Source organism: Pseudoalteromonas mucoides, from assembly GCF_049257175.1.
Lineage (GTDB): Bacteria > Pseudomonadota > Gammaproteobacteria > Enterobacterales > Alteromonadaceae > Pseudoalteromonas.
This window is the reverse complement of sequence record NZ_JBMMUC010000024.1, coordinates 1-57,671: the sequence shown is the minus strand read 5'-3', so window position 1 is coordinate 57,671 and position 57,671 is coordinate 1. Positions and strand designations below refer to the sequence as shown.

Sequence of the window (57,671 nt, the reverse complement as noted above, 5' to 3'; positions counted from 1 at the left end):
ATTTTACCGATGAATTTGCTGATGCAATCACACTCTATGAAAAGGCGTTAGTAAAAGCGACCGCTATTAATGCTAAAGATTACATGTCATCAATAAGCTATTCATTAGCCACAATGCACGTTGAATTAGGGCAGATAGATGAGGCAATTATCGCGTTGGAAAGTGCCAAGGTCAGTGCAAATAAAATTGCCGATAAAGAACTTAAAGCCGAAATTGATACTCTGTTAGCTGATTTACAAAACTAAGTTGGTAACGATGAAAAAAGTACTTGTAGTATGTTTGGGTAATATTTGTCGCTCCCCAACAGGAGAGGCCGTTTTACGCGCTAAGGCATTGCAAAAGAATGTTGAGCTTGAGGTCGACTCCGCAGGGACGGCTGCTTATCACTGTGGTAACCCTCCTGATGAACGCTCTCAAGCGGCGGCTTTAAAGCGAGGTTATTCATTCAAAGGGATCCGTGCACGACAAGTTGAGCTGAGGGATTTTGAATACTTTGATCTAATCCTGGCTGCAGATAAGCAGAATCTAGCAGATCTAAAAGCACTTTGTCCTGCGCATTTACACTATAAATTAACCCTGTTCTTGAGTTATAGCGCCAATGATGTTGATCAGATCCCAGACCCTTATTACGGTGGCGATAATGGCTTTGAGCAGGTGCTCGATTTGATCGAAGATGCAAGCGATGTGCTACTTGCGAGTTTACAAGCGTAGCCCAATAAAGGGCTACATTTGATAAGGTTAGGCTGGTTAGCTCCCTATTTTAAAATCAAGTTGCACTTTAGAAGTTGCAACCACAGCTTGGCCATTTTCAAACTTAGGCGCGTAGCGCCATTTTTCAATGGCCTTAACTGCTTCTCTTTCAAAGGCTGCTCCGCCTTTAGATTTAATTACTTCAATATTTTCAACAAAGCCTGTTTTACTCACGTCAAAGCGCATCTGAACGTAACCGTCTCGTCTTTGTTTTGCTTTGTTCATTGGGTACTCGGGAGGTTCGCGGTAAAGGGGAGTTTGTTCTTGGTCTTCTTTCCAAGGCACCATTTTAGCAATGGCGATACAGTGTTTAGTGGCTTCGTCACTTTGGCCTTGTTTCTCATAAAGGTAGACAAGTTTTGAGTGCGCAGAAAGCTCTGCTTGGTGATCAAAGCTGAGCTCTTTATCAAATACACTGACTACACGGTTTAGTCGTTCGATTGCTGTGCTGTAGCGCTTTTTCCCTTGTGCAAATGCCGCCACTAAGAAGTCTGCTTTTACGCGTTCAATTGAGTTTTCGGGTAAATTTTTACTATAGTATTCATCTGCTTGCTCTAAATATTTGCGTGCTGTTAGGTATTTACTATCTCGGTAGTTATAAGCCAAGTCTTTTGCGGCGCTAAGTTTTAAGTCCGCTGCAAGTTTAGGTAACGCTTGCTTATCTAGTAGCTCTATAACTTGCTCGTATAAATCAGCAGCTTTATTTGCTGAAGAAGCGCTATTGGCCATGCCTGATAAAGAGTCAACAAGTTCTAAACTTTCTATACTATGATTGTTTAGTAAAATTTCATAAGCGGTGTTGAAGAGTTGGTAACGCTTAGCTTTTAATTCTGTATTGGTATTGGCTATTTCGTTAGCGTAATTAACAGCTAGATTTGCAGTGTTGTCTGATTGCAGGCCGTAAACTTTTTGGCCCAAAATATAGGCTTGCTCTGCGAAAGGTAAGGCATCGTCCGCGGCTTGTTGTGCAGCTAAATAACCTTGGTAGGCTGATTTAAATTGCTCATTTAAATTTTCATCAGCTGATACGTAACCGCTATAAGCGAGGCTTAAGCACAGTATTAATGCAGGTGCTTTCATAATAATCCCTATTATTGTTAGGAAGCTAAGACTATCAAATGGGTACGATATTGTCATTGAGTAATATGTTATAAAAGCAAAATTGGAGGAAACGTCTTTTGAAACTCGTATCTTGAGGTGGTTCGGGTATAATACTTGAATTGCAGGTAACAGCCTCAATATAGTTACCACTTATTGCGATGAACTTCATTAATGCTATTTTGTGATGGTCTTAGATTTACATTATCACATTTGCAGTATCGCATTTACTTTATAAATTTGGATTTGTCGTGGCGCAAGTAAGAGCTAGAGTCCAACTAAACGTTGGCAAAAACAGTGATATACCCGCAGAAATTATTTCCTTTAGCGGCTTAAATGATGGTCAGGAGCATGTTGCTTTGGTATTTAACAGTGCCGATAGCAAACAACCTGTGCCGCTTATTCGCATGCACTCAGAGTGCTTAACAGGTGATGTATTTCATTCATCGCGCTGTGATTGTGGTGAGCAACTCAATGAGTGCATTGAAATGATGCATGAACAAGGCGGAATATTACTCTACCTTCGCCAAGAGGGACGTGGTATTGGTTTGTATAATAAAATCGATGCTTACGTGTTGCAGTCGCAAGGTATGAACACCTATGAAGCAAATAACCATTTAGGTTTTGCTGATGATTTACGTGATTTTTCTGATGCTGTTTTAATGCTAGAGGCAATGGATTTGACTCACGTTAAATTGATGACCAATAATCCTAAAAAGCTAAATGCTTTAAAAGATGCCGGTATTGAAGTTGAATCGGTGATTGGTACTCACGCCCACATTAAAGCGGGTGTTGCTGGTAATAAGTCTTACCTCGAAACCAAAATTAAACACGGCGCGCATATGTTAGATATAAAGAAGATTAAAAAACCATAGTTTTGCAGTGCCGCCTCTGTAATCCCATTAAGCGCCGAGTTATACTCGGCGTGTTTTGTTGTTAATTTAAGAGCATATATGTCAATCGAGTTACGAGTATTTAAAGCCGAAGCAGGGGTTAAGTGGTTTAAAGCCGGTTGGCTTATATTTAAAACCCAGCCACTGACGTTTATTTTTATGCATTTATTTATTGGTGTAGTGGGTTTGCTGTCGTTATTTTTGCCATTTCTACAAATTATTGCAGCCCTAGCAACCCCGTTTTTAACTGCTGGATTTTATCAAGCCGTGCTAACCAAGCAGCAAGGCGGAAAAATTATGTTGGCAGATATTCTCAAGCCTTTCTCAGCCAAAGGTAACCGTATTGGATTGCTACGCTTAGCGCTTTATCAAATGGCAGCGGGCGTTTTAATGGCGTTGTTAGCAAATGGCTTGTTTGGTGAGGCTGTGGCTATTATGAGCGACCCGAATGTTGATCCTAATATTGCATTACAACAGGTGATTGAGAGTATCTCGATGGCCAATTTAGTGTTGTTTTTATTAGCCGTTTCATTTTACCTAACGGCGTTTGCCTATGCGGTACCACTGGTTTATTTTAATCAACAAAAACGTATTTTTGAAGTACTGAAAAGCTCATTACTGGTGTTTTATCATAATATGGCGCCATTGAGCGTATATGGCGCTATTTGTGCGGTGTTTATGGTTATATCTGCGTTTTTAACCTTCTTACCGCTGTTGGTTTTAATGCCAATTTGCTACATTAGTTTTTTTGTTTCATATCAGGCTATTTTTATGCCTGTTGTTCCTCCGGCCGAGAGCGCGCCTGCTGAGCCGCAAAATAACGATACAGGGCGTTTTGACGCTTAATGACGCAAATGGATGAAGCACTTAAAAAAAAGCTAAAAAATTATGTATTGTGGTTACTTGGTCGCCAAGAATATTCGCGCCGCGAGTTAACTCAAAAACTACAGCAAAAAGAGGCAACACCCGAATTTATCGATGATTTACTGAATTGGTGTGAAGAGCACAATTTTATCAATGAACAGCGATATGTTGAAGGGTTTGTTCGCCGTCAAGTTGCTAAAAAACATGGCCTAAAGCGTATACAAAACGAAGCCATGGGAAAAGGAATTGATAGAGCCTTGCTCAGCACAATTGTTGAAACAATGGAAATAGACTGGTTTCAACTGGCGCAGGAAGCGTATTTAAAAAAGTATTCAAATGCACAGAACGATTTCGACTACAAAGAAAAAGCCAAACGTACGCGCTATTTAATGTATCGAGGGTTCAGTTACGAACAAATAGATTTTGCAATGCAAGCACAGTAAAAAAATGGGTGAGACTTTCAAATGCAGCACATGACTACCGCACAGATCAGGCAACAGTTTTTAGACTTTTTTGCCGCTAATCAACACCAAATTGTTCCATCAAGCTCGCTTATTCCGGGTAACGACGCGACGTTATTATTTAATAATGCCGGTATGGTGCAATTTAAAGATGTTTTCCTAGGCGCAGAAAGCCGCCCTTACAACCGTGCAACCAGCTCACAGCGTTGTGTGCGTGCCGGTGGTAAGCATAATGATTTAGAAAACGTCGGTTATACCGCACGTCACCACACATTTTTTGAAATGTTAGGTAACTTTAGTTTTGGTGATTACTTCAAACAAGACGCAATAAAGTTTGCGTGGCAGTTCTTAACTGAAGTTGTGAAACTTCCGCAAGAAAAGCTACTCGTGACTATTTATCACACTGATGAAGAAGCGTTTGATTATTGGTCAAAAGATATCGGCTTACCAAGCGAGCGTATCATCCGTATTGATACTGCAGATAACTTCTGGTCAATGGGTGATACGGGTCCGTGTGGCCCCTGCTCTGAAATATTCTACGATCATGGTGAAGAAATCTGGGGTGGTCCTCCTGGCTCACCTGAAGAAGATGGTGACCGTTTCATCGAGATTTGGAACTTGGTATTTATGCAATATAACCGTCAAAGCGACGGCACTATGGAGCCATTACCAAAGCAGTCTGTCGATACCGGTATGGGACTTGAACGTATTGCCGCTATTTTACAAGGCGTGCATTCAAATTACGAAATCGATTTATTCCAAGGCTTGATTAAAGCCGCTGCCGAAGTGACCAATGCGCAAGATATGGATGACAAGTCTCTACGTGTAGTGGCGGATCATATTCGTTCATGTGCGTTTTTGATTTCTGATGGTGTTATGCCATCAAATGAAGGTCGTGGTTATGTGCTACGCCGTATCATTCGTCGTGCAGTTCGCCATGGTAATAAGCTAGGCGCACAAGGCGCGTTTTTCTATAAATTAGTTGCCGCGTTAATTGAGCAAATGGGTCAAGCATACCCGGAGCTTGCTAAGCAGCAAGAAATTATTGAAAAAGTATTACGTATTGAAGAAGAGCAGTTTGGTAAAACGCTTGAGCGAGGCTTAGCTATTTTAGAAGATAGCTTAACTAACCTGAGCGGTGATGTAATTCCTGGTGAATTAGTATTTAAACTCTACGATACCTATGGTTTCCCAGCTGATTTAACCGCTGATGTTGCCCGCGAACGTTTTATGACGATTGACGAGAAAGGCTTCCAAGAGTGTATGGATGTGCAGCGTAAAACTGCGCAGCAAGCAGGCAAGTTTGGTGCTGATTACAACCAGCAATTAAAATCTGATAAACACACTGACTTTAAAGGCTACGATGCAACGCATTACAGTGGCACAGTGATTGAAATGTTTGCTCAAGGTGAATCTGTTTCTGTACTTGAAGATGGCCAACAAGGCATTGTCGTACTTGACCGTACGCCGTTTTATGCAGAATCAGGCGGCCAAATTGGTGACACAGGTACACTTGTTGTTGCCGGCGGCGAATTTAGCGTTACTAACACAACAAAGTTAGGTAATGCATTTGCTCACCACGGTACAGTCATGGGCCGTATTGGTGTGAATGATAAGGTTGAAGCAACAATTGATGATGCACGCCGTGAGCGCGTTAAGAAGAACCATACAGCCACGCACATCTTGCATGAAGCACTACGTCAATTACTGGGTGATCATGTATCGCAAAAAGGCTCTTTAGTTGACCCTGAGCGTTTACGTTTTGACTTCTCGCACTTTGAAGCGGTTACTAAAGATGAGCTTCGTGAAATAGAGCGCGTAGTGAATGACGAAATTCGTCGTAACTTTGCTCTTAACACTGAGCTTATGGCGATTGATGATGCTAAAGCAAAAGGTGCAATGGCCTTGTTTGGTGAAAAATACGATGACGAAGTACGCGTAGTAACAATTGGTGATTACTCAATTGAACTATGTGGTGGTACTCACGTTAAGCGTGCTGGCGATATCGGTTTATTTAAAATTGTATCAGAGAGTGGTATTGCAGCGGGTGTTCGTCGTATTGAAGCCGTCACCGGCGCCGATGCAGTCGCTTATGTGAGCGAGCAAGAGCAACACTTAAACGATGTTGCCGCACTCGTTAAAGGTGACAGTGCTTCAGTACTTGAAAAAGTAACGGCTTTACTTGAAAAGTCAAAAGGCCTTGAAAAGCAAATTGCACAGCTTAACGATAAACTAGCCAGTGCAGCTGGCGCATCATTACTAGACTCTGTGGTTGAGATTAACGGCGTTAAACTGCTTGTTGCTAATGTTGAAGGGACTGAATCAAAAGCCTTACGTGGCATGGTTGATGACCTGAAAAACAAGATCGGCTCAGGCGTCATTGCGTTAGGTGTTGCAGATGGTGCTAAAGTAAGCCTTATTGCAGGTGTTACTAAAGACTTAACGGGTAAAGTTAAAGCTGGTGAGCTGGTAAATCACATGGCTTCACAAGTCGGTGGTAAAGGCGGCGGTCGTCCTGATATGGCGCAAGCAGGTGGTTCACAACCTGAGAACTTAAGCACTGCACTTGATAGTGTAACGCCATGGTTAACTGAGCGCGTATAAGCTTAAGTGGCACTTATAGTTCAAAAGTTTGGTGGCACTTCGGTAGGCTCTATTGAGCGTATTGAAGCTGTCGCCGACCTTGTTGTTAAAAATAAGCAACAAGGACACCAAGTGGTAGTGGTACTCTCTGCAATGTCAGGGGAGACCAACCGCCTTATTAATCTTGCCAAACAAATCGATGCTCGCCCGAGCAGCCGTGAACTCGATGTATTATTAACCACCGGTGAGCAAGTCTCAGTTGCTTTGCTTGCGATGGCGATAATCAAGCGTGGCCATTCTGCTGTGAGTTTACTGGCCGACCAAGTAAATATTCAAACAGATAACATGTTTGGTAAAGCGCGAATTACAGATGTTGCTGCTACCCGTTTGAAACAAGAGCTTGAGCATAACCGTATTGCGATCATTGCAGGCTTTCAAGGACGTGATGTTGAGGGGAATATCACCACATTAGGGCGTGGCGGTACTGACACCTCAGCAGTTGAAATTGCCGGTGCTATTGGCGCAGACGAGTGTCAAATTTATACTGACGTTGATGGCGTATACACCACTGACCCGCGTATTGAACCTAAAGCTCGGCGAATGAGTCATGTAACCTTTGAAGAAATGCTAGAAATGGCAAGCTTAGGTGCGAAAGTACTGCATATTCGCTGTGTTGAAGCCGCGGGAAAATATAATCTACCTATTCGCGTATTATCTAGTTTTAACCCAGATCAAGGTACCTTGATAAGCTTTGAGCAAACCGATATGAAAAACAATGTAGTCTCCGGAATCGCCTTTAACCGTGATGAAAGTTTAATTCAGGTTAGAAGTGTGCCTACGGGAACACAATATTTAGCTACTATTTTGAAACTTTTTGCAGATAATGGCATCGAAATAGATATGATTAATCAAGTTAATCATAACTTTGAAAAAATAGACTATGCTTTTACTGTACACAGCAATGATTTTGAACAAGCGCTTGAAGTATTACAAAACAACCACCATATTATTAGTAGTACCGAAATTTCTGGTTGTGATACTGTTGCAAAGGTATCAGCTGTTGGTGCAGGTATGAAGTCACACTCAGGTGTGGCAAGTTTATTTTTTGATGCACTTGCTCAAGAAAATATTAAAGTGTTGTTAGTATCAACATCTGAGATAAAAATATCAGTTTTGATTGACGAAAAATATTTAGAGCTAGCTGTTCGTGCATTACACAGAGTTTTTTTAACAGAAAATGAATAGAAATAGAGTTTTTACTTACTTTTAAGATTTATTTTCTTTAAGATACGAACGCGGAATCTTTTAATTTATTGGAATATGGGAGCAAGAGAATGCTAATACTAACTCGTCGAGTAGGTGAAACCCTAATGATTGGTGACGAAGTAACTGTCACAGTACTAGGTGTTAAAGGAAATCAGGTACGTATCGGTGTAAATGCACCTAAAGACGTTTCGGTTCATCGTGAAGAGATTTACATGCGTATTCAAGCTGAAAAGTCTAACCCTAATCCGGGTAATGCTTAATCAACGAATCAATTGAATTGATATAAAAGAGCCGCTATTTAGCGGCTCTTTTTTGTATGTAGTTTATTGCTTCATCACTCAACACACTATTAGATATGTATTGCATCCCTTGTTTACTCTTAAGCAAAATACCACGAGGTGTAAAAATGACCTCATCGATTTGCTGCCATTTTATTTGATAGCTTTTATGTGGATTTTCACTGCTAAAGCCTTGCTCGTCGATTGTTAACTTTGCCTTTGAACCAGATGCACGACTGAACATTTGCCTTGTGACCCACCAAGGTCTACGGTAATAAAAAGCAACGCATTCAAGAACAGCAGCCATAATCATAAAGTTACCTAGGTAATGTTGCTCTAGCGCATAAATCGAAATTAACCCTAAGCTAATTAAAAGTACTAAAAAAGCATATTTAGGTTTGGCCTGCGCACTGTAAGGCAGTGACTCGTCGAAACATTCGTAGAAGTAGGGCTTATCAAGCGTGTAGCTGGTGGTAAATTGCATAATTTGGCTATTTCTTTTATCAGTTGCCGTATTTTAACAAGACTAAATATAAAAAGCCGTTTCTTTTAGCTGTCATTATAAGATGGTTTAATAGTATTGTTTATTTAAAGGAGTATGTATGTTCATAACTGTAAGTATGACCTTGGCTTTATCTATTGGGGCTTTATCGAATAATGAGTTAATGGTAACCCCTGCATCTAGCACTGACTTTTTAGTTATTGCCGATATGCCTTACACCCCAATAGACACCGATAATTTGCGTGAAGGCGGAGTATTAGGTCAAAAATTAAAAGATACACCTCATGGATTCTTAATGCACCTAGGTGATATCAAAGCCGGCTCGCAGCCGTGTACAGATGAGCTACTTAAACAAAATAAACAACTACTTCGAAACCTTACTGAGCAATCCTTCATTTATACCCCAGGAGATAATGAGTGGACAGATTGCGACCGCGCCAATTTAAGTCCGCGTTATGATGAGCTCGAAAGATTGGCATTTATTAAAACCATAATGTACACACAAGAGTATCAACAACAAGCAGAGCGATTAACTGAGTATAAAACACAAGTAAATATGAAGGAAAACGCACGTTGGCAGTTTGCAGGGGTTGAATTTAAAACCTTGCATATAGCTGGCACTCACAATGGTCGAAGGCAAATATTGATGACAGATAGGCTAAAGGCCAATGAGGCAGCAGTGCAACGGGATAAATTAAACCTTGAATGGTTATCCGCTGCCAACCCTGATGCTAAAGGGTACGTTATTGGTTTTCAGGCAGATATTTATACGCATGGCACTGAGCAACCCGCTTGCAGTGAGTCAGTAGTCGATAATTGTGATGGCTTTAAAGTATACCGTGAAGCAATAGCCGACTTTGCGGAGTCGGTTAAAAAGCCGGTGTTGGTTATTCATGGTGATACAGGGCCTTATTGCCAGCAATCGATCAGTGAGCACTTAACACGATTAAACGCACCCGGTGATTATATGGTAAGTGATATAACCCGAGTACGTATAACACCTAATGAAGGACAGCTTCGCTGGCAAATAAGCAGCTTAAAAACTGGCAAACCATTAACGCGGGAATGCCGTTAAACTAAGGTTGATTGGGTATACTTAATCATCCGCCATTCCTGCATCTTTTATCAAGTTTTCAAGTTCATCTTGTAGCTCAAATAACTCAGGTTCGATATGGCTTAGTTCGCAATCACTTTTCAAAGCTGTTTCTAAAGCTTCAGCTAAATTTTTCAGTTTAGGAACACCAGTGTAACAACATGCGCCATGAAACTTATGAATGATACTTAGCACATGTTCACAATCTTGACTTTGTATCGCCTCGTCTAGTAAACGTAAAGTCTCTGGTACGCTTAATAGCAACATATTGAGCATTTCAAGCGCAAGCTCATGTTTGCCGCCAGCACGTTGTAGCGCTAATGACCAGTCAAGCGAACTGCTGTTGAACGGTGGTTCATAGTGGGTTTGTTCTTGGCGGCTTTTATCGCGTTTAAGTGGTGACTTAGGGCTGTGATCACTAATGATCTGTTTTAGCATGTCTTCATCAATTGGCTTGGTTAAATAACCTTTAAAGCCGTCTTTTATTAACTGCTCTTTTTCACCTGCCAGAGCATGCGCGGTTACGGCTATAATAGGTGTATCTTCATTTAAAGATGATTCACGAATGAGTTTACATGCAGTAATACCATCCATAATCGGCATTTGAATGTCCATAAAAATAATATCGTATTTATGGCTTTTACTTAGGCTATATGCTTGAGAACCATTATGAGCGGTATCAATTATTTCGATTTGTTCTTCAAGTAAAGTACAAATGAGTTTTAAATTGGCGTCGTTGTCATCAACCACTAATACCTTTAGTGGTAGTAGCTTCTCGTCATTTTCTTCAATGTTGTGCACCGGGTGATCAAGGCGATAAGGCGCTGCCAGTACTTCACATAATTTACGGTGGTTTAACGGTTTACTTAAACAGGCATCAGCGCCGCTACCAATATATGCTTCACGCATACTATGAGAGACGGTGTTGAGCATTAAGTAAAGGTAATCAGTGGAATTGCGTGCTGCTTTTATGTAGCTTTTTAGTCGCTGCATTTCATCAACTGAAGCTACATGGCCAATAATACAAATATCGTAATTAAAGTCTTTATTAATTTCTTCTAAAAAGCACTCTTCATTAAAACACCCTGTAACCTGAGTATCCCATTCGTTTAATAATGATAATACGGCATGGTGGGTGTGCTCGTGTGGTTCAAGGTATAAGATACGCTTATTAGCAAGCGATTTACTTGGTAAGTCACTGTTATAACCATGGCTTGGTAAATTAAATACACCGTTAAAAGTAAAGCATGTACCATGGCCTGGTGCTGAATTTAACGTAATACGCCCACCCATCGCTTCAACGATGTGTTTGGTAATAATTAGGCCCAGTCCGGTGCCACCAAACTTACGGGTAATACTGGAGTCTGCTTGGCCAAATGGTGTAAATAAGGCATCTTGTTTATCCATAGGGATGCCCACACCGGTATCTGTTATAGATACTAAAATAGAGGTGCGCTCTTCATCTAATAAACGATGCCCTACGTCGATTTTAATAGCGCCTTTCTCAGTAAACTTAATCGCGTTACTAATGAGGTTAATAAGTACTTGTTTAAAACGAGTAGGATCGCCGGTAATGTTGTCGGGAACTTGTGAATTGATATAAATAGATAACTCAAGCTGCTTTTCATCAGCACTTGGCGCGAGAAGTGTTAGCACTTCATTGATGTTATCTCGCAGCTGAAACTGGATAGATTCAAGCTCCATAGCACCTGCTTCAAGTTTAGAAAAGTCTAAAATATCACTGATAATGGTCATCAAGCTATTGGCTGAAAGCTCAATGGTATCGAGGTAATCTTTTTGGTGCTTATTCAGTGGCGTTTTATGTAGTTGACGAGTAAAACCAATAACACCATTAAGCGGAGTACGTAATTCATGACTCATTTTGGCTAAAAAGTCAGATTTAACTCGGTTCGCATCTTGCGCGTCTGTTTTTGCAATATTGAGCTGGATATTTTGTGTTTCGTACATTTCTAGCGATTCACGCAAGTCGCTGGTGGCTTGGTCGATGTGCTTTTGCATTTCGTCTTTTTGCATCACCATGGTATCTGAAATGGTATTTAAACCTTGGCGTAGTAGTTCAAATTCTCCCATCATTGGAGTATTCAAGCCAGTATCTCTTTTACCTTCAGTAAGCTTATCGGTTGCAAGTACTAACTTATTGAGTGGAGTCATGAACATTCTACTCAAACGTATTGCCAAAATAACCGCTAACAATAATGCAAAAATAATCACTATGCCGCTGACTAATAGTGCTTGTTGCTGGCCAATAATCGCTTGGTCTTTATTTAATTGAACAATCACTGTGCCTATGGATGTTTGAAATGCAGTATCATTCCAGTGTGCTTCTGGTGTTGAGTGATTTATGATTGGCGTGTAAAAAGTGATAAAGTCACTACTTTGCACCACTTTAGTTGTTTTATTAGTGCTCAGATGTTCGCTAAGCATAAGGTCGTCAAAATCACGATGATAATTACTAGTCAGAACGAGCTGTGCATTTACATCAAAAATAGCGATAGTTTTTATAGCAGGAGAGTGTTTGTTATGAGTATGGCTGATCAGTCTATTGAGCAGTTGCTTATTTTTTACTAATAAAGGCTGCTCAATTGCGATAGATAAAGGCTCGGAAATAGTTGTCCCTTGCTGATATAATATTTCATCAAGCTCAAAGTAACGATTTATTGTAAAATAACCGCCGAGTAATAATCCGATCAATACGGTGGGGATCAATGTGAGTGTTAAAACTGAGTCACGCAAACCGAGTTTAGTCATAGAATAAACGTTGTTATCATTTTTAGTTATCTAAGAGTATATACTTATAAGCGAGTAATCAATCTTGCCCGCTAAATCAATATGTAAGGTGTTGCCTGATGGCGCAGTTTTTTCAAGCTAAAAAAAAGACCCTATCAGGGCAAACAGTGCCATTGACCATCACAGGCATGGATCACCAAGGACGAGGAATAGCCAAACACAAAAATAAAGTGTGTTTTGTCAGTGGTGCATTAAGTAACGAAGTCGTCAAAGCTCAGTTAACAGAGGATAAAGCGCGTTATAGCGTGGCAAAAACACTCAAAGTAGTACAAGCGAGTGATGCCAGAGTCGAGCCTTTTTGTGAGCATTATCATCAATGTGGTGGTTGTCAGTTACAGCATTTACGGTTGGATCAGCAGTTGGTTGAAAAACAAGTTGCTGTGAGTCAGTTGTTTGCTAAATTTGCAAAACTAGACGATATGGCGTGGCAATCACCTTTATTAAGTGAGTCAAAGCATTATCGGCGTAGTGCTCGATTGGCCGTAATGTATGACAAAAGCGCTAAAAAAATGCGTGTAGGTTATAGAGCACAAGGTTCAAAGCACATAATTAGCATTAATAAATGCCCGGTGTTAAGCAGCGTTTTTGATGATGTTTTTAACCAATTTGATACGCATTTAAATACCTATCATGAATTACGCAGTGTGAGCCATATTCAATTGTGCCAAGCAGATGAGCAAAACTTTGTTATTTTGCGCCATACTAAAGCTATTAGTGAATCTCTCAAGCACACAATTATTGAACTGGGTGCAACTTTACAGTGGCAAATAATTTTTCAAGACCAAAGTAATATCATTGCACATGAGCACCTAGCAACGCCGTTTTATCAGCTGCCTGAGCAGGACTTAAAATTTGAGTTTGGTTTAAGTAATTTTATTCAAGTTAATGCTAAGGTTAATCAAGCTATGTTAACTCAAGCTATTGACTGGCTTAGCTTAAATGGAGACGAACAGGTCCTTGACTTGTTTTGCGGGATTGGCAACTTCTCTTTGGTGGTGGCTAAATGTGCAAAAAATGTGATTGGTGTCGAAGGAGTGTCATCGGCGGTTGCAATGGCTAGCCAAAATGCGCAAACTAACCAAATAGCGAATGCGCAATTTCATTGCTTTGATTTAACTCAATCAATAGAGCAAGCACCGTGGTTTAGTAAAGCGTTAGATGTTTTGCTATTAGACCCTTCTCGTACTGGTGCTATGGCTATTTTGGAACAACTGCCGCTGAAGCAATTTAAAACGATTTTATATGTCTCTTGCGACCCTGTTACTTTAGCCCGTGACAGTGCAATTATATCGCAAGCAGGATTTTCACTTGAAAAAATAGGGCTAATGAATATGTTTCCGCACACTGGGCATATTGAAACAATGGCGTTATTTCAACGGAGGTAGAGCGCAACATGGTAGCGACTAGGCAATCACACCAACAAGCTAAGCCGGTAGACTTTAGTACGCGGCTAGAAGTACTTGCAGTAACGCAAGAAAAACGTGAGCTACTTGTTAAAGCAAACAGTTTATGTGCCGCTTTACCAGATCAGCAGCACCAAATAATGGCGATGGAAATGGTCGAAATTTTGGTGGAAATGAACCTTGATGCTGATACTTTGGCAACTGCTTATATAACCCCTTATTTTTTAGCTGATTTAGTTTCAATAGATACCGTAACTGAGGTCATGGGAGAACATGTTGCAACGTTACTAACAGGTGTGGCTCAAATGGCTACCATTAGCACATTAGCTCATCAAGGTAATGGTACTGTTCAAGTTGATAATATTCGTCGGATGTTATTAGCCATGGTTGAAGATGTCAGAGCCGTGGTTATTAAGCTCGCAGAGCAAGTATGTCACTTGCGTGAGCTAAAAAATGCCAGTGAAGAAGAACGTGTTATAGCCGCTAAAGAAACCGCCGATATCTTTGCCCCTCTGGCAAATCGATTAGGGATAGGCCAATTAAAGTGGGAGCTAGAAGATCTTTCGTTTCGCTACCTTCATCCTGATCTTTATAAAAATATTGCAAAACAATTAGACGATAAACGCTTAGGCCGTGAAGCGTACATGGCCGATATGGTTGAGCAAGTTAAAACCAAACTTGAACAAGTGGGTATTCAAGCAGAAGTATATGGTCGACCAAAACACATATACAGCATCTATAAAAAGATGGCGCAAAAGAATTATGAGTTTGACCAACTTTTCGATATTCGTGCCATGCGTATTGTGGTTGATGAATTGCAGGACTGCTACGGTGCCCTGGGTATTGTGCATACGAATTGGCGTCACCTAAATAAAGAATTTGATGACTACGTTGCAACGCCAAAACAAAATGGCTACCAATCTATTCACACCGTAGTGTTTGGCCCTGAGGGTAAAACAGTTGAAATACAAATTCGTACTCACGCGATGCATCAAGATGCAGAGCTAGGTGTAGCTGCACACTGGATGTATAAAGAAGGCGCATTACCAGGGCGTGGCTCTGGTTACGAGCAAAAGATCAGCTGGTTACGTAAATTACTACAATGGCAAGAAGAAGTGGTTGATGGCAGTGATTTAGCTGACGAACTTAAAAACCAAGTGGTTGAAGACCGTGTGTATGTATTTACTCCACGGGGCGATATTTTTGACTTACCACTTGGCGCAACACCGCTTGATTTTGCTTACTATATTCACTCAAATGTAGGGCATCGCTGTATAGGTGCAAAAGTATTTGGCAAAATAGTGCCGTTTACACATCAGTTAAATACGGGCGATCAAGTTGAAATTCTCACCCAAAAACAACCAAATCCAAGCCGTGACTGGCTAAATCCATCATTAGGTTATATTAAGTCATCACGGGCGCGGGCTAAAATACATCATTGGTTTAAACAACTCGATCGCGATAAAAACCTCAATGCAGGTAAAGAGATCATAGACACAGCATTACAAAAATTAGAGCTTACTTATAAAGAGTTAGAGCCTGCAATCTCCCGCTATAACTTTAAGGAGCTTGATGATCTATTAGTGGCAATTGGTGCTGGTGATGTGCGTTTGAATCAACTGCTCAATTCAATTACTGAGCGAACAGATGATGAGCCCGTTATTCGTTTTAAAAACCCAACTAAAATGAGTGGGGATAAAAACGGTATTGTGGTTGATGGCGTAGGCAGCTTAATGAGCCATGTAGCTAAATGTTGCCGCCCAGTTCCTGGTGAACAAATTATTGGCTATATCACTCAAGGCAGAGGTATTGCTGTTCATCGCAGTGACTGTGATTCATTTAGTAATTTAAAAAATAACCATCCTGAGCGGGTCATAGCGGTAAGTTGGTCAGACGAAATAAATGGCTCTTATGCATTAAGTATTAAAATAGAGGCGAGCGATAGAGCAGGCCTTATTCGCGATATCAGCTCTGTGCTTGCGAATGAAAAAGTAAATGTGTTGAACATGAATATGGAAACGCTTGAAGACAGGCAATTAGCTAAATTCACTATGCAAGTTGAAGTGCATGACTTGTCTGGCACCAACAGATTATTGTCAAAGCTTGATCAAATTGAAGGCGTTCATCAAGCAAAGCGAGGTCAATAGAAGCGGTATGAGTAAACCTAGCGCATTACCAGAGTTACTCGCGATTATGGCAAAGCTGCGTGAGCCACAAACGGGTTGCCCATGGGATATTAAGCAAGACTTTAAATCCATTGTGCCGCACACCATAGAGGAAGCATATGAAGTTGCAGATTGTATTGAACGTGGTGATTATAGAGAGCTCAAAACAGAGCTCGGTGATTTATTGTTTCAAGTGATTTTTTATGCACAATTGGCAACTGAGCAAAACTTATTTGATTTTGATGACGTGGTAAAAGGGTTAAATGATAAGTTAACAAGACGCCACCCTCATGTTTTTGCCAAGCAAGATAATTTAACTGATGAGCAAGTAGCCCAGCAATGGCAAGCCATTAAAGCAAAAGAACGCAGAGAAAAAAGCACTGCAACCGAAGCGTCACTTTGGCAAGATATCCCCGTTAATTTACCAGCTCTCAGTAAAGCAAAAAAGATTCAACAACGAGTAGCAGGGCTCGGTTTTGATTGGCCAAGTTATCATGGCGCACTTGATAAAGTGGCTGAAGAAGTTGATGAAGTCAAAGAGGCCTTAGCGGTTAACCCTTATTCTGAACATAGCGCAGAAGAGGTCGGCGATCTATTATTTGCCACTGTGAATGTCGCTCGTCATATAAAACGAGACCCAGAACAATTACTTCGTAGCGCAAATGATAAGTTTTCGGCGCGGTTTGAAAAAGTTCAGGTGTATTTGCAAGCCAAAGGACAATCGCTCGATACGGCAACACTCGATGAAATGGATGCTGCGTGGGAGGCAATTAAAAAGCAGGCTTAAATAAGGAAATTAACGCGGTTGTTTTTTGTGCGTTCAATCGCTAATTTCTGCTGGATTGATAGTAAGGCTTTTGCTATAATTTCGCCCCGTCTTGAACATATTCCAAAATCACTTGTTTGGGTATTATATTCCTTTTAATTCCTGATATTCTAGGGTTCGCATGAGTACAAAATTTATCTTCGTTACCGGCGGGGTTGTTTCTTCGTTGGGTAAAGGTATTGCAGCAGCATCGTTGGCAGCTATTTTAGAGGCCCGTGGTTTAAATGTAACCATTTTAAAGCTGGATCCTTACATCAACGTTGACCCAGGCACAATGAGCCCAATTCAACACGGTGAAGTATTTGTCACCGAAGACGGTGCAGAAACAGACCTTGATTTAGGTCACTATGAGCGTTTCATTCGCACCAAAATGACAAGCCGTAACAACTTCACACAAGGCCGTGTATATGAAGATGTACTACGTCGTGAGCGTCGTGGTGAGTACCTTGGTGCAACTATTCAGGTAATTCCACATATTACTAACGATATTAAGCAACGTGTTTATGACGGTGCTGAAGGTCATGATGTGGCAATCGTTGAAATTGGTGGGACGGTAGGTGATATCGAGTCACAACCGTTCTTAGAAGCAATTCGTCAGCTAGGCACAGAAATTGGCCGCGAGCGCGCATTGTTTATTCACTTAACGCTAGTGCCGTTCTTAGGCCCTGCAGGTGAAGTGAAAACTAAACCAACACAACACTCAGTTAAAGAGTTACGTTCAATTGGTATTCAACCAGACATCCTTATTTGTCGTTCTGATCGTAAACTACCAAATAACGAGCGCGCTAAAATAGCACTCTTCACTAACGTTGAAGAAAAAGCCGTTATTTCGTTACCAGATGTAGACAGCATTTATAAAATTCCAGCTCTATTAAAATCTCAAGAGCTTGATCATTTTGTATGTCGTCGTTTCCACTTAGAAGCGCCTGAGGCTGACTTAGTTGAATGGGAACAAGTGTTGTACCAAGAGTCTAACCCTACGGGTGAAGTGACTATTGGTATGGTAGGTAAATACATTGAATTACCAGATGCATACAAATCGGTTAACGAAGCGCTTAAACACGCAGGTCTTAAAAACCGTTTAACCGTTAATATTGAATATGTTGATTCACAAGATCTTGAAAGCAAAGGCACAGAGCTACTGTCTCACCTTGATGCTATTTTAGTACCAGGTGGTTTTGGTAGTCGTGGTGTTGAAGGTAAGATTTTAGCGGCGAAATATGCCCGTGAAAACAAAGTACCTTACCTTGGTATTTGCTTAGGTATGCAAGTAGCGCTTATTGAGTATGCACGTAACGTTGCAGGCCTTGAAGATGCTAACTCGACTGAGTTTAACCTAAAATCGGCGAATGCTGTTGTTGGTTTAATTACTGAGTGGCAAGATGCTGAAGGTAATATTGAAGTACGTGACGAAGGTTCTGACTTAGGTGGCACTATGCGTTTAGGCGCTCAAAAATGTCATTTAACACCAGGTTCTAAAGTACGTGAAGTATACGGCAGTGATGAAATTGTTGAACGCCATCGTCACCGTTACGAAGTGAACAATAACTTTGTTGAACAGCTTGAGAAAGCAGGTTTAAGCTTCACAGGTTTATCTGAAGATAAAAAACTAGTCGAAATTATTGAGAATAAAGATCACCCTTGGTTTATTGCCGCGCAGTTCCACCCGGAATTCACGTCAACACCACGTGATGGTCACCCGTTATTTGAAGGGTTTGTTGCAGCTGCATACACTCATCAAAAAACGTCATCGTAATGTGAATAAGCCGTGCTCTATGCACGGCTTATTTGTTTTTAAAGCGGCGGTATTAAGGAAAATTAATAAAGCCGACAAACTCACCATTTTGGGAAAAGAGGAATCGAGATGTCAAATATCGTAAAAGTGATTGGTCGCGAAATTATGGATTCGCGTGGTAACCCTACTGTTGAAGCTGATGTACATTTAGCTGATGGTTCTTGGGGTCGCGCTGCTGCACCATCTGGTGCATCAACAGGTACTCGTGAAGCACTAGAATTACGTGATGGTGATAAAGCACGTTACTTAGGTAAAGGTGTTTTAACTGCAGTTGGTTATATTAATAACGAAATTAATAGCGCATTAGAAGGCCAAAACGCTTTAGAGCAAAGCACTGTTGACCAAGTAATGCTAGATTTAGATGGTACTGAAAATAAAGAAAAATTAGGTGCCAATGCAATCTTAGCTGTTTCACTTGCAACTGCAAAAGCTGCTGCACAATCGAAAAAAGTAGAGTTATATGAGCACATTGCTGACCTAAACGGTACACCAGGTGTTTACTCTATGCCATTACCAATGATGAACATCATCAATGGTGGTGAGCATGCTGATAACTCAGTTGATATTCAAGAATTCATGATTCAACCTGTAGGCGCTGCTAACTTCCGTGAAGCACTACGCATGGGTGCTGAAGTATTCCACAGCCTTGCAAAAGTACTTAAAGCCGATGGTCATTCTACAGCAGTAGGTGATGAAGGTGGTTTTGCTCCAAACCTTGAGTCTAACGAAGCTGCACTTGCGGCAATTAAAGTTGCTGTTGCTAATGCGGGTTACGAGCTTGGTAAAGATATCACTTTAGCACTAGATTGTGCTGCCTCTGAGTTTTATGACAAAGAAGCAAATATCTACGACCTTAAAGGTGAAGGTAAAAAGTTCACATCTGAAGAGTTTAATTTATTCTTACAACAACTTACTGAACAATACCCAATCGTTTCTATCGAAGATGGTCTTGATGAGTCTGATTGGGATGGCTTCGCGCATCAAACTAAACTAATGGGCGATAAAGTTCAGTTAGTAGGTGATGACTTGTTCGTTACAAATACTAAGATCTTAAAACGCGGTATCGACAACGGTATTGCTAACTCTATCTTAATTAAATTTAACCAGATTGGTTCACTAACTGAAACGTTAGCAGCAATCAAAATGGCAAAAGATGCAGGCTTTACAGCTGTTATCTCTCACCGCTCAGGTGAAACAGAAGATGCAACAATTGCTGATCTTGCTGTGGGTACTGCTGCAGGCCAAATCAAAACAGGTTCATTAAGCCGTTCTGATCGTGTTGCTAAGTACAACCAACTTCTTCGTATTGAAGAAGCACTAGGTTCAAAAGCACCATTTAATGGTCTAAAAGAAGTTAAAGGTCAGTAATTCTTTAGCATCTGATAAAACGTTTAAAAATCCTCGCTCCGGCGGGGATTTTTGTTTTTAGGCGTAATTTTATATTGCGCTTTAGTTTATTTTTAAAGCTGAAATTGTCGCTTTAGGATTTCCCCAGTAAAGTTGGTCTTTAAATAAAACCCGCGGGGGAGGGTTTTGATGAGCTTACCATTTGGTCCGATAGCATCGGTGACGATTCTACTATTTGCTGCTTTTGGCCGTATTTGCATTACATCACCCAAATGACCTGAGATCTCATCAATGCGCCCAAGGGCAATTAATTCCATTTGCTCTTCCCAATCCCGTTGTAATTGCGCATCTTGTTCAGCGCTTGGCTGCCATAAAAAGCCACTGCCAATGGTTCGTTCAAAGGGAATGACGTCTCGTTCACCTAAAATAGGCAGCCATAACACATGGTTTAGTTTTTGTCGTACATGACTTTGTTGCCATGTCATGCCGGTCACATTCAGTAGAGGCGTAACTGATACAAACGTAGTTTCAAGTGGTTTGCCTTTATAGGAAATAGGTAGCGTTTTGAGCTCAACGCCTAGTTCTTCAAAATCAGGTGTGGGCTTTGAACCCGCTGTTGCACCAAGTACGTATTCAATAAGTTGGCCTGTCCAGCCTTTTTCGCGTAGTAAATCGTCAGGGGTTTTAAATTGATACTGTTGCGCCAATTGACCCAATGTCATTCCTGCAATGTTATTGACTCGTTGCATTAATTCATTGATTGACTGTGGTTTTATCGCTCGCATGGTGCTTAATTCTATTGTATAAATTCGCTTGCCATGATAGCAAAACAGTTTATTCGTGGATATCTTTGCCTTTGACTGTTTTTTGTTCGCTGTTTGTTTGGTGGGATTTTAACTATGTCGAAGCCCTTTAAAGCATAATTAAGGTTATGATCTTAAAGCATTTTGTTGTTTTTTAATCACATGAGCAATATTAAAATAAAATGTATACGGGGATAAATACAGATATATAAACAGCGTTATCCACAGAATCTGTGGAAAAGGCGTTTATTCAGATCACTTATTGTGGACTTGTTTGCAAAATAACCGTAGTAAGTCAAAGTTATGCACAAGCTGTGGGTAAGGTGCGTAAAACCGTTGCAGTATTATTTATATTGATATAAAACTGTTACTAAAATAAATTGATGATTAAATAACACACAAATTAGCTGTTAACTTTGTTGCTCATCTCTTGTTGATTACAATAGTGTTTGCCGTAGCGCGGCTAATGTGGAACAATCGTTAAAAATCGACTTACAAATGAGGCACTAAGGTGATTGATGCCGAAGGTTTTCGTGCCAATGTCGGAATTGTAATTTGCAATAATCAGGGACAAGTTTTTTGGGCTAGGCGTTATGGTCAACATTCTTGGCAGTTTCCGCAAGGAGGTGTCGACAATGGTGAAACGCCAGAGCAAACAATGTACCGTGAATTACACGAAGAAGTCGGCTTGCGTCCAGAAGATGTAGAGATAGTCGCAAGTTCAAAACATTGGTTACGTTATAAATTACCCAAACGATTAATCCGCCGCGACTCGAGTCCGGTGTGTATTGGGCAAAAACAAAAATGGTTTTTATTGAAACTTCGTTGTAAAGACGAAGATGTAGACTTACTAAAAACACACCATCCAGAGTTTGATGATTGGCGCTGGGTGAGTTATTGGTATCCTGTACGTCAGGTTGTATCATTTAAACGCGATGTATATCGGCGTGTCATGAAAGAGTTTGCACCGTTCGCAATGCCGTTTAATAAGCGTGAGCAGTCAAAAGATTCATGGCGACATAAAGGTAGATAAGGACAGCTATGCTAGCAACACTCAGAGCTATTGCAGAATCCGTATCGCAGCAGGCGAATTTGGACAGTGCTTTAGCGTGCTTTGTTAAAATGGTGAAAGAGGCCATGCAAACCGAGTGTTGCTCTATTTACTTTGCCGACTATAGCCAAGATGACTTTGTCTTGATGGCAACTCAAGGTTTAAACCCGGCGGCAGTTGGTAAATTTAGAATTGGCTTTACAGAAGGCCTAGTTGGTTTAGTAGCGCAACGTGAAGAGCCAATCAATATTGCATTTGCTAAATCTCACCCGCGATTTAAACTCTCCCCCGAAGTAAATGAAGAAGGCTATAACGCTTTTCTATCAGTGCCAGTAGTTCATCAAAAGAAAGTTTTAGGCGTTATTGTTGTACAACAAAAAATCGCCCGGGTATTTAGTCAAGACGAAGAGTCTTTTTTAATTACTCTCTCAGCTCAGTTGGCCTCACAACTGGCTCATGCTGAAATCAAAGAAGTTTTACGCCAAGATGAGTCGTCTCACCAAACTTCGGTCTTAAAAGGGGTTTCAAGCGCTCCGGGCATTGCAATCGGACACGCTTATGTGGTCATTCCTAAGCTTGATTTTAAGTCAATAGAGCTTAAAAAAGACGATAATACTGTGTTGCAACAGCGCTTATTTAGCCAAGCTGTTTCTGCTACGCGCAAAGAATTTAATACTCTATCAATGACCCTCAGTGATTCTATTCCTAAAGAAGCACTTGCTGTGTTTGATGTTTACCAGCAATTATTAGATGCAAAAAGTTTAGGGCAAAATGTAGAGGCGCAGCTACAACAAGGCTGGTGTGCGAAAAGTGCTTTAAAAATTGTCATTGAAAAACTAATAGCACAATTTAATGCCATGCAAGACCCGTACATTAAAGAGCGGGCTGTTGATGTTAAAGATATAGGCTTACGTGTACTGCACCACTTAGTAAATACTGAGCATGCAGCAAAGAGTTACCCGAAAGATACAATATTAATAGCCAATACTTTAACTCCTGCTATGTTGGCTGAGGTACCTAAAGGGCATTTAGCAGGTGTTGTCAGTGTAAATGGTGCAGCTAATAGTCACGCATCTATTTTAACGCGAGCCATGGGAATTCCGGCAATTTGGGGTATTGAAGATATACCTTTGTTACAGTTAGACGCTAAGTTGATGATTTTAGATGCCTATGCAGGGCGTTTATATATCTCTCCTTCGCAAATGCTGCAAGACGAATACCGCCAATTAAAATATCAAGAAACGCTACTCAACGATAAGTTCATTGCAGAAGAAGAGTGTGATGCAATTACCTTAGATGGCGAGCAAATTACCTTGCTGTTAAATGCAGGTTTAGATTTGAATACTGAAACAGCCAATACCAAAGTGTGCGATGGTGTTGGTTTGTATCGTACTGAAGCGTGGTTTATGCAAAAGGGTAAGTTCCCTTCACAAGCTGAGCAAGAAGATTGGTATCGTCAAGTACTTACAAGTTACCACCCTGAACCAGTTGTCATGCGTACATTAGATATTGGTGGCGATAAGGTGCTTGATTACTTTGATATAACTGAAGAAAACCCATTTTTAGGATGGCGAGGTATTCGTGTCACTCTTGATCACCCAGAGTTATTTTTAGATCAATTAAAAGCCATGGTTAAAGCTAATATTGGCTTAGGTAATTTAAAAATAATGCTCCCTATGATCAGTGGCACAGAAGAGGTTGATGAGTCTTTAGCATTGTTAGAGCAAGCTTATTTTGAGCTTGAAGAGCAATACCCTGAACAAGTCATAGATCGGCCTGAAGTGGGTGTGATGCTTGAAGTACCTTCAAGTGTATTTATGATGCCAGAATGGTCTAAAAAAGTTGATTTTTGTTCTGTGGGCAGTAACGATTTAACTCAGTATTTATTAGCAGTAGATCGCTCAAATGCCCGTGTTGCAGATTTATTTAACCCATATCATCCTGGCGTATTGCGAGTGTTACAAAAAGTAGCGCATGAGTGTGAACAATATGATTTATCTTTAAGCTTATGTGGCGAGCTTGGGGGCGACCCAGAAGGCGCTATACTATTGATTGCTATGGGTTATCGTCGTTTAAGTATGAATAACTCTTCATTGAGCAAGGTAAAATGGGTACTCAGGCGTTTAAAAGTCTCTGATATGGAAGCACTGTTAACTCAATGCTTAGCGCAATCAACTGCAAAGCAAGTACTGCGATTAACACGAAACTTTATGATTGAGCATGATCTTGGCGAATTATTTTATACACCAAACCATAGTTAGCCAGGGCTGCATTTTTAGCTGTGAACATACTTTATAATACATTAGTATATGCATATAACATTTTATTTATAAGAGTGTGCTATGCATGATTTAGTTATATTGATCGCAAGCTGTGCAGTACTAGGAAGCATTGTCGGCTTTTTAGCAGGGTTACTTGGTATTGGCGGTGGCTTGATCATAGTGCCTGTATTAAGTGTATTGCTAGTAAAATTTGAAGTCGCATCCGCAGAGCACGTACTGGTGATTGCTATTGCTACATCGCTAGCCTCTATATTATTTACTTCTACTTCTTCAGCACTTGCTCATCATAAAAATAATAATGTGCCTTGGGAAATTGCTCCATGGGTTATGGGCGGGGTCGGTTTAGGTGCGCTAATTAGTGGGTTTGCAGCCAGTTATATCCCAGAGCAATTGCTACGCGGTGTATTTGCAACGAGTGTTGTGTTTATTGCTACTCGTATGGTGCTTTCAACACGTAAAGTGGAACAAAGTAATCATGCAATGCCCAGTGGGCCTATTATCGGTGCGTTCAGCGCAATAATGGGTGGGTTGTCAGGTTTGATAGGCATAGGTGGAGGCGCGCTTATAGTACCACTGCTTAACCACTTTTCAGTGGATATTAAAAAAGCGATTGGCTGTGCTGCCGCATGCGGTATTGTTATCGCGTTATTCGGTTCGGTTGGTTATGTGTCGGCCGGCTGGCAAGTGACAGATTTAGCACATGGCTTTGCAGGGTTTGTTTATTTACCCGCGTTATTAGGTATAGTGATCACTTCGTGGTTTATGGCACCTATTGGCGCAAAAGCAACTCATTATTTACCCGTTGCGACGATTAAAAAAGCGTTCGCAGTATTATTGGTTATCATCGCACTTCAAATGGTGTTTAGTTAAGGTTTAATTTTTATGGCTCTTGAGTTTCCACAAATCGACCCGATTATTTTTACGGTTGGCCCATTGAGCGTACGCTGGTACGGCTTAATGTATTTAATTGGTTTTGCTTTTGCCATGTGGTGGGCAAATCGTCAGGCACAAAAGCCTAATTCAGGATGGACAAAAGAAGAAGTAAGCGACTTACTTTTTTACGGCATGCTCGGGGTTATATTAGGCGGCCGAATTGGTTATGTACTGTTTTATCAATTTAGCTACTTTTTAGAAAATCCATTGTATCTATTTAGAATCGATCAAGGCGGCATGTCATTTCATGGTGGCACGCTGGGTGTGATCACCGCTATTTGTGTATTTGCCTGGACACGTAAAAAGCAGCTGTTAGCGGTAGGCGACTTTGTTGCTCCATTGGTGCCAGTGGGTTTATTAGCAGGGCGAATTGGTAACTTTATTAATGGTGAGCTTTGGGGACGCACAACAGATGTGCCTTGGGCGATGGTATTTCCAACTGGAGGGCCGCTTGCACGCCACCCATCGCAGCTTTATGAAGCATTTTTTGAAGGCCTTGTTCTATTTATTATCCTTTACTTGTTTACTAAAAAGTCACGCCCGGCAGGCAGTGTAGGTGGACTATTCTTATTAGGGTATGGCGTGTTTCGCTTTGCCATTGAGTATTTCCGTGAACCTGATGCACATTTAGGTTTATTTGGCGGATTTATTTCTATGGGGCAAATTTTATCGTTACCGATGATCATTGGCGGCCTTGGTTTGATATTATGGGCTTATAACAAGCCACAACCAGTGACTGCAAAAAAGGCCTAAGAAGAAAACAATGAAACAATATCTAGAATTATGTCAGCGCATAGTTGATGAAGGCATTTGGGTTGAAAATAAACGTACCGGAACACGTTGCTTAACTGTTATTAACGCTGAGCTTGAATACGATGTAGCGAATAACAAGTTCCCAATGATCACCACACGTAAAAGCTATTATAAAGCTGCCATTGCAGAACTTTTAGGCTATTTACGAGGCTACAGTAGTGCAGAACAGTTTCGTGACATAGGCTGTATGACTTGGGATGCTAATGCCAATGAAAACCAAGCATGGCTTAATAATCCTAATCGTAAAGGTGAAGATGACATGGGCCGCGTTTATGGCGTTCAAGCGCGTGATTGGCAACGCCCAGATGGCACGCCTCTGGATCAGTTGAAAAAAGTAATTGATAACCTTAAAAACGGTGTTGATGACAGAGGCGAAATAGTCACCTTCTACAACCCCGGTGAGTTTGACTTAGGTTGCCTTCGCCCTTGTATGCACACGCATACATTCTCACTTTTGGGTGATACGCTTTATCTAACATCGTATCAACGTAGCTGTGATGTACCACTAGGTTTGAACTTTAATCAAATACAATGTTTTGTTTTGCTTGCTTTAGTAGCACAAATTACTGGGCATAAAGCAGGTAAGGCGTATCATAAAATTGTTAATGCGCATATTTATGAAAATCAGCTAGAATTAATGCGTGATGTGCAATTAAAGCGTGAGCCATTTGACTCACCGCAATTACATATCAATCCAAAAATAAAAACATTAGAAGACATAGAAACATGGGTAACCAGAGATGATTTTGAAGTGATTGGCTACCAATGCCATGATGCGATTAAATACCCATTTTCAGTATAATTAGGTAACTCTGATTGTGTTAAGCCAGTGGTCAAATTAGCCTGCTAAAATGACATTGGTTTTAACCAACCAGAATCATACCCACTTAAGGAGAGACGAATGAAAGCTGTTATCCCTGTTGCAGGCCTAGGAACCCGTATGTTGCCAGCAACAAAGGCTATACCAAAAGAAATGCTACCCGTTGTTGACCGACCGCTAATTCAATATGTAGTGAGCGAAGCAATTGCTGCTGGCGTTAAAGAAATTGTTTTGGTTACGCACTCAAGTAAAAACTCAATAGAAAACCATTTTGATACCAGCTTTGAGTTAGAAGCCACGCTTGAAAAACGAGTGAAGCGGCAATTGTTGGCCGAAGTTCAGGCTATTTGTCCTAAAGATGTAACTATAATTCATGTACGTCAAGGTGAAGCTAAAGGCTTAGGCCATGCAATTAATTGTGCGGCACCGATTATTGGTGATGAACCTTTTGTGGTGATATTACCCGACGTGATCATTGATGAGTATGATAGTAACCTAGAAAAAGATAACCTTGCTGAGATGATCACCCATTTTGAGCAAACCGGTGAAAGCCAAATAATGGTTGAGCCAGTGCCTATGCAAGATGTTGATAAATTTGGTGTGGTTGACTTAGGCGATGAAAAAATTACTCAAGGGCAAAGTGCTGCTATTTTAAATATGGTTGAAAAGCCTCCTGTAAATAAAGCTCCGTCAAACCTTGCTGTTGTGGGTCGCTATGTTTTAAGTAAAAATATTTGGCCATTACTTGCTAAAACCCCCGCAGGCGCAGGTGATGAAATTCAATTAACTGACGCTATCGCGATGCTAATGGAAAAAGAAGCTGTTGCTGCTTACGCTATTAAAGGGCGTAGCCATGATTGCGGTAGTAAATTGGGTTATTTAAAAGCGACAATTGAATACGCGCTTCGACGTGATGAATTTAAAGATGATTTAAGTAATTTTATTAAAGACTTAGTAAAATAAATATCATTTAAATAATGTATTAAAAAAGTGCCTTAATGGCACTTTTTTTGCTTAAAATAAACTATATTGTTCTCTAAAAGCTAATTGAAAATGCATATAAAACAGCGTGTTTTGCCAGCTCTAATCTTAGTAACAACCGCTTTAAGTGGCTGCGCTAATAACAATACTAACCAAGTTGACAATAAACCTTCGCTTATCTCTGATCAGCAAGTTAAAGAATATGTTGAACAATGGCAGCAGCAGCAAGATAGTATAAGCCGTTTGGCTGAAATGGAAGGCGACCTAAAGCTATTAATTATGGCGCTATCGTCAAACTCTCAATTAGCGCAAACCCCAGTAGAGCTTCGCTCAGAGAGCGTTGACGTGGTGCATCAAATAAATAATATGGCTGTACAACCTCAAGGCAATACAATCCCAAAAACGACTAATCAACCGTCTAATCTTTTAAACGACGCATTACCTGGCGCACAATTAGGGCTTTATTTAAAACCGCAACTGGTAAAATCGCAAATCGCTCGCCTTTATCGTGAATACCCTCAGGCATTTAGCCAATTAGGGTTTGTAATGACGGAGCGTAAAAATAAAGGCGTCACTTTGTATGGCCTACGGGTAGGCCCCTTCAAAGACTATACGCAAGCTAATGCTTTTTGCTTAATAGCACAAAAAATGGGGCAAAGATGTTTAAGCGCTCCTTTTGTTGGTCAGCCACTTTAAAATTTTAGTCATCTTATCTTATTTTTCAGTAATTAAGCTTAAAGTAATTGTTCTAAGTGTCGATAATAAATAAGATAGGGGCAACATAGGGTAATGTCCCATCTTTTATAAGGATTTAGTATGAAATTATCTTCTACTTTACTTGCAGTTGCTGTAGCTGTTAGTTCTTTTAGTGTTTATGCAGCAAGCGAGAGCTTTAGTGCAACGGTTAAAGTACAAAATACTGTAGTTCTAGAAAAAGGCAATGATTTAGATTTTGGTACTATTCGTGCTGTTGCGGACTCCACAGGTACTAATCAGGCAACCTTAACGATTAACCCAGAGCCAGATGCAACTATACCATCGTCAAGAATTGATAGTGAACCAGCCATTATTTCTATTATTGCACAAGGTTCCCCTGCTTCTTTTACTGTATCAGAAGTAGTACCTAATGCACGTTTGTCAATTACCGATCCAACAGCCAGTGAATTGAACTCTGATGGTCAAGGTTTAAATGAACCTAATTTCACTGTTGGTAGTTGGAAGTATTTTATTACGAGCGGACCAAACTCAGGTAATTATTATGATGGGTCGAGTATATATTTAACCGCTGATGGAGAGGGGAGTGTGGAGTTCAATATTGGTGCAACTCTTTCTACTGCGTCCACTCCTTCTTCAGAAGCGTACCGCGACACTGACTACACTGGTAACTTTCAACTTGAAGTTGCTTATTAATATAGATAGCTGACTGTATCATGCGCTTTTGCTCTTTATTGACCTTGTTTTTAGCTTTTGCTTCGCATTGGGCTAAAGCTGCCAGTATTGAGCAGCAAGCGCTGGATTTTGGCACTTTAGTTGTTTTAAACAGTGAACAGTTCGGCTCTGTAATTATAAAAGACGACGGTACTATAAATACCACTGGGGATATTTATGTCCTTAAAGATGGTCGTCCAGCCGAGCTTTTGTTAACGGGTATTCCTACGGGGACCCGAGTCACTATGAATTTAGTTGCACCAGCCATTTTACAGCATGACACTAAAGGTAGTACTAGCGCTGATTTTAAGGTGAGTTTAAATGGCTTTCCTAAATATGCAGTTGGTAATGAGTTTGGTGAAGCGAAGGTGTTTATTGGCGGCAAGCTTGAGATAAATACAAGCAGTAAACAATTTTTAGATGGTAATTACTCTTCAACGACAAACCTCGAAATCTCTGTGGACTATTAAGGATTTAAATGTTCAACAAGTTAACCCTAGTGCTGGTCTTCAGCTTTATATTATTAAGCCAGAACGCACTTGCTGATCTTCTCATTTCACCAACCCGCATAAGTTTTGATGAACGTCAGCGTACAGCTAAAGTGACGGTGATAAATACTAGTAAAGAATACAAAACATACCGTGTGATTTGGAGTGAAAAGCAATCTACAGCAACAGGTGGCTATATTACCTTGCCTGAACCTACTGATACCAGCTTAAGCTCTATGACACGTTTGTCACCAAAGCAAATGCGTTTAGCACCCGGTGAAAAACAAACGGTGAAGATTGCAATTAGAAAGCCCAAAGATCTTGCTGCTGGTGAGTACCGCTCACACTTATTATTTCAAGCTTTACCCAACGAAAATACGAAAAATAAAAGCTCGATAAAAATTAATATGATCATGAGTTATAGCATTCCAGTGGTAATGCGTGAAAATGCGGAGTTGCCAACGGTGGTTATTGAGCAGGCCAAAGTGATTAAAAAAACTGACACTCAACGTATGCAATTTAACTTAAAAATGAACCGTAGCACTAAATTTAGTAGTTATGGAAAGCTAAGTGCGTATTATAAAAGTGATGCTAATAGCCCTGAGGAAAAAGTTGCCGAAATTGGCAATTTAAGTATTTTTTCTGACGTAAAAAATGCAGATGTCACATTAAGCTTGTTTAGCGATAAAAATATTACTAAGCCTGGTAGCGTATCATTTAAATACACTGGTGCAGATGAGTATGCTGACGTCATATTTGCGCAGTACACCCTAGCTATTTCGGCTAGCATGCTAGATTAATAAGTGTGAATGAAAACTCATAATAGTGTTTTAAGATTAATACTAGGGCTAAGTTTAGCTTTTAGCATCAGTGTATCTAGTAAGTCTGAGCCTACAGTTAATGATGTGCTAGATACGCTGAAATCAATCCAAAATAAGCTTACAACGGCTAATATTGCGCTAATACCCTCGCCAAATTCTACTATTGATTCACAACAACGAATAGCTACAGGTGAGTTTTTACTCTTTTCATTGTATTTAAATGACTATTATTTGGGTGAAGCTTTTGCGCTCAAAAGTGAAAAAGGCGTCCAACTAGGATTATCTGGGCTTGCTGATATTCTACAGTTTGCAATAGATGTTGATATATCGACAGGCTCAGCGCAAGGTTGGTATCGTAATCAACAGTCATTTGAATTGGCAGATAATGCGTTGATTACGAAAAAAGGGGTTTTGCAACTAACTGACTCTGATATGAATATTGATGACGATATTTATATTGAGATTGATGTTTTAGAGCGCGCTTTTGGAATTGAATTTAATGTTGATTTTGCAGATCTTGAAGTCTATCTCAAAAGTGAAGAGTTACTCCCGCTGGAACTCCAACGTTTACGCAAAGACAGAAGTCTTAATAAAACAAACCGAAAATCACAACCAACATTACCTTGGAAGGCAAGTCCGTACCAAGCTATTTCTTCGCCAGTGGCTGATTTACAATTAAATTATAGTGCTGATAAAAACCAAAATAGGGCGAGTTACTCATTACTTGGCGCTCAAGATTTTGCTTACTTATCTACAGAGTATTTTCTATCCGGCCGCGAGAGCGATTTATTAACTGATTCACGAATAACCTTTTCTAAACAAAATGCACAAGGTAATTTACTTGGTGAGCTGGGCGTCACAGAGCTTGAATTTGGCGATGTGATCGCGACTCAAGTTGGAAGCCGTTATAATAGTCAATATGGACGGGGATTTAAATTCTCTAATCGCGAACTTAGTCAGCAATTTGATAGTAATCGTATTAATTTAAGTGGAGCTATTCAATTAGGTTGGGACGTTGAACTTTACCGTAATGGCGTATTGATTGCGCAGCAGCTTAGCCTATCTGATGGGCGATATGTTTTTGATGATGTGGATTTATATTACGGTGAAAATAATTTCGAGCTAATTTTTTATGGCCCACAAGGACAAGTTGAACGTAAAAACGAATACTACTTTATTGATAGTAACCAACTTGCAAAAGGTGAAGGTTTTTATGAGCTATCAGTATCAGAGCAAGGAAAAAAACTACTTGGCAGCTCTAACTTTAATAACAACACTGGTTGGCAAGTTGCGGGGCGATATGAGCAAGGTATTACTGATGATTTTTCTATATATACAGCTGCGCTTGGACAAAAACGAGAGACTGATGACTTACAGCATGTATCAATAGGAACTAATTTAAGTTTGTTCAGCAGACTTTTATTAAATTTAGATTACGAGCAAAACAATCAAAATGAGCAAGAGCTTGAATTTACAGCTAGAAGTCAAGTAGCTGAGCAATCACTGCTATTTAGTGCCATTAACCGAACCGACGAAACGAATACAAAATATGATAGTTACCAATTTGATATGGCTGGTGAGTTAATACAAAGTAGGTATGGTCGCTTAAATTATCAGAATAACTTTTTATATCAAGACTCTGATAGCCAAGGTACTTATAAGCAAGCACAAAACAGATTGAACTATGCTTATTCAGGTTTTTCTTTGAGTAACCAACTACAATGGCGAGAGCTCAATAATAATGAGTTAATCGATGGTACCTCCCGATTACAAGGCCGCTTAGGGCGTATTTATAGCCGTTTTGGAGTCGATTATACTTTATATCCTGTAAATGAAATAACCAGTTATGAGGCTGAATTTAATCGTAGTATTACAAGTCAATTACAAGCAGAGCTAACCTTGCGAGATTCACGTATTAATGATCTTAAATCTGCTGATTTGGGCTTAAGTTGGCAAAGTGATAAATTTAGTGTCACCAGTAACATTAATTACGATAGTCAGGATAACTGGCAACTTGGTGTTTATAGCCGTTTTAGCTTAGGCTTTGATACTCAAAATAATCACTATTTTGTTTCAAAGCAAAGCTTAACCACAACAGGCACTCTAATGCTCAGGGTATTTTTAGATCAAAATAACAATGGCACCATGGACGAAGGTGAGCAGGGCGTTGCTGGTGTTAAGGTTAAAGGTTTACAAAACTACCGCCAAGCAATTACCGATGAACAAGGTATTGCGTTACTTACTTCAATGCCGGCCAATCGCACTACAGATATCGTGCTAGATAAAGACAGCTTTCCAGATCCCTTTTTAGTACCAGCCCATGAAGGGTTTTCAATTACTCCACGCGCAGGGTTTATTGAATATATGGATTATCCAATTAATAATTCAAGTGAAGTGGAAGGTGTAGTGTATTTACATAAGGGAGAAGCAAATGAAGTTAAGCCCTATGCAAAAATTGCATTACTCGACATACAAGGTAACAAAGTGGCGCAAACACAGGCAGCATACGATGGTTACTACCTTTTCACTGATTTAAGACCTGGCGAATACCAAGCTGTTATTGAAGATAATTACAAAGATAATAAAGGCTTAAAAGAAACGCAGAATATAACTGTTAATTTATCCCCACAGGGCGACGTTGTGATGGGGGTTGATTTTGTTTTAACTGAAAAAGTAAAGGCGTCAGGCTACATTGCTAACGCGGGTAGCTTTTCTTCATTAGCGTTTTTGAAAGCGTATTTTCAGCTAATAAAACAGCATTTAAAGCCTGAATCATTAAATGAAGCGTTCTATTTGCAAGAGAATGAGCGTTATGTATTAGCTATTGGCTATGCCGTAGATGCTTCTACAAAACTTGAAAACACATGTAATAACCTAAAAAATAAAGGCTTAAATTGCACAGTTAAGGCCCAACAAATAACACATTAATAAAATAGGGAGCTTTTGATGGCGTTACGACATATTTTTAAAAGTATATTAACTTTATTGGTATGCACTACCTTTGTTGGCTGCAACAGTACAGATGCTGGAAATAAACAAAGCCAAATTACCAATGAAGAAGTGGTAAGTATTTCAGCAACCGAGCTTGCGCAATTAAAAGAATCAGCAGCTCAGTGGCAGCAAGCAAAACCAGGGATTGAACGTTTACTTGTTATTGAACAAGATCTCAAGTTATTAATTAATCAACTTAATGCCGTTGTAGCGCAGGAATCTACTGCTGCTAAACAACCAGAAGTTATTTCGCCAGAAGTAACTGCACCAGCAACAATAGTAAAGCCAGGGGTTACGACGCCACCTATTTATGCACTACAAGTTGCTTCAGTAACACAAAAGGTGCGGCTAACTAAAAGTGCTGCAGACATCCAAAATGCAGCGCCACAATTATTTGAAGGCAAGTTTGTAGCAAATGTAGAGTCTGTCGATGTTAACGGGGTTACTTACTACCGACTTAAACTTGGTGCTTATCAATATCAAAAAAATGCCCAAGCTGATTGTGATAAATTAAAGCAACAGCAAGTCAGCTGTATCGTTAGTCATTTCACAGACAATCCCATCAAACTATAAATAGGCATAATTATTGCTTTGTATCTGCCATGCATCAAGAGGATGGCAAATATGCGCCTTATAATACTTTTACTTTCAATCAGCCTTACAGCCTGTAGCTTGACTGGTGATGAGCCAGATACAAGACAAAGCCCTATTGAAAACCCAGCGATGGCTCCGTTTACTGTGCATCAGTATGTTAGTGACTTAAGCACTCAGTTGAGCCATATTAAAGGGCCTTTTAAAAGCTCGGCACGCATTGCTGTTACTAGCTTTTATCTAGCTGATTCTCTAGAAACAGGCCTAGCTCAAGGGCAAGGTGCTGGCCTTAGTCAGCAAATTCAAGAAAGCCTTATTACGCAGCTCACCCAGCTGGGGTATAACATTATTGAATACCGCCTAGAAAACACTATAAATTTATCAGCTTCTGCCGATAGTATGCTTAGCAGAGATATTTCAAAATTACGTCAACGCCAGAATATTGACTATGTGATCACCGGCACACTTACGCGGCAACAACATGCCTATATTGTTAACGCCCGCATGGTGAATACGCAAGATAACGTAATTACGTCTGCGGCAAATACTGAGATCCCTATCAATGTAATGTGGGGTGATGAAAAAATTCAGCAACGCGATGGTTATATCTATCGCAGTGAATACTAATTAGGAGCCCTTATGAAACGCTTATTACTTACTTTATGTTTGCCACTGGGCTTTGGTTGTTCGCAAATGATGGGTGACAACAGCACCGTTGTTGAAGATAATTCGCCTCAGTTAGCAAAACAGCGCACAGTTGCTGAACCTGGACAAACAACTTCGCTTTATCAAAATACTGCAGTAATGAACGACAGCAGCCAAATAACGACCCCAACACGTAAAAATATCAACCATTACGTGCGGGGTATAATGCAAGATATGGCCGAGAATCTGCAATACGTAAACACGAAAACGCCTTTAGCGGTATCGAGCTTTATTTATCTTGATGATGAATATAACGATGGCACTTTATTAGGTAATCAACTAGCTGAAAGCTTTATGCACGAATTACACAGCTTTGGTGTACCCGTGATTGATTTTAAAACCACAGACTATATGCGGGTAACACCAAGCGGTGACTTTGTATTTAGCCGTGACTATTTAGAGCTAAGCCAAGACCAAAACTTTAACTATGTGTTGGCCGGTACTATGGTAAACCACCAAGGTGGCGTATTAGTGAATGCCCGTATCGTAGGTTTAACCAGTAAAGCAGTGGTGGGCTCTGCGCAAGGTTTTATTCCACAGTCAGTGGTTGATGCGCTAGACAGCAGTTATCGCACCGATGGCGTAATGCTTAAACAAGCGAATGAGTGAGACGAGTATGGCATTTTTAACTAAACATGCTGCAATTGTTAGCTTAAGCCTAACGGCTTCGCTGTTAGTGGGCTGTAATGCAAATAACACGAGTCCAGAGCAGGCAAAGGTTGATAACGCACAAGTTACAGCTCCCAGCTATGATTTAAATCAGCTAATTCGCCAAGCACAACTAAATGACGAACAGCAATATCAAGATTCAACCCAGTTTACTCCGCTAAAGCACCATAAAACTTTGGTCAACTATGTTGAACAAATGGCGCTGGATTTGGTTGATACAATGCAGTCAGAGCAAGACATTGCGATTGCTGTTACCTCGTTTGTAGATTTAGATGCAAGCTTGAATAACAGTAGCCAATTAGGTAACCAATTATCAGAGTCGTTTATTCATCAACTCCAGCAGTTTGGTTACGGGGTGGTTGATTTTAAAACCACAGATCAAATTTTAGTTAACGAACGTGGCGACTTTGTGTTTTCTCGTGATATTGAAAACCTAGCCAACAAACGTATCGCCAGCCATGTATTATCAGGCACGTTAATTTATCGCAGCAGCGGGGTAGAGGTAAACACCCGAGTGATAGATGTACAAAGCAAGCGAGTGATCGCCAGCAGCCAAAAAGTATTGCCGTATTATGTGTTAAAAAACGATGATATAAACCTCAAACGCGCGAGTATTAACTAGCCTTGTATTAAGTTCATTTAACTGCTTGATTGTAAATAGGATAAACCGTTATACTTTTGCTATCAGCTATCAGCTATCAGCTATCAGCTATCAGCTATCAGCTATCAGCTATCAGCTATCAGCTCGAAGCTCGAAGCTCGAAGCTCGAAGCTCGAAGCTCGAAGCTCGAATGTGGCCTCTTAGTTAAATGGATATAACGGCCCCCTCCTAAGGGGCAGTTGCAAGTTCGATTCTTGCAGGGGCTACCAATAAAATCAATGAATTACGATTTTTCTCTCTGCTTTTATATTTTCTGTGTAGCACATACGTAGCATATTTATTTGAGTGAGAATATAAACTTTAGCAAGTTAAGGGATTAGCTTTTGTTTGAGCAGGTATTTAGTCATATACAGCATAATTATAATTTATTTCCAACAGTTGAGGTTGGTCAAAGAGATTCTTTATGTAGGTTCTGCAAATTAAATGATGTGAAGTTTAATAAAAAAAGGGCCCATTCCTTTCCTGAGTTTCTTGGCAATAAAAGCATATTTACAGTTAATGAATGTGATGAGTGCAATGCTAGATTTTCAAAAATAGAGAAAGACTTAAGCAATTTTATACCCCCAACGATTATTACTCGATTAAGAGGCAAGAAAGGCTATCGGCCGAATTATATAAAAGGTGGCAGTAAAATTTATGGTGACGATCAATTCATAACATTAATACAAGAAAAACCTTCAGAGAAAAGCTCATTAAATTTTTCTTCACAAACTTTTGATATGGTCAAAGTTTACAAAGCAATTTTAAAGAGTTTAATATCTATTCTTCCAGATGAAAAATTAAAAGAATTTAATACTGCTATTGGATGGTTGAGATCAAATCAGAATTTTGAAAGCTTTAATCATTTTCCTATTTTTTGGTGTGGGTACAGAATGCCTGATGCTAACTTTCCAATAAAAATGGAAATCGAATTAACTAGAGAAACGTCTGATAATCACATTATCTATATTTTATATTGCCAATTTAATAACTTTTTTATTTACTTCCCTTTTTCTCCAACTAGCAAATTATTTTTTAAAGCTGAGCAATTAGCATCAAAAGTAATAGCCGAGAACATACATTATGAAAAAGTTGACTGTAGTGATGGAATAACAAGCCATTCATATAAAATCAACCTTCCTCTTGGTGAACCTGATATAACTTCGAGAGAAGAGCTTACGATAGAGCTGTTAAATAATATATTGAAAAATAGGAAAGGGAATAGTAATCAATGATGATCACTAATATGAATCAACTAAAACTCGCAACGACTAAAGCTAAAGAGGGGTTATTTGATGAAGCGATAGAAATTTTATTGTTGGCTTTTCAAAGTGGAATATCATCAGAAGCCGATATCTTAAAAGTATTGCCATATTATCAGAAAGCTGGCAGATACAACGAACTTGAGGAAGTTTGTCAAGAAGACTTCATTCCACAATTAGAACAATTAAATCATTCGACGTTTTCTCATAAATGTGAAGAAATTCAAAAGTCTTTTCTATCTTTAAAATTGCACAAGCTATATGCAAAGTTAGCTTTGTGTGCAGAAAGAGAAAATCAAACTAAGGATGAAAAAAGATTTATTAGTTCTAGCCAGCATTACTATGGGGTTTATGAAGATCTTTTAGAGCAAGGTACTAAAGTAGAGAAACTTAAAGAGTTTAAAAATATTGTGAAACGATACGGAAAGAACAGTCATCTGTGGCCTGAGTTTTTGCAAAAAGAATTTTCTAAATATATAAAATAGTTAAACTCAGCTAGTACAGTTATTTACAGAGCTCCAAGTTAGATCTTTTTGCCATTCTGGCAAGTGGTTAGCTAAAGATGATTTTTAGCTTTGCCTTAGAGTTTGATATGAACTAAAGCTTAGTTTAGAGCTTTAGCTAATGCCTGGAGAGGCAAATCTTGACTTCAGACATCATACTTCAGTTAACCTGCAATCAATAATTAACCGAATCTAACTCTTTTAATTTTAGTTGTGATATCTATCTTCACATTCATTGTTTTACACTTTATTGCGCGAATAAAACCCGCAGCAGGGTTTGCATGTGTCCGCGGGAGTTGTTCATCAGTTGTGTAATTATGGTGACGTTGATCTTGAGTTTATTGTTACTTCAACACCGCCAAGTCACGGTGATAAAGTGATCATTTAACTCAAAGTACATGATAATAAAAAAGGAAGCCGAGGCTTCCTTTGTTGTGTGCGTATTTGTTTAAGCGCCTGGGCCACATTCCATACAGTGGTTTATGATATCTGGGCCAAATTTAAGTTTGGCGTTTAAATCACGAAGGGCGGTACGCAGGCCTTCTTCAATCACTGGGTGATAAAATGGCATATCAAGCATTTGTGGTACGGTCATTTTGTTTTGTACTGCCCATGCCAGTAAATGGGCTATATGCTCGGCTTGTGGACCGATAAACTCAGCGCCAATAAATAAGCCAGTCCCTTGCTCTGCGTATACTCGCATATGGCCTTTGTTTTTTAGCATTACACGGCTGCGGCCTTGGTTTTCAAAGCTGACTTCGCCGGCTTCAAAACAACCGCATTCACCTAAACGCTCTGTTATTTGTTTGTAGCTTTCGCCTACCATCGCGATTTGTGGGTCACTAAATACCGCTGCAATAGAAGCACGACGTAAGCCGTTTCGCACATCTGGGAAGCGTCCTGCGTTTTGCCCAGCAATGGTGCCTTGGTCACTTGCTTCGTGTAATAGAGGGATCATATTACTGGCATCCCCGGCGATAAATATGTTTGAATCGCCACATTGCATAGTGTGTTTATCGGCAATTGGTACGCCTCGTTCATCTAGCTCAATCCCTGTGTTTTCAAGTCCGAGTTTGTCGGTATTCGGTATGCGGCCGGTAGCGGCGAGTACAAAATCAAATTGTTCGGTTTGCTTGTCGCCGTTTTTGTCAACATAAGTAAGTTGCGCTTTATCGTCGACTTTTTGCATATCAGACACATTTGAGTCGGTATCCACAAAAAATTCTTCTGCAAATACAGTGTTGGCGTAATCTTTAATGACAGGGTCGGTAATAGGGCCTATAGCGCCACCCACACCAAATAGCTTTACCTTAACACCTAAACGGTGCAAAGCTTGGCCAATTTCAAGGCCAATAACGCCGGGGCCAAACACGGCAACAGATTCTGGCAAGTCTTGCCAATCGAACACGTCGTCATTAATTATTAATTTATCGCCAAAGTTATTAAATACGCCAGGGTAAGCAGGACGTGAGCCCGTTGCGATAACAAAGCGTTTTGCATTAATAATTGTGTGGTCGTCAATTTGAACGCGGTTGGCATCGAGAAACTTTGCATAGCCACGAATTTTATCTTCACTTGGAATTTCATCTACGGCCTCAACCACAAAGCCTACAAAGCGGTCGCGTTCATTGCGCACCCGTGCCATTACTTCAACACCATTAATGGTAGGTTTTGAACTATGTACACCAAATGCCGGTGCTGTTTCGATTGAATGAGCGGCTTCAGCGGCTGCAATCAATAATTTACTAGGCATACAGCCAACACGCGCACAGGTAGTGCCGTATGGGCCTGCTTCAATCATTAATACGTTTGGTGTGTGTTGTTTTGCGTTACGGTATGCACTTAGGCCGGCAGTGCCAGCACCAATTACAACAACATCTGTATTTAGTTCTTTCATGGTGATGTCCTCAATACCAATTTTATTAAAAAACTGGTTTTAAATAAGTTAATAAAATGGGTACGTAAAAAGGTAAAAGTAGGGGCATTAATGCCCCTAATCATGTGCTTAAAGGATTACTTAATTAAGCAAAGTATTTTTCTAAATCGTCAGAGCCACCAATGTGCGTTCCGCCAATAAATACTTGTGGTACGGTTTCACGGCCTGAGATGGCTTTAAGGCTTGTTAAAGATGCACCTGCACCCATGGTGATTTCCTCAAACACTAAGCCTTTTTCTTCTAGTAACGCTTTTGCTTTACTACAGAATGGGCAACCAGGTTTAGTAAATATGCTTACTGCTTGTGGCTTTACTTGCTCAGGATTGATGTAATCAAGCATAGTGTCTGCGTCTGATACTTCAAACGGGTCGCCTGGTAAATCTGGCTCGATGAACATTTTGTCAATCACGCCGTCTTTAACCAGCATTGAATAGCGCCAGCTGCGTTTGCCAAAGCCTAGGTCATTTTTATCTACTAGCATGCCCATGCCGTCTGTAAATTCACCGTTACCATCTGGTAGTAAGGTAATGTTTTGTGCTTCTTGGTTTTGAGCCCAAGCGTTCATTACAAAAGTATCGTTTACTGATAAACATACGATGTCATCAACACCATTTTGCTTAAGTACACCTGCTAACTCGTTGTAGCGTGGTAAATGAGTTGATGAACACGTTGGTGTAAATGCACCTGGTAGTGAAAATACAACAACAGTTTTGCCTTTAAAAATGTCGTCTGATGTTACTGATTTCCACTCATCATTTACGCGAGTTGCGAATGTAACTTGTGGAATTGTTTGACCTTCAATATTGTTTAACATGTTTTTTAGTTCCTCTTGATTTGTTGATAGCCATTATGTCGTGAAACTTGTAATAGCTCCAATCGTTTATTTGTATTACCATGATAGGTATTACCTATTATGTTTGAGCTTACTATGAATTTAAAAGATCTTGAATATGTAAAAGCAGTTGCCCACTTTAAACATTTTCGTAAAGCGGCAGACGCTTGTTATGTTAGTCAGCCAACGTTGAGTGGCCAAATTAAAAAGCTAGAACAAGAATTGGGCGTTACATTATTTGACCGTTCTACTAAGCAAGTTACTTTAACTATGCAAGGTGAACGTTTGTTGACACAGATAAAGTTAGTGTTAGAGCAAACCCAAATACTAAAAGAGCTAGCGGCAACATCGAGCGCCCCATTACAGGGTAGGGTAAAAATAGGTATTATCCCAACTATTGCGCCGTATTTATTACCTACTTTACTTACCTCAATGAAAGAAGCCTTTGCTGATAGTCAGTTTGCCTTTGTTGAAATGCAAACCAGCACTATTCTAGCGGCACTTGATAATGGTGAGCTAGACATTGCAATACTAGCAGATGTGTCTGAACTTAAGCTTTATCATACAGTTAATATATATAAAGAAGACTTTTTAGTGGCCTTGTCAACGCAAAATAAACTTGCTCAGCGTAGTAAGGTCGCGTTAGATGAGTTAAAAACGTGTAGCTTATTAATGCTCAGCGATGGGCATTGTTTTAAAGATCAGGCTCAGCGTTTTTGCTTTGCGGCAGGAGTAGATGTATCGAATGAGTATCAAGGTAATAGTTTAGAAACGTTATTAGCTTTGGTTGCCATGGACGATGGGGTCACTTTTGTGCCTAAGCTTGCAGCAGCTGAGCGCGACGGAATTAAGTATTTGCCTATATTTCCAACTCAGCAGCGCAGCGTGGTGTTAGCATCTCGTAAGCATTATCCGCACTTAGCGGGTGTTGAGTTGTTGGCAAAGTGGCTAAGTGAGCACCCAAGTTTACGCAAACAATTAACTAAAGCGATAGTGTAGCAAGCTCGACAACGTCGTTAATCTGAATATTTGGTAAAGGTTGTTTATCAACACTCACGGTTACGGCGCTTTGTTGATATACCTGTTCAACTTGTACTTGGTTTAGTGTGGTAATGAAATTAGGCATTTTATTACCTGCAGCATCAGTTAAATAGTTATGATGGGCAATATTTAATATTTGCCCTTTTTCAAGGCCATGAGCTTTACCAAGATTAATGACCAGTTTGTCGTTTTCAATATGTAATATCTTACCTTGGGTCTCAAGGCATGCCATGGCTGCTTGTAGGTCATAGCTGAGGGTTTGGTTTATATCGGCAATGGTTTGTCCGTAGTCTGAGCCCCAGAACTTTTCGCCATATACATCAATTAAATCAGTTTTTTCAAACGGCCAGATACCTTGACCACGATAGCTTTTTTGCCAAAGTCGTTCGTAGGTGGTGCCATCAAATAATACAAAATCAACATTGTATGCGCGCTTATAGGTTTCATCTTGCCAAAAGGCGTAGCTGTTATTTAGTTTATCACTATTTGATATATCAACAATTTGACTCAGTAATACATATTGTGAATTACTGCGAGAGGCAATTTCTTCAAGTAGAGCGTTGCTGTAATCGTATTGTTGAGTAAAAAACTCACTTACGCGTATAGGGAAATTAAAATAGGCAGTAGGGCGTGTGCTTATTGGTGATTCATTTAAAGTATTGTATAGGTTTTCGCTGGTGGCTTTATTTATGTCAAAAATTTGACCCATGCGGGCCTGCTCACGGTGTTTAAGTTGGGTTTGTGTAATTGCCACAAACTTATTAAAGCTGCTGGCAGGGCACTGCTCTTGTTCTGGAAAAATATCTAAACGTAGGGTGATTGCAAATTGATCGCCGTGTCTGTCTTCGCTGATCATTTCAATTTTTTGTATTTCACCATGGCTGTTTATTTTTAGCTGATCTTGGGTAAGTACGCCATCTACAAGGGTTTGCATTGAACTAACACGAGCTCCTGAAAACACCAATGCTTGGGTTATAGCATCTTTTATCGCGACAGATTTAGCTTTGGCTATATCATTATTTTTAATGCTGGCATGGCCGGTAGATTCAAACCATTGTGCATTCACACTGGTACTTACGCTCAATGCAAGCCAAGCCGAAGCTGTAACAACGCATGTTAATAGTTTTTTCATCGTAAGATCCCACGCCAAAATATTGGTTAATTACCTTTAATATGCATGTAATACGCAAGGACTATACCAATTGTTTTAAATATGAGAGTAAAGCAAGAACATGGCATTGATCATGCATTCATTGCGACTATTAAACCATTTACTTTAATGTGGGCTCCTATGCGTATAGTCTTTTTTATTTTTGCAATTTTAAGTTTATCAGGTTGCAGTAGCATTTTTGATAAACATGTTGAATATAAATATATAGAGCCTGATAGTTACCCAGTACTTAAGGCGATAGGCTACGCCCCAATCAGTGCCCAACCAGGCGATAACGAGTCACAGCGTTCGTTAATGGCGTTAAAAGCGTCAAAGCTTGAAGCGTATCGTGAGCTTGCAGAGCAAGTATATGGGCAAAAAATTACCGCTGGCACAACGGTGAAAGGCAGTATTGCGCAAAACGATCAATTACAAAGCCAAGTACAAGGCGTCATTAAAGGCGCGCAAGTAGTAAAAAGCTACCCTGTTGGCGACAGCTACGCAACGGAGCTTAGGCTTGATATGAAACGCGTACACGATTTATACATAGGTGAGATCAAACCAAGAGAAGTGAAAAAAGTTACTTACTACTAAGCAAAATATCTCATATTTACCTGTGGGTGCTATGCTTGATTTAACAATTCTTTTTGATCGAAAGCTGTGATACGACAAGGTAACAATTACTTTTTATTAATTATGCAATGGCCAAGCCTATGTACGCTTTTATAAAGCGAGCTCGTGTTTGGTCGACGGGCTACCAAGGCTATATATGGCGTGGGTTATTGTTAGTTTTACTCGCTAATAGCTTGGTTTTTGCTGCTCGCCTACCTATCCAGTTCAATGTTTTTTTTCAGCAAATGAATCAACAGTTTGGTCCTACAAGACTGCCAGTAGCACGAAGCTGGCAAACCATGTTAGTGCAAACTCAAAACAAATCAGAACAACAAAAAATTTTAATTGTGAACGATTTTTTTGCTCGCAACCTGCGTTACCGCACCGACATCCAACTGTGGCAACAAAAAGATTACTGGGCGACTCCACTTGAAACGCTAGGTAAAGGTTTAGGTGATTGTGAAGATTATGCCATTGCTAAATATATTAGCCTCAGAGCACTGGGTATTGATGATAATAAATTGCGACTTATTTATGTAAAAGCACAAATAGGTGGCCCACGTTCAAACAGATCGCAGGCTCACATGGTATTAGGTTACTTTGTGACGCCTAATGCTCAGCCGATGATTTTAGATAGTTTAATTACCAAGGTATTACCTGCGGCAAAACGCACAGATTTAAGCCCTGTATTTAGCTTTAATAGCCAAGGATTGTGGGCGAACAATTCAACTAAAAGTGTTGCAAATCCGACTGCGCGATTGTCGCGCTGGCGTCGGATATTAGAGCAAACACAAAGAGAAGGAGTTATGTGGTAATGGCATTATTTTCCTTATTTAAGCGTAATAAAAAAAGTAGTATCACGCTTCGTCAAGAGCTCTGGTTTGCCATTCTTATGGTGATATTAGTAGGGTTTATTAGCAGCTTGTTAATAAGTACTTACTCGGCAAAGGACTATTTTTCGTCTCAGTTGTATTTAAAAAACGTGGATAACGCGAACAGTTTAGCCTTAATGGTGAGTCAGTTAGATAAAGATCCTGTGAGCTTAGAATTGCTTATTTCGGCAACTTTTGATACGGGCCATTACCAACGCATTGAATTACAAAACCCTGCTGGGGAGGTGATTGTAAAACGCGAGTTTTCTGGTGATTTTGATACTTCAACACCAGATTGGTTTCATCATCTTTATCACTTAAATGTAGCGCCGGGGGTGTCTCAGATTAATGATGGTTGGAGCCAGTTTGGTACTGTGTATTTAGAAAGTCATAGTCAATATACTGAACAGGCACTATGGCAAAGTGCGGTAAGGTTGTTCTTTAGTTTTTTAATTGTCGCGATTGTCGCATGTATTGCAAGTAGCTATTTTCTGTCAAAAATACTACGTCCACTTGATGATGTAGTGTATCAAGCAAATGAACTGGGTAATAAGCGTTTTATAAAATCAAAAGTGCCAAATACTTATGAGTTTGCTCGTCTTGTTAGCTCAATGAACCTGCTATCTGCTCGTTTTAGTAAAATTATAAAAGAAGATAATAAGCGTCTTGAAGAGTTTAGATTTAAAAGCCAACATGATGAATTAACTGGCTTGGCCAATCGGGAGTATTTTTCTGCCACTTTAGAAGCTCATTTAAAACAGTCTGAAGATCATGCTCATGGCGCTTTATTTTTATTTCGAGTAATGAATCTTGATCAGATAAGTGAACAGCTTGGCCGTGTTGAAATGGTTAATTTTGTAAGGCGTTTTACTAAGACCTTGATCCTGTTTTTAGAAGAAAATGAAGATCGTTTCTCTGAAAACCATATTGCCCGTATGTCCCATACAGATTTTACTGTGTTATTTACCGATGTTGAAGATTTACAGTTGCTTAGTGATCGGGTTTTACGGCTGCACAAAACATTAGTATCTGAATATCAGAGTGTTGATTTAGCTCTGCCTCACAGTTGCACATTTATTGAGAGTAAAGATACTCGCTTTACTTTATTAAAGCGCGTTGATGACTTACTCAAAATCGCATCAAGTGATAAATCAACACAAGCTAAATTTACCGATAATAAAAACAAAAATGAGTTGTTTGATAGTGCTGATAGCTGGCGTTCAGCTATTGAAAAAGCATTAGATAACGATGATCTCGATGTTATGCTTTACCCTGTTACCAGTTTTAGCGGTAAGTTATTACACAACCAACTAACCTTGAACTTATTGTTAAACGGCGAACTTTATCGCTCGGGCTTTTATTACCAGTGGGCTAAGCGGTTAAAATTACTGGCGCGATTAGATTGGGGGATCATTAAATATTTAGTGAGGGTGTTTGATGAACGTGAAGATTTAAAGCTTATATCAGTGGAAATATCCGAAGAAACGCTATTAGATGATAGCGCGCTCGCCGCTATTCTGACCTACTTGTTAGCATTTCCTAATTTAGCTAAACATATTTGTTTTGATGTAAAAGAGAGTATTGCGGTTGCTGAACTGGCTGTATTTAGAGACTTTTGCGGGCAGGTGAACAGTATGGGGGCTAAAGTCTCACTAAAACGGGTTGGTTCTGCGTTCACTAAACTTGATAAATTACAAGAGCTTGGCCTTGAGATGATAAAAATAGACAGTATCTATGGTCACAATATTAGTTACAGCCAAGATAACCAAACTTTCTTAAGAGGAATGTGTGCAATGGCTCATTCGCTTGGTATTAAGGTGATTGCAGAAGGTGTGAGTAATCCTGATGATTTAGCTATGCTTCAGTCTCTTGGTTTTGACGGTGTGGTTTCGCAACCTGTTGATGCGGCGGGTATGGAACGTAAAAAGTAAACCTAATCATAGCTTGCCTGTCAACTCCCTTTAACCGCGAGCATAAGGTGCATTCTGTCGCGTACTTTTAGCTTATTAAACACAGAACTCATATGCTCTTTGACTGTGCGTTCAGTTATGTTTAGTTGATTGGCCACTTGTTTATTAGTGGCACCAGTTACCACAATGTCTACAACCTGACGCTCTCTTTTTGTTAGGCTGTCTAGGTCGCAATCATGTTTATAATTAACAGGCTGATTTGATAGTGCGCCAACTAAATTAGACAGTAACTGACCTGGAAGCCATATACCACCACTGAGAATGGTGTCGGCAACTTGCTCAATGATTATTTGACTGGCAAAGGCTTCAACATAGCCCCTAGCACCCATCTGCAAAGCAGCCCCGAGCTCATTAATATCTAACTCTCTGGCCATGACGATTACCGGAATACGGTTTTGGCTGTATTTTTTAACTAATTCTAACCATTGAGGTATACCAGCTAATATCCAGATCACACTATCAGCAGTGATATGCTTTGGCGCTATATGTTTTATCGCACAATCAGGGTAAGCATTTTTCCAATGAGGAGAAGTCAGTTCCTTCTCGCTAATAAATAGGTGTAATCGCATTTTTACTCCAGATTTAGAATGTCAGGCTGAATTAGCGTTCAGTCATAGCTAATGAAGTAGCCCGTAAAACAGGTTTGAGTAAGTATTCTAAAACGGTTTTTTTGCCCGTAATGATGTCAACCTGAGTAGTCATACCAGGAATAATGGTTAGGTCGTCGGCAAATTGGTTTTTATTGGTTTTTAATTGCACCAAGTAAAAGGTGTTGTCACGTTCATCTGTGATTGTATCAGCGCTGATCTGCATAACTTGGGCATTGAGACCACCGTAAATAGCAAAATCATATGCACTAAATTTTATCATTGCCGCTTGGCCAGGGCGCAAAAATGCGATGTCTTTAGGGGGGATTTTAGCTTCTACAATTAATTGGTCATCAAGGGGGACTATTTCTAGTACTTCACTGCCGGGTTGTAAAATTCCGCCAACAGTGTTGACCATTAAGCGTTGTACAGTGCCATTTACTGGGGATTTTATTTCAGTCTGAGTTACTTTATCTGCGAGTCCTGACTCGGTTTCTTTTATCGACTCAAGGCGCAGTAGTGCTTCTGATAATTCGTTATTCCAACGATTTATCATGACCAGCTCAACCTCAGTTACTTTATTTTTAGCTTCATTAATCGCAGATAAACTGCGATTTATTACTGCTTTCGTTCTACTTATTTCACCTTTTAGCTCAACGGCTTGTCGCTCTAAACGAATGATGTCTATATCAGACACAGCACCAGATTTTAATAGTGGGCGGGTCACTTGTAACTCACGATAGATTAACCTTAGAGCGTCAGTATGTTGCTTAAGTGCGGCTTGCGCTTCAATATGATCTTGACGACGTTGTTCTAACTGGCGTTTATGAATAGTGACTTGTTGGTCTAGCTCTTCTTTGTTACTGAGATATAGCGCTTCCTCATGGATCACAGCGTTGGGAGAGTCCGCTTTTAATTGCTCGTCGAAAGTTAATGGCTGCTTTTGGGTTAGCGCTTTTAATCTTGCTACTTTGGCACTGAGAGATTGTACTTTAGACTGGTTTTCACGAAAACTTGATATATATCGGGTTGGGTCTATTTTAATTAATACATCGCCAACGTTTACTATTTGCCCTTCGCGTACATTAATTTGTTCAACCATACCGCCATCATAAGATTGAATCAGCTGTAACTTATTCGAAGGGATAACTCGGCCCTCACCACGAGCTACTTCATCTAAACTTGCAAATGCAGACCAAACAATCAATAGCAGTATACTTAAACAAATTAAGTACAGCAGTAGCCGTGCCCGCGCGGGTTGTTGTTGCATTTTTTCCCATTGCGCATCGACCACCCAATCTTGGCTGTTAGGTGGTGATAACCAGTTTTTAAATAAACCATTAAATATGGAAGGTTTGCGACCTTTTGATGCTTCAATAGCACGACCCATCGATTCAAATGAACGTTGTTCTAGAGGTGGTTTTTTGTCACTCATGAAGCACGCTCCACAGGTTTGTTATTTAATGATGCGATAACTTTGTCTTTAGGGCCATCTGCAACTATTTTACCGTTGTCTAATACAATCACCCGATCAACAAGTTCCAGTAGGGAGGTTCTATGTGTAACAACTATAAGGGTTTTTTCCGCACTGTGTTGTTTCAGGTTTGCGATAATTCTTGCTTCGCTGGCATGATCCAACGCAGAGGTTGGTTCATCCAAAATAAGTATTGGTGGATCATTTATAAGCGCTCTTGCGATACCTACGGCTTGGCGTTGGCCACCAGATAATAACCGGCCTTGTTCACCGACCTGTAAATCAAAGCCGTCAGGGTGGGAGTTAATTAAATCAAATAGCTGGCTTTGTTCGCATGCAGAGATAATTTGCTCGTCTCTAGCATGCCAAGCACTTAAAGTTATATTGTCTTTTAAGGTGCCATAGAACAAAGAAACGGTTTGCGGTACGTAGCCAATATTGTGGCGTAATTCAGCTGGGTCTATTTGGTGGATATCCGTATTATCCACAGCTATCGATCCGGCGGTTGGTTCGTATAATCCTAAAATAAGTTTTTCTAAGGTACTTTTACCTGAGCCATTACGCCCTAAAATAGCTACTTTTTCACCTGCTTTTATACTTAAATTTATTCCTGAGAGTGCGTCATTACTTTCATCAGAATATTTAAAGCGTACATCTTTAAATTGAATATCGCCTCTTAAAACAGGGTGGCTCAACCAATGCTTTCCCGGTGGACGTTCTACTTCATGTTCCATAATTTCATTGAGTGAATGCATTGCGATTGCCGCATGATGAAATTGGGCCAAAACGGCGGCAGATTGCCCGATAGGGCCCATTGCCCTCGATGACAATAAGTAAGCTGCAATTAAGCCGCCTTGAGTGAGATCGCCGTTAATTACTAAATGAACACCGATGATCATAATGATCACTCCCACTGATTGCTGCACCCATGCTGCGGTTGTTGAAATAGATCCTGATATAAGCCTACTTTGTGCGTTTACACGGGCAATAAAAATGGTCGATTTTTCCCAGATAGACTGGGTTTTACATTCGCTATGAAAGCTTTTCACGTCTTCAATATTGGTGAGGCTTTCAACCAAGGTTGCATTTCGCATTGAGCTTGCTTTCATGGTTTGCTCAGAAAGAGCTTCTAATTTGCGGTGTGCTGCTAACGCGTAAAAGAGTAGTAGCAAAGCACCAACGATAATAGGAATGCTCAGGGGGACGCCGATTATCGCAATAACGGTGATGTATAAAAGTACAAACGGAAGGTCCACCAAGGCGATTAACGTAACTGAGCTAAAAAAGCTTCTTACAGATTCAAATGATTGAATATTACTTGCAAATGATCCTGCTGAGGCCGGCCTGTTTTTTAACTTCATGCCGAGTACACGCTCCATGATCACCGCCGATACTTTGACATCAATTCTGCTGGCAGCAAGTTCAACAAAATAGCTTCGTACTAGGCGCAGAGCAAAGTCAGCTGTGAGGGCGATTAAAACACCAATTGCTAATACCCATAATGTTTCAACTGCTTGATTTGGCACAACTCGGTCGTATACGTTCATTACAAATAATGGCATGGCAACAGACAATAACCCAAGGGCAACAGCTGATATAATCACGTCTTTATAAAGTGATCGACACTCTTTTATGACACCCCAAAACCAACCATCTTTAGAGAGTTTTTGTAAGACCGGCGAACGAGCGTCGAAGGCAAACTCGGGTTGTGCATAGATAATAATATCTGTGGTGTTTTGACTTAACTCTTCAATACTTATGTGTACTGCTGAGTCACTCAATTCAGGGTAAATTACCTCTACCATTGCAGTATTTGTGTCTACAGAAGTCACAACGCAAGCTTGATTATCGCTAAGTAATAATATAGCGGGTAATAACGCAGCGTTTATTTTAACAAGTGGTTTATTAACCACTTTTGTTTTAAAACCTATACGCTTTGCAGCCCTCGAAAAACCTGACGGAGTGAGGTTGCCTTGCTCAAGCGGTAAGCCGCTTAATAAAGTTTCACGGGAGAACTCGCGACCATGGCAATGGCATAAAATTGCAAGGCAATCTACCAACACGCCACCATGGCTTGTTACATCATCTATTTCCATGTAATGACCAACGTTGTAATTCAGTTTGCAGAACTAATTAACTTAATTAGAATCCATTGCTTGCAGCTAAACTGCCGCTAGTATCTGTTATGATGGCCTCTATGCGCCGGTTAGCAGCATTTGCACGTACAGATATTTCCTGTATTTTTGGCAGATCAGTTCCGTACCCCAAAGATTTAACTCTGCTTGGGCTAATACCGTATTGCTGAGTGAGTATTTGTGCAACCGAAAAGGCGCGTCTTTCAGAGAGTTTACGGTTGTATAATGCAGGACCCTCTAATGAGGCATGGCCTTGGATTTCAACTTTTTTGTTGGGGTGTTGAGTTAAAAAGTCAGCTAACCGTTGTATTTCTTGCATGTATTGTGGGCGTACCTCACTGGAGTCGGCTGAAAACGGGATGCCAATTTCTACATTGGCAGAATCAGCTTTATATTTTGTGCAGCCTGTTTCGTCAACGTCAGTAAAAGCAGGAGTTGCTGGGCAGCCATCATTTTCGTTAGCAACACCATCACCATCATCATCTTGAAAGTCACTCATACTGTTTAATGTCGTATTTAATGCTGGTGCCTCTAAGTACCTTGGCATGGCGGTCACTGACATATAAGCGTTATCTTGCATTTTCTTTTTTTGTAAAAAGGCTTGGCGGTTTATAGTTGCTCCAACGTCATATTTAGGGCAAATACTTTCAGGGTTGTGCGCAAGCGGATCGTCAGTTAAATCACTTATTTTAGGAAATTTATCTGATGTAACATTGAGTGTAGGTAAAAGTTTACCCATTTGTGCTAGCATAGTTAGAATCGCTTCTTGGCGTTCATAAAGTGCCGAGATATAAGAACGGGTAGATTGAAAAGATTCGTTCTCAGCATCAAGTACGTCAAGCAGTGTACGTTGGCCAATATCAAACTGATCTTTGTAGGCAAATTTCACTTTATTAGATGAACGCTTGTGTTGCTCTAATGCTGGTAGTTTGCTTTCAAGTACTTTCACATTATTATAAGCTATTTGTAGGCTTTGTCTTATCTCTATGCATGACTGATCACGTTGGTATTTTGCAACATTAACCTCTTGATATGCTTGTTCTAAATTAGCACTATCAAGGCCTCCTTTGTACAAGTTATAGCTAACATCTATACCGACTCGTGCTTCTGTGCGTGTTTCATTAAACCCCAGTTCATCACGGTCTTGTGTGCCATAACGGGCTGATAAATCAACATTTGGGTGAAAGGCCGCTTTTTGTGCTTGGGCATTTGCCTCTTGTGCGGCAATATTATATAACGATGCATAGAAATCGTGGCTGTTTTTATATGCGATATCAAGAGCTTGGTTTATTGATATCGGTATGCTGTCTTCGCTTAGCCTTGCCTCAACAGTGCCTTGTTGTGGTAGTTCACCAACAACTCTTAAATAGCGGGCACTCACGTCATGCAAGTTTGCATATTCGGTCATTACGTTTGATTGGGCCAATGACAGCCGGTCACTTATTTGTTCTAAATCTGCAGCACGTGCTACGCCTGCACCAACACTTTGTTCGATTTGTTGATACACAGATTCATGCTCTTTTAGGTTTTGTTGAGCTAGTTCAACTAGGCGAGTAAACTTTTGTACATCGATGTAAGCTGCGCTGGCCTCTAACGCGATTTGCTCTGCTTGCGACATCATTTCAAAATAACGAATTAGTTGAATGCGCTCAAAGCGCTCTACTGTATTTGATGTTCTAAAGCCATCGTATAGCATCTGCCCTAAAGTTAACTCTGCGGTATTCCGATTGTATTCGTCTTCGATGCCGTAGTTACGTTTTTCATAGCCAGCGCTAACAGTGGCATCGACAGTTGGCAAATAGCCCGAATAGGCGGCATTAACACCATACACTGATGCTCTAAATGCATGCTATGCTTGTTGTACCTCAGGGTTATTAGAAATTGCTTTGTCAGCAACATAGGTTAAAGGCATTAAGGAAGTTTCCTCCGCATGCACTTTAGGTATAACTCCATTTATGGCTAAAGTTAGGCCAATAGCCAAGATAGTTTTACTTTGCTTAATGCTATTTTTTCTAATCATTGCATCCTCTTAGATCAGTTAGAAGCACTTCTAATTAAGTTTTAGACAATGAAGTTAAATAGTGCAAATCTAATTATGAAGAAGCATAAAAAATAATTTACACCACCTATTTTAGTCGTATTTTTTTAATTTTTTTTGTAGTCCTGTACTTTAGTCCAGTAGCTCTTTAGTACGGCTTGTCTAAATTTTATCTATATAGCAAATTTTTTTGACTGAGTAGGTGAAATCATGGATGCAAATCAATTATTAGTTATTGACGTACAAGGCACAGTACAGGTTGCTTTAGACGATGGCTCTTTTCGCACGCTAACATTAGGCGACACAGTGACTGTTGGCGAGATTGTTATAACTGCAGCAAACTCTTCGTTAATAATCGATGTCAAAGGTTTGTCACTCGCGATACCTGCAAATCAAAGAGTTAAAATTACGCCTGATTTAATGGCAAAAGCCGCTCGAGATGACTCAGAAACTACCTTGTTTGATGAATCAATTGATGATGCTATTGCTAGTTTGAACTCACCCGAAGCACAAGACTCCACAGATACACAAAATCCAGATGTAACAGACTTTTTGCAAGCGTTAGAAGGGGATGGAGATATTCTTGACGCTTTAGATGCAACTGCTGCTGGTGGCAATACACCGGGTGCGTCTGGTGGTGGTACATCCTTTGTTACATTGACTCGAATTGCTGAAGCTTTGAGTAATAACGGTTTATCGTTTGATGATAGTTACGAAAGTTTTAATGATGGAATTTTTAGTTTAAGAGATACCACCGATGGCGTGTTACCAGAGACCAACCAATTGGCATCATTAACTATTAACGACCTGGGTTTGATAAACAATGCACAACCAGTGATCACCGGTACGAGTGAAAATCTGGCAGGCCAAGCTGTTACTATGATAATCACGGATTCTGCAGGGGAGACGCAAACTTTAGTTGTCGTAATTGAAGAGGATGGTACATTTTCAGCTGCTGTAGAAGAGCCACTAATAGATGGCCCTATTGTGATAGATGTGACAGTTACAGATTCAGATGGAAATCCGATTACCGAGACAATCACCGCAGAGATTGATACCACGGCACCTGTTGTGAGTATTAATGCATTAGCTGACTCATCTTCTGAAATAGTGACAATAAGTGGCTCTGTGGCAGGTGTGGCAGCGGGTAATAATGTGCTCGTGACGGTGACTGATAGCGCAGGGCAAGTTCAAAATTTTACTGCTGTTATAGACGAGCAAGGTAATTGGTCATTAACAACACAAGCCTTATCTGAAGGTGCTTATACCGTAAATGCTGTTGTAACTGATGATGCAGGCAATCAAGGAATTGACTCCACTTTAGCGATAGTAGATTTAACTGCCCCCATCATCACTATTGATGCTTTAGCCCCAACAAATAACACAACTCCTGTTATTAACGGTGGGGTGAGCGGGGTGTCTGTTGGCAGTCTAGTTACTGTTAGTGTATTAGATGCAGCAGGAAACGAACAGAACTTTACTAGTATAGTGGATGATAATGGTCGTTGGTCAATCGAAGTTTCCGAGTTATTAAGTGAAGGAGAGTACACAGTTACGGCTCAGGTAGCAGACTCTGCGGGTAACCAAGCTTCGGATACAGCGATAAATCAGATAGATTTGACGGCTCCTGCGATTAATATTTTACCGCTTGATGATTCTCAAAATACTACGCCAATAATTACAGGTTCAGTGCAGGGAGTTCCTCAGGGAACAGCAATTATAGTTATGGTTACTGATTTTAATGGCCAAGTGCAAACATTTACCGTTTTAAGTAATGCTGATGGTAGCTGGGCAGTCAATGTATTAAATGAGTTGTCTGAAGGTGAGTTTAGTATTTTAGCTACTGTTACGGATGCAGCTAATAACCAAGCGCAAGATATTGAAACAGCCTTAATTGATTTAACTGCTCCGGAAATCACTATTTCATCAATCGCTGACACGAATGACACAACGCCTACCTTTTTTGGTCAAGTTGAAGGTGTAGAACCTGGCACAATATTGACTATTGATGTTGTGGACAGTGCTGGTGTGTTACAGCAATTAACAGCGCAAGTTGATACTGACGGTCGTTGGAGTATTGAAGCTTCACTAGCCTTAGCTGAGGGATCATTTACAGCAACTGCTTCAGTGTCGGATACAGCAGGTAATAGCGCATCGGCACAAACTGTCGGTCAAATTTCATTTTCACCTATAACAATCGCCATAAATACAATTGCTGATTCTAATGATACGACTCCATTTTTGAGTGGTACAACTGAGGGGGTGGCACCAGGTAGTACAATTTCACTTGCCATTACAACTAGTGATGGTAATACATTTTCGTTGCTAGCTATTACTCAAGCTGACGGCTCTTGGTCTATTCAACTTAGAGAACCTTTACCTGAAGGAGACTTTACAGTCGTTGCAACGGTTACAGACCCTCAAGGTAATGAAGCGCAAGCTAGCGCCGTTGGTAATATAGATTTAACCGTGAGTATTAATTTTATTATTGATACAAATGATACTACGCCTGTCATTTCTGGTTCAACTCAAGATGTGGAGCCTGGTGCGCTGGTGACCGTTACTTTTGTTGGCAGTAATGGGCAAACTGAAATAATAGAGGTACTAACAGATGAAAATGGCAGTTGGTCTGTAGAAGCAAGTATTCCACTTGCTGAAGGTGAGTTTACGGTATCTGCTACTGTGACAGATGCTGCTGGTAATACTGCACAAGCAACTGAAGTTGGAGTAATCGATTTAACCGACCCAACGATTCAAATTAATCCTATTGCAGATACAAACGACACGACTCCTTTGATCTCAGGGACTGTTTTAGATGTAGACGCTGGTACAGTTGTTACATTACTAGTTACAGATAGTGATGGTGTTCAACAAACACTAACAACGGCAGTAGACTTAAATGGAAACTGGCAAGCAGATGTTTTAAACGAGCTTGGTGAAGGTGATTTTACTGTTACTGCAAGTGTTTCTGACGCTGCGGGTAATAGCAGTACTGCAACAGCAACAGGCACTATTGATTTAACGTCTCCTGAAATTATCATTGACTTCATTGGTGATATAAGTGATTTAACACCTACTTTAACTGGTACTACACTCGGTTTACCTGATGGTAGCACCGTAACTCTGACTATTACAGATAATGCAGGAGCAGTACAAGTGCTAACTACAGCTATTGCATCGAATGGACGTTGGTCTATCGAAGTTAGTAATGAGCTAGCAGAAGGTGAATTTGACGTTGTTGCTGATACTCAAGATGCTGCAGGCAATACTGCTCAAGATTTTAGTACAGGTAATATTGATACTACATCGCCGACGATTAACATAGCTGACTTTACAGATACTAATGATGTTACACCTATTATATCTGGAAGTGTTTCAGGTGTTGCGGTTGGTACGTCCGTTACAGTTATTGTTATTGATAGTAATGGGAATCAGCAATTATTAACGACAGTTGTTAATGCTGATAGCAGCTGGCAAGTAGGAGTGAATAAATTGCTTCCTGAGGGGGAGTTTACAATAACAGCAACAGTTTCTGATAGCGCTGGAAATGAAGCTATCGATTCAACTGTTGGTGTGGTTGATTTAACTGCCCCGATTATTAATTTAGATTCAATTAATGAGGGGGCAGACAGCACTCCTGTTATATCAGGGCAAGTTCAAGGAGCTACTACAGGTTCAATTGTTAGCTTGATCGTTACTGACTCTGACGGTGTTGAGCAGCAATTCATGACTCATGTTTTAAGCGATGGTAGCTTTTCAATTGAAGTTCCTAATAGCTTAGCTCAGGGAGAGTTTTTGGTTATTGCTACTGTGGCTGATGCGGCAGGTAATGAAGCTTCAGATTCACAAACTGGCTTGATTGATTCAAGTTTACTTTCTATTTCAATCAATGTTATTGGCGAAACAAATGATACTACTCCAACAGTTTCAGGTAGTACCCAAAATACGATACAGGGCGATCAAGTTGCCATAATCATCACCGCACAAAATGGTCAAACAGAAACGTTATTTACTGTAGTTGATGCCCAAGGCAATTGGACTGTTACACCAACACAAGAGTTAGTTGAAGGAGAGTTTTCAATTACGGCCACTGTAACTGATAGCTTTGATAATGCAGCAAGTAATAGTTTAACGGGTGTTATTGATGTGACTGCGCCCAGTATTACTCTTAATTTTGACTCTTTAACGAATGATAACACTCCACTATTTAATGGAACAACAGATGCGCCAATAGGTAGTGAAGTGACACTGGTTATTACAGACAACGCTGGAAGTATATATACATTAGTGGCGCTGGTGGACTCCAATGGTAATTGGGCAATAAGCCCTGAACTCCCATTAGACGAAGGGGAGTTCACAGTTACAGCCACAATTTCTGATGAGGCTGGAAACCTAGCATCAACTTCAGGCAGTGGTGTAATTGATATTTCAGCACCAACTATTTCTATTGATAGTATTGGCGCGGTAAATGATCCAACCCCCACTATTACTGGGCAAACAGATGAGCCTGTAGGTAGTACGGTAAATATCACTGTTTCAGATGGCTTGAATACATATATCTTTACAGCAATTGTTAGTGTTGATGGGAGTTGGAGTGCAGATGTACCAGAGCCACTATTGGATGGCGAAATTACTGTTTCAGCAAGTATTACTGACTCCGCCGGAAATCAGGCTCAAGCAACATCGTCGTTTGATCTAACTAGTGAAGCTCCTAGTTTGAATATTGATGAATTATCTGCCACCAATGATACAACGCCAACGATAACGGGTTCTAGTGATGAAATAGGCGCGACAGTGACGTTAACCGTGACAGATGCAGCAGGCAATGAACAAAACCTAACTGCCACAGTACAAGCCGATGGTACATGGTCAGTGGATGTGCCCACTGATTTAGCCGAAGGTGCGTTTACCGTTGATGCCAGCGTGACGGATGCTGCCGGTAACACGGCCAGTGACAGTGAAACAGGTGGTGTGATTGATACTCAAGCGCCTACGTTTGATATTGATCCAATTAATGCCACCAACGATACAACGCCAACGATAACGGGTTCTAGCGATGAAATAGGCGCGACAGTGATGTTAACCGTGACAGATGCAGCAGGTAATGAACA

The 57,671-nt window shown here is 40.2% G+C and carries 48 protein-coding genes and 1 tRNA gene (1 of these 49 running past the window's edge); 37 read left to right on the top strand and 12 right to left on the bottom strand.

The genetic code is table 11. From position 1 onward, the window contains the following. Together AAEU30_RS20360 and AAEU30_RS20355 are read left to right on the top strand one after the other, a co-directional pair. Positions 1 to 245, top strand: the 3' portion of a protein-coding gene (locus AAEU30_RS20360; protein ID WP_421962122.1) for a tetratricopeptide repeat protein. 175 nt of this gene lie to the left of the window's left edge; only the last 245 of its 420 coding nucleotides appear in the window; the start codon falls outside the window, past its left edge; the stop codon is at positions 243 to 245. 10 nt (positions 246 to 255) lie between these two features. Next, positions 256 to 711: a low molecular weight protein-tyrosine-phosphatase gene (locus tag AAEU30_RS20355; protein ID WP_421962121.1), complete on the top strand. Its 456-nt coding sequence runs from the start codon at positions 256 to 258 to the stop codon at positions 709 to 711. 36 nt (positions 712 to 747) lie between these two features. Here AAEU30_RS20355 and AAEU30_RS20350 read toward each other — a convergent pair whose 3' ends face one another. Then, positions 748 to 1,830, bottom strand: a complete 1,083-nt coding sequence (locus tag AAEU30_RS20350; protein WP_421962120.1) for an energy transducer TonB — start codon at positions 1,828 to 1,830, stop codon at positions 748 to 750. Between the two features lie 269 nt (positions 1,831 to 2,099). On the opposite strand from AAEU30_RS20350, the gene AAEU30_RS20345 reads away from it, so the two are divergent. The 6 genes from AAEU30_RS20345 to csrA all read left to right on the top strand — a co-directional run bounded on the left by AAEU30_RS20345 (position 2,100) and on the right by csrA (position 8,175). Next, positions 2,100 to 2,723: a GTP cyclohydrolase II gene (locus AAEU30_RS20345; RefSeq protein WP_421962119.1), complete on the top strand. Its 624-nt coding sequence runs from the start codon at positions 2,100 to 2,102 to the stop codon at positions 2,721 to 2,723. Positions 2,724 to 2,801: 78 nt separating this feature from the next. After that, positions 2,802 to 3,587: a BPSS1780 family membrane protein gene (locus AAEU30_RS20340; RefSeq protein ID WP_421962118.1), complete on the top strand. Its 786-nt coding sequence runs from the start codon at positions 2,802 to 2,804 to the stop codon at positions 3,585 to 3,587. A gap of 8 nt (positions 3,588 to 3,595) precedes the next feature. After that, the gene (locus AAEU30_RS20335) at positions 3,596 to 4,048 is read left to right on the top strand and encodes a regulatory protein RecX (RefSeq protein ID WP_421962131.1); all 453 of its coding nucleotides are present in this window, start codon (positions 3,596 to 3,598) and stop codon (positions 4,046 to 4,048) included. A gap of 21 nt (positions 4,049 to 4,069) precedes the next feature. Then, on the top strand, positions 4,070 to 6,670 hold the full coding sequence (gene alaS, locus AAEU30_RS20330; protein ID WP_421962117.1) for an alanine--tRNA ligase: 2,601 nt from the start codon (positions 4,070 to 4,072) through the stop codon (positions 6,668 to 6,670). A gap of 6 nt (positions 6,671 to 6,676) precedes the next feature. Beyond that, positions 6,677 to 7,894 (top strand): aspartate kinase, encoded by a 1,218-nt coding sequence (locus AAEU30_RS20325; RefSeq protein WP_421962116.1) that lies wholly within the window; start codon positions 6,677 to 6,679, stop codon positions 7,892 to 7,894. 89 nt (positions 7,895 to 7,983) lie between these two features. Continuing rightward, on the top strand, positions 7,984 to 8,175 hold the full coding sequence (csrA, locus tag AAEU30_RS20320) for a carbon storage regulator CsrA (RefSeq protein ID WP_004587515.1): 192 nt from the start codon (positions 7,984 to 7,986) through the stop codon (positions 8,173 to 8,175). Between the two features lie 34 nt (positions 8,176 to 8,209). Here the strand turns inward: csrA and AAEU30_RS20315 are convergent, their stop codons facing one another. Next, positions 8,210 to 8,677, bottom strand: a complete 468-nt coding sequence (locus AAEU30_RS20315; protein ID WP_290209336.1) for a YcxB family protein — start codon at positions 8,675 to 8,677, stop codon at positions 8,210 to 8,212. 118 nt (positions 8,678 to 8,795) lie between these two features. Between AAEU30_RS20315 and AAEU30_RS20310 the strand changes: the two genes are divergently transcribed. After that, positions 8,796 to 9,770 carry a hypothetical protein gene (locus AAEU30_RS20310; RefSeq protein ID WP_421962115.1) on the top strand — a complete coding sequence of 325 codons (975 nt, stop codon included), beginning with the start codon at positions 8,796 to 8,798 and terminating at the stop codon, positions 9,768 to 9,770. A 21-nt stretch (positions 9,771 to 9,791) separates the two neighbouring features. Here the strand turns inward: AAEU30_RS20310 and barA are convergent, their stop codons facing one another. Then, the gene (barA, locus tag AAEU30_RS20305) at positions 9,792 to 12,557 is read right to left on the bottom strand and encodes a two-component sensor histidine kinase BarA (RefSeq protein ID WP_421962114.1); all 2,766 of its coding nucleotides are present in this window, start codon (positions 12,555 to 12,557) and stop codon (positions 9,792 to 9,794) included. Between the two features lie 98 nt (positions 12,558 to 12,655). On the opposite strand from barA, the gene rlmD reads away from it, so the two are divergent. The 5 genes from rlmD (at position 12,656) to eno (ending at position 20,153) form a co-directional block, all read left to right on the top strand. Continuing rightward, complete coding sequence (rlmD, locus tag AAEU30_RS20300) at positions 12,656 to 13,981, top strand: 23S rRNA (uracil(1939)-C(5))-methyltransferase RlmD (protein ID WP_421962113.1); 1,326 nt, start codon at positions 12,656 to 12,658, stop codon at positions 13,979 to 13,981. A gap of 8 nt (positions 13,982 to 13,989) precedes the next feature. Continuing rightward, the gene (gene relA, locus AAEU30_RS20295; protein WP_421962112.1) at positions 13,990 to 16,146 is read left to right on the top strand and encodes a GTP diphosphokinase; all 2,157 of its coding nucleotides are present in this window, start codon (positions 13,990 to 13,992) and stop codon (positions 16,144 to 16,146) included. A gap of 7 nt (positions 16,147 to 16,153) precedes the next feature. Then, positions 16,154 to 16,951 carry a nucleoside triphosphate pyrophosphohydrolase gene (mazG, locus tag AAEU30_RS20290; protein ID WP_421962111.1) on the top strand — a complete coding sequence of 266 codons (798 nt, stop codon included), beginning with the start codon at positions 16,154 to 16,156 and terminating at the stop codon, positions 16,949 to 16,951. Between the two features lie 160 nt (positions 16,952 to 17,111). Next, a complete protein-coding gene (gene pyrG / locus AAEU30_RS20285) occupies positions 17,112 to 18,746 on the top strand; it encodes a CTP synthase (RefSeq protein ID WP_087533782.1) in 1,635 nt (544 codons plus the stop codon). 108 nt (positions 18,747 to 18,854) lie between these two features. Next, positions 18,855 to 20,153 carry a phosphopyruvate hydratase gene (eno, locus tag AAEU30_RS20280; protein WP_421962110.1) on the top strand — a complete coding sequence of 433 codons (1,299 nt, stop codon included), beginning with the start codon at positions 18,855 to 18,857 and terminating at the stop codon, positions 20,151 to 20,153. A 92-nt stretch (positions 20,154 to 20,245) separates the two neighbouring features. On the opposite strand, the gene mutH is transcribed toward eno, so the two are convergent. Beyond that, the gene (mutH, locus tag AAEU30_RS20275; protein WP_421962109.1) at positions 20,246 to 20,917 is read right to left on the bottom strand and encodes a DNA mismatch repair endonuclease MutH; all 672 of its coding nucleotides are present in this window, start codon (positions 20,915 to 20,917) and stop codon (positions 20,246 to 20,248) included. A 529-nt stretch (positions 20,918 to 21,446) separates the two neighbouring features. Between mutH and rppH the strand changes: the two genes are divergently transcribed. The 18 genes from rppH to AAEU30_RS20185 all read left to right on the top strand — a co-directional run bounded on the left by rppH (position 21,447) and on the right by AAEU30_RS20185 (position 37,895). Beyond that, positions 21,447 to 21,968, top strand: coding sequence for an RNA pyrophosphohydrolase (rppH, locus tag AAEU30_RS20270; protein WP_087533779.1), 522 nt, complete (start codon positions 21,447 to 21,449; stop codon positions 21,966 to 21,968). An 8-nt stretch (positions 21,969 to 21,976) separates the two neighbouring features. Beyond that, positions 21,977 to 24,247, top strand: a complete 2,271-nt coding sequence (gene ptsP / locus AAEU30_RS20265) for a phosphoenolpyruvate--protein phosphotransferase (protein WP_421962108.1) — start codon at positions 21,977 to 21,979, stop codon at positions 24,245 to 24,247. A gap of 81 nt (positions 24,248 to 24,328) precedes the next feature. Further along, positions 24,329 to 25,138, top strand: a complete 810-nt coding sequence (locus AAEU30_RS20260) for a sulfite exporter TauE/SafE family protein (protein ID WP_421962107.1) — start codon at positions 24,329 to 24,331, stop codon at positions 25,136 to 25,138. Between the two features lie 12 nt (positions 25,139 to 25,150). Further along, positions 25,151 to 25,954, top strand: coding sequence for a prolipoprotein diacylglyceryl transferase (lgt, locus tag AAEU30_RS20255; protein WP_421962106.1), 804 nt, complete (start codon positions 25,151 to 25,153; stop codon positions 25,952 to 25,954). 10 nt (positions 25,955 to 25,964) lie between these two features. After that, positions 25,965 to 26,816, top strand: a complete 852-nt coding sequence (locus AAEU30_RS20250; protein WP_290209345.1) for a thymidylate synthase — start codon at positions 25,965 to 25,967, stop codon at positions 26,814 to 26,816. Between the two features lie 99 nt (positions 26,817 to 26,915). Continuing rightward, positions 26,916 to 27,797 carry a UTP--glucose-1-phosphate uridylyltransferase GalU gene (gene galU / locus AAEU30_RS20245; protein ID WP_421962105.1) on the top strand — a complete coding sequence of 294 codons (882 nt, stop codon included), beginning with the start codon at positions 26,916 to 26,918 and terminating at the stop codon, positions 27,795 to 27,797. Positions 27,798 to 27,887: 90 nt separating this feature from the next. Continuing rightward, on the top strand, positions 27,888 to 28,511 hold the full coding sequence (locus AAEU30_RS20240) for an SPOR domain-containing protein (protein ID WP_421962104.1): 624 nt from the start codon (positions 27,888 to 27,890) through the stop codon (positions 28,509 to 28,511). 120 nt (positions 28,512 to 28,631) lie between these two features. Next, the gene (locus tag AAEU30_RS20235; RefSeq protein ID WP_421962103.1) at positions 28,632 to 29,225 is read left to right on the top strand and encodes a DUF4402 domain-containing protein; all 594 of its coding nucleotides are present in this window, start codon (positions 28,632 to 28,634) and stop codon (positions 29,223 to 29,225) included. Positions 29,226 to 29,245: 20 nt separating this feature from the next. Beyond that, positions 29,246 to 29,713, top strand: a complete 468-nt coding sequence (locus tag AAEU30_RS20230; RefSeq protein ID WP_421962102.1) for a DUF4402 domain-containing protein — start codon at positions 29,246 to 29,248, stop codon at positions 29,711 to 29,713. An 8-nt stretch (positions 29,714 to 29,721) separates the two neighbouring features. Beyond that, the gene (locus AAEU30_RS20225; protein WP_421962101.1) at positions 29,722 to 30,531 is read left to right on the top strand and encodes a fimbrial biogenesis chaperone; all 810 of its coding nucleotides are present in this window, start codon (positions 29,722 to 29,724) and stop codon (positions 30,529 to 30,531) included. 9 nt (positions 30,532 to 30,540) lie between these two features. Next, positions 30,541 to 33,480 carry a hypothetical protein gene (locus tag AAEU30_RS20220; protein ID WP_421962100.1) on the top strand — a complete coding sequence of 980 codons (2,940 nt, stop codon included), beginning with the start codon at positions 30,541 to 30,543 and terminating at the stop codon, positions 33,478 to 33,480. 18 nt (positions 33,481 to 33,498) lie between these two features. Next, positions 33,499 to 34,116, top strand: coding sequence for an SPOR domain-containing protein (locus tag AAEU30_RS20215; protein ID WP_421962099.1), 618 nt, complete (start codon positions 33,499 to 33,501; stop codon positions 34,114 to 34,116). A 51-nt stretch (positions 34,117 to 34,167) separates the two neighbouring features. Further along, positions 34,168 to 34,761 carry a FlgO family outer membrane protein gene (locus tag AAEU30_RS20210; RefSeq protein WP_421962098.1) on the top strand — a complete coding sequence of 198 codons (594 nt, stop codon included), beginning with the start codon at positions 34,168 to 34,170 and terminating at the stop codon, positions 34,759 to 34,761. Between the two features lie 12 nt (positions 34,762 to 34,773). Next, positions 34,774 to 35,448: a FlgO family outer membrane protein gene (locus AAEU30_RS20205; RefSeq protein WP_421962097.1), complete on the top strand. Its 675-nt coding sequence runs from the start codon at positions 34,774 to 34,776 to the stop codon at positions 35,446 to 35,448. Positions 35,449 to 35,455: 7 nt separating this feature from the next. Continuing rightward, positions 35,456 to 36,130, top strand: coding sequence for a FlgO family outer membrane protein (locus tag AAEU30_RS20200; protein WP_421962096.1), 675 nt, complete (start codon positions 35,456 to 35,458; stop codon positions 36,128 to 36,130). A gap of 173 nt (positions 36,131 to 36,303) precedes the next feature. Then, positions 36,304 to 36,378 (top strand) — tRNA-Arg (locus AAEU30_RS20195). 114 nt (positions 36,379 to 36,492) lie between these two features. Beyond that, a complete protein-coding gene (locus tag AAEU30_RS20190; protein WP_421962095.1) occupies positions 36,493 to 37,383 on the top strand; it encodes a hypothetical protein in 891 nt (296 codons plus the stop codon). Further along, entirely contained in the window at positions 37,380 to 37,895 is a 516-nt protein-coding gene (locus tag AAEU30_RS20185) for a hypothetical protein (RefSeq protein WP_421962094.1), read from the top strand. Before AAEU30_RS20190 ends, AAEU30_RS20185 begins: the two co-directional genes overlap by 4 nt. Positions 37,896 to 38,361: 466 nt before the next feature. Here AAEU30_RS20185 and AAEU30_RS20180 read toward each other — a convergent pair whose 3' ends face one another. Both AAEU30_RS20180 and AAEU30_RS20175 read right to left on the bottom strand, forming a co-directional pair. After that, positions 38,362 to 39,810, bottom strand: a complete 1,449-nt coding sequence (locus tag AAEU30_RS20180; protein WP_087533753.1) for a dihydrolipoyl dehydrogenase — start codon at positions 39,808 to 39,810, stop codon at positions 38,362 to 38,364. Positions 39,811 to 39,934: 124 nt separating this feature from the next. Continuing rightward, positions 39,935 to 40,663: a glutathione peroxidase gene (locus AAEU30_RS20175; protein ID WP_087533752.1), complete on the bottom strand. Its 729-nt coding sequence runs from the start codon at positions 40,661 to 40,663 to the stop codon at positions 39,935 to 39,937. A 114-nt stretch (positions 40,664 to 40,777) separates the two neighbouring features. Here AAEU30_RS20175 and AAEU30_RS20170 point away from each other — a divergent pair, with 114 nt between their 5' ends. Further along, entirely contained in the window at positions 40,778 to 41,680 is a 903-nt protein-coding gene (locus tag AAEU30_RS20170; protein WP_087533804.1) for a LysR substrate-binding domain-containing protein, read from the top strand. Here AAEU30_RS20170 and AAEU30_RS20165 read toward each other — a convergent pair. Further along, a complete protein-coding gene (locus tag AAEU30_RS20165; protein WP_421962093.1) occupies positions 41,664 to 42,854 on the bottom strand; it encodes a flagellar assembly protein T N-terminal domain-containing protein in 1,191 nt (396 codons plus the stop codon). The genes AAEU30_RS20170 and AAEU30_RS20165 overlap by 17 nt on opposite strands. Positions 42,855 to 43,013: 159 nt before the next feature. On the opposite strand from AAEU30_RS20165, the gene AAEU30_RS20160 reads away from it, so the two are divergent. The 3 genes from AAEU30_RS20160 to AAEU30_RS20150 all read left to right on the top strand — a co-directional run bounded on the left by AAEU30_RS20160 (position 43,014) and on the right by AAEU30_RS20150 (position 46,287). Continuing rightward, positions 43,014 to 43,466 carry an LPP20 family lipoprotein gene (locus AAEU30_RS20160; RefSeq protein WP_421962130.1) on the top strand — a complete coding sequence of 151 codons (453 nt, stop codon included), beginning with the start codon at positions 43,014 to 43,016 and terminating at the stop codon, positions 43,464 to 43,466. Between the two features lie 119 nt (positions 43,467 to 43,585). After that, on the top strand, positions 43,586 to 44,299 hold the full coding sequence (locus AAEU30_RS20155) for a transglutaminase-like cysteine peptidase (protein WP_087533803.1): 714 nt from the start codon (positions 43,586 to 43,588) through the stop codon (positions 44,297 to 44,299). Next, complete coding sequence (locus AAEU30_RS20150) at positions 44,299 to 46,287, top strand: bifunctional diguanylate cyclase/phosphodiesterase (protein WP_087533749.1); 1,989 nt, start codon at positions 44,299 to 44,301, stop codon at positions 46,285 to 46,287. Before AAEU30_RS20155 ends, AAEU30_RS20150 begins: the two co-directional genes overlap by 1 nt. Before the next feature lie 20 nt (positions 46,288 to 46,307). Here AAEU30_RS20150 and AAEU30_RS20145 read toward each other — a convergent pair whose 3' ends face one another. From AAEU30_RS20145 to AAEU30_RS20125, 5 genes are read right to left on the bottom strand one after another with little or no spacing between them, the layout of a single operon-like run. Further along, on the bottom strand, positions 46,308 to 46,895 hold the full coding sequence (locus AAEU30_RS20145; protein WP_421962092.1) for a LuxR family transcriptional regulator: 588 nt from the start codon (positions 46,893 to 46,895) through the stop codon (positions 46,308 to 46,310). A gap of 31 nt (positions 46,896 to 46,926) precedes the next feature. After that, positions 46,927 to 48,348, bottom strand: coding sequence for an HlyD family type I secretion periplasmic adaptor subunit (locus AAEU30_RS20140; protein ID WP_087533747.1), 1,422 nt, complete (start codon positions 48,346 to 48,348; stop codon positions 46,927 to 46,929). Continuing rightward, entirely contained in the window at positions 48,345 to 50,483 is a 2,139-nt protein-coding gene (locus AAEU30_RS20135) for a type I secretion system permease/ATPase (protein ID WP_421962091.1), read from the bottom strand. The genes AAEU30_RS20140 and AAEU30_RS20135 overlap by 4 nt, the downstream gene beginning before the upstream one ends. A gap of 46 nt (positions 50,484 to 50,529) precedes the next feature. Next, on the bottom strand, positions 50,530 to 52,353 hold the full coding sequence (locus AAEU30_RS20130) for a TolC family outer membrane protein (RefSeq protein ID WP_421962090.1): 1,824 nt from the start codon (positions 52,351 to 52,353) through the stop codon (positions 50,530 to 50,532). Positions 52,354 to 52,371: 18 nt separating this feature from the next. Beyond that, positions 52,372 to 52,542 (bottom strand): hypothetical protein, encoded by a 171-nt coding sequence (locus AAEU30_RS20125; RefSeq protein ID WP_421962089.1) that lies wholly within the window; start codon positions 52,540 to 52,542, stop codon positions 52,372 to 52,374. 228 nt (positions 52,543 to 52,770) lie between these two features. Between AAEU30_RS20125 and AAEU30_RS20120 the strand changes: the two genes are divergently transcribed. Beyond that, positions 52,771 to 57,671: beta strand repeat-containing protein (locus AAEU30_RS20120; protein ID WP_421962088.1), on the top strand; the 4,901-nt coding region annotated here is incomplete at its 3' end.

What these genes read in the sequence shown, in the direction of transcription:
- AAEU30_RS20355 (WP_421962121.1), top strand. Translation starts at nt 256, where the DNA reads ATGAAAAAAGTACTTGTAGTATGTTTGGGTAATATTTGTCGCTCCCCA.
- AAEU30_RS20350 (WP_421962120.1), bottom strand. Translation starts at nt 1,830, where the DNA reads ATGAAAGCACCTGCATTAATACTGTGCTTAAGCCTCGCTTATAGCGGT.
- AAEU30_RS20340 (WP_421962118.1), top strand. Translation starts at nt 2,802, where the DNA reads ATGTCAATCGAGTTACGAGTATTTAAAGCCGAAGCAGGGGTTAAGTGG.
- AAEU30_RS20335 (WP_421962131.1), top strand. Translation starts at nt 3,596, where the DNA reads ATGGATGAAGCACTTAAAAAAAAGCTAAAAAATTATGTATTGTGGTTA.
- alaS (WP_421962117.1), top strand. Translation starts at nt 4,070, where the DNA reads ATGCAGCACATGACTACCGCACAGATCAGGCAACAGTTTTTAGACTTT.
- csrA (WP_004587515.1), top strand. Translation starts at nt 7,984, where the DNA reads ATGCTAATACTAACTCGTCGAGTAGGTGAAACCCTAATGATTGGTGAC.
- AAEU30_RS20315 (WP_290209336.1), bottom strand. Translation starts at nt 8,677, where the DNA reads ATGCAATTTACCACCAGCTACACGCTTGATAAGCCCTACTTCTACGAA.
- AAEU30_RS20310 (WP_421962115.1), top strand. Translation starts at nt 8,796, where the DNA reads ATGTTCATAACTGTAAGTATGACCTTGGCTTTATCTATTGGGGCTTTA.
- barA (WP_421962114.1), bottom strand. Translation starts at nt 12,557, where the DNA reads ATGACTAAACTCGGTTTGCGTGACTCAGTTTTAACACTCACATTGATC.
- rlmD (WP_421962113.1), top strand. Translation starts at nt 12,656, where the DNA reads ATGGCGCAGTTTTTTCAAGCTAAAAAAAAGACCCTATCAGGGCAAACA.
- relA (WP_421962112.1), top strand. Translation starts at nt 13,990, where the DNA reads ATGGTAGCGACTAGGCAATCACACCAACAAGCTAAGCCGGTAGACTTT.
- mazG (WP_421962111.1), top strand. Translation starts at nt 16,154, where the DNA reads ATGAGTAAACCTAGCGCATTACCAGAGTTACTCGCGATTATGGCAAAG.
- pyrG (WP_087533782.1), top strand. Translation starts at nt 17,112, where the DNA reads ATGAGTACAAAATTTATCTTCGTTACCGGCGGGGTTGTTTCTTCGTTG.
- eno (WP_421962110.1), top strand. Translation starts at nt 18,855, where the DNA reads ATGTCAAATATCGTAAAAGTGATTGGTCGCGAAATTATGGATTCGCGT.
- mutH (WP_421962109.1), bottom strand. Translation starts at nt 20,917, where the DNA reads ATGCGAGCGATAAAACCACAGTCAATCAATGAATTAATGCAACGAGTC.
- ptsP (WP_421962108.1), top strand. Translation starts at nt 21,977, where the DNA reads ATGCTAGCAACACTCAGAGCTATTGCAGAATCCGTATCGCAGCAGGCG.
- AAEU30_RS20260 (WP_421962107.1), top strand. Translation starts at nt 24,329, where the DNA reads ATGCATGATTTAGTTATATTGATCGCAAGCTGTGCAGTACTAGGAAGC.
- lgt (WP_421962106.1), top strand. Translation starts at nt 25,151, where the DNA reads ATGGCTCTTGAGTTTCCACAAATCGACCCGATTATTTTTACGGTTGGC.
- AAEU30_RS20250 (WP_290209345.1), top strand. Translation starts at nt 25,965, where the DNA reads ATGAAACAATATCTAGAATTATGTCAGCGCATAGTTGATGAAGGCATT.
- galU (WP_421962105.1), top strand. Translation starts at nt 26,916, where the DNA reads ATGAAAGCTGTTATCCCTGTTGCAGGCCTAGGAACCCGTATGTTGCCA.
- AAEU30_RS20240 (WP_421962104.1), top strand. Translation starts at nt 27,888, where the DNA reads ATGCATATAAAACAGCGTGTTTTGCCAGCTCTAATCTTAGTAACAACC.
- AAEU30_RS20235 (WP_421962103.1), top strand. Translation starts at nt 28,632, where the DNA reads ATGAAATTATCTTCTACTTTACTTGCAGTTGCTGTAGCTGTTAGTTCT.
- AAEU30_RS20230 (WP_421962102.1), top strand. Translation starts at nt 29,246, where the DNA reads ATGCGCTTTTGCTCTTTATTGACCTTGTTTTTAGCTTTTGCTTCGCAT.
- AAEU30_RS20225 (WP_421962101.1), top strand. Translation starts at nt 29,722, where the DNA reads ATGTTCAACAAGTTAACCCTAGTGCTGGTCTTCAGCTTTATATTATTA.
- AAEU30_RS20220 (WP_421962100.1), top strand. Translation starts at nt 30,541, where the DNA reads ATGAAAACTCATAATAGTGTTTTAAGATTAATACTAGGGCTAAGTTTA.
- AAEU30_RS20215 (WP_421962099.1), top strand. Translation starts at nt 33,499, where the DNA reads ATGGCGTTACGACATATTTTTAAAAGTATATTAACTTTATTGGTATGC.
- AAEU30_RS20210 (WP_421962098.1), top strand. Translation starts at nt 34,168, where the DNA reads ATGCGCCTTATAATACTTTTACTTTCAATCAGCCTTACAGCCTGTAGC.
- AAEU30_RS20205 (WP_421962097.1), top strand. Translation starts at nt 34,774, where the DNA reads ATGAAACGCTTATTACTTACTTTATGTTTGCCACTGGGCTTTGGTTGT.
- AAEU30_RS20200 (WP_421962096.1), top strand. Translation starts at nt 35,456, where the DNA reads ATGGCATTTTTAACTAAACATGCTGCAATTGTTAGCTTAAGCCTAACG.
- AAEU30_RS20185 (WP_421962094.1), top strand. Translation starts at nt 37,380, where the DNA reads ATGATGATCACTAATATGAATCAACTAAAACTCGCAACGACTAAAGCT.
- AAEU30_RS20180 (WP_087533753.1), bottom strand. Translation starts at nt 39,810, where the DNA reads ATGAAAGAACTAAATACAGATGTTGTTGTAATTGGTGCTGGCACTGCC.
- AAEU30_RS20175 (WP_087533752.1), bottom strand. Translation starts at nt 40,663, where the DNA reads ATGTTAAACAATATTGAAGGTCAAACAATTCCACAAGTTACATTCGCA.
- AAEU30_RS20170 (WP_087533804.1), top strand. Translation starts at nt 40,778, where the DNA reads ATGAATTTAAAAGATCTTGAATATGTAAAAGCAGTTGCCCACTTTAAA.
- AAEU30_RS20165 (WP_421962093.1), bottom strand. Translation starts at nt 42,854, where the DNA reads ATGAAAAAACTATTAACATGCGTTGTTACAGCTTCGGCTTGGCTTGCA.
- AAEU30_RS20160 (WP_421962130.1), top strand. Translation starts at nt 43,014, where the DNA reads ATGCGTATAGTCTTTTTTATTTTTGCAATTTTAAGTTTATCAGGTTGC.
- AAEU30_RS20155 (WP_087533803.1), top strand. Translation starts at nt 43,586, where the DNA reads ATGTACGCTTTTATAAAGCGAGCTCGTGTTTGGTCGACGGGCTACCAA.
- AAEU30_RS20150 (WP_087533749.1), top strand. Translation starts at nt 44,299, where the DNA reads ATGGCATTATTTTCCTTATTTAAGCGTAATAAAAAAAGTAGTATCACG.
- AAEU30_RS20145 (WP_421962092.1), bottom strand. Translation starts at nt 46,895, where the DNA reads ATGCGATTACACCTATTTATTAGCGAGAAGGAACTGACTTCTCCTCAT.
- AAEU30_RS20140 (WP_087533747.1), bottom strand. Translation starts at nt 48,348, where the DNA reads ATGAGTGACAAAAAACCACCTCTAGAACAACGTTCATTTGAATCGATG.
- AAEU30_RS20135 (WP_421962091.1), bottom strand. Translation starts at nt 50,483, where the DNA reads ATGGAAATAGATGATGTAACAAGCCATGGTGGCGTGTTGGTAGATTGC.
- AAEU30_RS20125 (WP_421962089.1), bottom strand. Translation starts at nt 52,542, where the DNA reads ATGATTAGAAAAAATAGCATTAAGCAAAGTAAAACTATCTTGGCTATT.